The organism is Novispirillum itersonii, from assembly GCF_014205675.1.
GTDB classification, from domain to species: Bacteria; Pseudomonadota; Alphaproteobacteria; order Rhodospirillales; family Rhodospirillaceae; genus Novispirillum; species Novispirillum itersonii_A.
This window is the reverse complement of record NZ_JACIIX010000018.1, coordinates 23,712-81,382: the sequence shown is the minus strand read 5'-3', so window position 1 is coordinate 81,382 and position 57,671 is coordinate 23,712. Positions and strand designations below refer to the sequence as shown.

At 63.7% G+C, this 57,671-nt stretch carries 41 protein-coding genes and 1 pseudogene (1 of these 42 only partly in view); 17 read left to right on the top strand and 25 right to left on the bottom strand.

Annotation, left to right across the window (positions count from 1 at the left end; genetic code table 11):
* The 4 genes from FHS48_RS18230 to FHS48_RS18215 form a co-directional block, all read left to right on the top strand.
* Positions 1 to 4,512, top strand: the 3' portion of a protein-coding gene (locus tag FHS48_RS18230) for a hypothetical protein (RefSeq protein WP_184265773.1). It extends 1,155 nt beyond the left edge of the window; 4,512 of the gene's 5,667 nt are visible here — the last part of the coding sequence; its start codon lies off the left edge, out of view; the stop codon is at positions 4,510 to 4,512.
* 24 nt (positions 4,513 to 4,536) lie between these two features.
* Positions 4,537 to 5,934, top strand: coding sequence for a hypothetical protein (locus FHS48_RS18225; protein WP_184265770.1), 1,398 nt, complete (start codon positions 4,537 to 4,539; stop codon positions 5,932 to 5,934).
* A 78-nt stretch (positions 5,935 to 6,012) separates the two neighbouring features.
* Positions 6,013 to 7,407, top strand: coding sequence for a hypothetical protein (locus FHS48_RS18220; RefSeq protein WP_184265767.1), 1,395 nt, complete (start codon positions 6,013 to 6,015; stop codon positions 7,405 to 7,407).
* 11 nt (positions 7,408 to 7,418) lie between these two features.
* A complete protein-coding gene (locus FHS48_RS18215; protein ID WP_184265765.1) occupies positions 7,419 to 9,968 on the top strand; it encodes a hypothetical protein in 2,550 nt (849 codons plus the stop codon).
* A gap of 20 nt (positions 9,969 to 9,988) precedes the next feature.
* Here the strand turns inward: FHS48_RS18215 and FHS48_RS18210 are convergent, their stop codons facing one another.
* From FHS48_RS18210 to FHS48_RS18190, 5 genes are all read right to left on the bottom strand, one after another.
* Positions 9,989 to 11,260, bottom strand: a complete 1,272-nt coding sequence (locus FHS48_RS18210; protein ID WP_184265762.1) for a beta-ketoacyl-[acyl-carrier-protein] synthase family protein — start codon at positions 11,258 to 11,260, stop codon at positions 9,989 to 9,991.
* A complete protein-coding gene (locus FHS48_RS18205) occupies positions 11,253 to 11,564 on the bottom strand; it encodes an acyl carrier protein (protein ID WP_184265760.1) in 312 nt (103 codons plus the stop codon). Before FHS48_RS18205 ends, FHS48_RS18210 begins: the two co-directional genes overlap by 8 nt.
* 79 nt (positions 11,565 to 11,643) lie before the next feature.
* Complete coding sequence (locus FHS48_RS18200) at positions 11,644 to 16,110, bottom strand: type I polyketide synthase (protein ID WP_184265757.1); 4,467 nt, start codon at positions 16,108 to 16,110, stop codon at positions 11,644 to 11,646.
* Positions 16,049 to 16,816: a beta-ketoacyl [acyl carrier protein] synthase domain-containing protein gene (locus FHS48_RS18195; protein WP_184265754.1), complete on the bottom strand. Its 768-nt coding sequence runs from the start codon at positions 16,814 to 16,816 to the stop codon at positions 16,049 to 16,051. Before FHS48_RS18195 ends, FHS48_RS18200 begins: the two co-directional genes overlap by 62 nt.
* Positions 16,817 to 17,047: 231 nt before the next feature.
* Positions 17,048 to 18,514, bottom strand: coding sequence for a D-alanyl-D-alanine carboxypeptidase family protein (locus FHS48_RS18190; RefSeq protein WP_184265750.1), 1,467 nt, complete (start codon positions 18,512 to 18,514; stop codon positions 17,048 to 17,050).
* Between the two features lie 403 nt (positions 18,515 to 18,917).
* Between FHS48_RS18190 and FHS48_RS18185 the strand changes: the two genes are divergently transcribed.
* From FHS48_RS18185 to FHS48_RS18165, 5 genes and pseudogenes are all read left to right on the top strand, one after another.
* Entirely contained in the window at positions 18,918 to 19,325 is a 408-nt protein-coding gene (locus tag FHS48_RS18185; RefSeq protein WP_184265748.1) for a hypothetical protein, read from the top strand.
* A 356-nt stretch (positions 19,326 to 19,681) separates the two neighbouring features.
* Positions 19,682 to 20,008, top strand: a complete 327-nt coding sequence (gene clpS / locus FHS48_RS18180) for an ATP-dependent Clp protease adapter ClpS (RefSeq protein WP_184265745.1) — start codon at positions 19,682 to 19,684, stop codon at positions 20,006 to 20,008.
* 221 nt (positions 20,009 to 20,229) lie between these two features.
* Positions 20,230 to 22,520 (top strand): annotated as a pseudogene (gene clpA, locus FHS48_RS18175) (ATP-dependent Clp protease ATP-binding subunit ClpA).
* 330 nt (positions 22,521 to 22,850) lie between these two features.
* Positions 22,851 to 26,171 (top strand): hybrid sensor histidine kinase/response regulator, encoded by a 3,321-nt coding sequence (locus FHS48_RS18170; protein WP_184265742.1) that lies wholly within the window; start codon positions 22,851 to 22,853, stop codon positions 26,169 to 26,171.
* Positions 26,168 to 27,244, top strand: coding sequence for an HD domain-containing phosphohydrolase (locus FHS48_RS18165; RefSeq protein ID WP_221443586.1), 1,077 nt, complete (start codon positions 26,168 to 26,170; stop codon positions 27,242 to 27,244). Before FHS48_RS18170 ends, FHS48_RS18165 begins: the two co-directional genes overlap by 4 nt.
* Here FHS48_RS18165 and FHS48_RS18160 read toward each other — a convergent pair.
* The 3 genes from FHS48_RS18160 to FHS48_RS18150 are packed head-to-tail and all read right to left on the bottom strand — an operon-like array spanning position 27,126 to position 29,504.
* Entirely contained in the window at positions 27,126 to 27,938 is an 813-nt protein-coding gene (locus FHS48_RS18160; RefSeq protein WP_184265739.1) for an inositol monophosphatase family protein, read from the bottom strand. The two genes, FHS48_RS18165 and FHS48_RS18160, sit on opposite strands and share 119 nt — an antisense overlap.
* Before the next feature lies 1 nt (position 27,939).
* A complete protein-coding gene (locus FHS48_RS18155; RefSeq protein ID WP_184265736.1) occupies positions 27,940 to 28,467 on the bottom strand; it encodes a 2'-5' RNA ligase family protein in 528 nt (175 codons plus the stop codon).
* A gap of 11 nt (positions 28,468 to 28,478) precedes the next feature.
* The gene (locus FHS48_RS18150; protein WP_184265732.1) at positions 28,479 to 29,504 is read right to left on the bottom strand and encodes a LacI family DNA-binding transcriptional regulator; all 1,026 of its coding nucleotides are present in this window, start codon (positions 29,502 to 29,504) and stop codon (positions 28,479 to 28,481) included.
* Between the two features lie 233 nt (positions 29,505 to 29,737).
* Here FHS48_RS18150 and FHS48_RS18145 point away from each other — a divergent pair, with 233 nt between their 5' ends.
* The 8 genes from FHS48_RS18145 to astB all read left to right on the top strand — a co-directional run bounded on the left by FHS48_RS18145 (position 29,738) and on the right by astB (position 38,856).
* A complete protein-coding gene (locus FHS48_RS18145; protein WP_184265729.1) occupies positions 29,738 to 30,877 on the top strand; it encodes an ABC transporter ATP-binding protein in 1,140 nt (379 codons plus the stop codon).
* Positions 30,878 to 30,895: 18 nt separating this feature from the next.
* On the top strand, positions 30,896 to 32,050 hold the full coding sequence (locus FHS48_RS18140; protein WP_221443585.1) for an extracellular solute-binding protein: 1,155 nt from the start codon (positions 30,896 to 30,898) through the stop codon (positions 32,048 to 32,050).
* A 72-nt stretch (positions 32,051 to 32,122) separates the two neighbouring features.
* The gene (locus tag FHS48_RS18135; RefSeq protein WP_221443584.1) at positions 32,123 to 32,971 is read left to right on the top strand and encodes an ABC transporter permease; all 849 of its coding nucleotides are present in this window, start codon (positions 32,123 to 32,125) and stop codon (positions 32,969 to 32,971) included.
* A complete protein-coding gene (locus FHS48_RS18130) occupies positions 32,971 to 33,786 on the top strand; it encodes an ABC transporter permease (RefSeq protein WP_184265726.1) in 816 nt (271 codons plus the stop codon). Before FHS48_RS18135 ends, FHS48_RS18130 begins: the two co-directional genes overlap by 1 nt.
* An 85-nt stretch (positions 33,787 to 33,871) precedes the next feature.
* Positions 33,872 to 34,981 carry a CaiB/BaiF CoA transferase family protein gene (locus FHS48_RS18125; RefSeq protein WP_184265723.1) on the top strand — a complete coding sequence of 370 codons (1,110 nt, stop codon included), beginning with the start codon at positions 33,872 to 33,874 and terminating at the stop codon, positions 34,979 to 34,981.
* Positions 34,982 to 35,325: 344 nt separating this feature from the next.
* Positions 35,326 to 35,760, top strand: coding sequence for a helix-turn-helix domain-containing protein (locus FHS48_RS18120; protein WP_019646683.1), 435 nt, complete (start codon positions 35,326 to 35,328; stop codon positions 35,758 to 35,760).
* Between the two features lie 645 nt (positions 35,761 to 36,405).
* The gene (locus tag FHS48_RS18115; protein WP_184265720.1) at positions 36,406 to 37,437 is read left to right on the top strand and encodes an arginine N-succinyltransferase; all 1,032 of its coding nucleotides are present in this window, start codon (positions 36,406 to 36,408) and stop codon (positions 37,435 to 37,437) included.
* Between the two features lie 45 nt (positions 37,438 to 37,482).
* Complete coding sequence (gene astB / locus FHS48_RS18110) at positions 37,483 to 38,856, top strand: N-succinylarginine dihydrolase (protein WP_184265717.1); 1,374 nt, start codon at positions 37,483 to 37,485, stop codon at positions 38,854 to 38,856.
* Positions 38,857 to 38,874: 18 nt separating this feature from the next.
* Here astB and FHS48_RS18105 read toward each other — a convergent pair whose 3' ends face one another.
* From FHS48_RS18105 to FHS48_RS18025, 17 genes are all read right to left on the bottom strand, one after another.
* Positions 38,875 to 39,885: an Lrp/AsnC family transcriptional regulator gene (locus FHS48_RS18105; RefSeq protein ID WP_221443583.1), complete on the bottom strand. Its 1,011-nt coding sequence runs from the start codon at positions 39,883 to 39,885 to the stop codon at positions 38,875 to 38,877.
* Positions 39,886 to 40,015: 130 nt separating this feature from the next.
* Positions 40,016 to 41,173 carry a succinylglutamate desuccinylase/aspartoacylase family protein gene (locus FHS48_RS18100; protein ID WP_184265711.1) on the bottom strand — a complete coding sequence of 386 codons (1,158 nt, stop codon included), beginning with the start codon at positions 41,171 to 41,173 and terminating at the stop codon, positions 40,016 to 40,018.
* Between the two features lie 23 nt (positions 41,174 to 41,196).
* The gene (locus FHS48_RS18095) at positions 41,197 to 41,955 is read right to left on the bottom strand and encodes an ABC transporter permease (protein WP_184265708.1); all 759 of its coding nucleotides are present in this window, start codon (positions 41,953 to 41,955) and stop codon (positions 41,197 to 41,199) included.
* A 1-nt stretch (position 41,956) separates the two neighbouring features.
* Positions 41,957 to 42,649: an ABC transporter permease gene (locus FHS48_RS18090; RefSeq protein WP_184265705.1), complete on the bottom strand. Its 693-nt coding sequence runs from the start codon at positions 42,647 to 42,649 to the stop codon at positions 41,957 to 41,959.
* A 135-nt stretch (positions 42,650 to 42,784) separates the two neighbouring features.
* Positions 42,785 to 43,552: a lysine/arginine/ornithine ABC transporter substrate-binding protein gene (locus tag FHS48_RS18085; protein WP_184265702.1), complete on the bottom strand. Its 768-nt coding sequence runs from the start codon at positions 43,550 to 43,552 to the stop codon at positions 42,785 to 42,787.
* Between the two features lie 170 nt (positions 43,553 to 43,722).
* On the bottom strand, positions 43,723 to 44,502 hold the full coding sequence (locus tag FHS48_RS18080; RefSeq protein WP_184265699.1) for an ABC transporter ATP-binding protein: 780 nt from the start codon (positions 44,500 to 44,502) through the stop codon (positions 43,723 to 43,725).
* 319 nt (positions 44,503 to 44,821) lie between these two features.
* Complete coding sequence (locus FHS48_RS18075; RefSeq protein WP_184265697.1) at positions 44,822 to 45,844, bottom strand: molybdopterin-binding protein; 1,023 nt, start codon at positions 45,842 to 45,844, stop codon at positions 44,822 to 44,824.
* Complete coding sequence (locus FHS48_RS18070) at positions 45,841 to 46,587, bottom strand: XdhC family protein (RefSeq protein ID WP_184265695.1); 747 nt, start codon at positions 46,585 to 46,587, stop codon at positions 45,841 to 45,843. Before FHS48_RS18070 ends, FHS48_RS18075 begins: the two co-directional genes overlap by 4 nt.
* Before the next feature lie 37 nt (positions 46,588 to 46,624).
* Positions 46,625 to 47,833, bottom strand: coding sequence for a vWA domain-containing protein (locus FHS48_RS18065; protein WP_184265693.1), 1,209 nt, complete (start codon positions 47,831 to 47,833; stop codon positions 46,625 to 46,627).
* Position 47,834: 1 nt separating this feature from the next.
* Positions 47,835 to 48,740, bottom strand: coding sequence for an AAA family ATPase (locus FHS48_RS18060; protein ID WP_184265797.1), 906 nt, complete (start codon positions 48,738 to 48,740; stop codon positions 47,835 to 47,837).
* Between the two features lie 79 nt (positions 48,741 to 48,819).
* Positions 48,820 to 49,614, bottom strand: coding sequence for an FAD binding domain-containing protein (locus FHS48_RS18055; protein ID WP_184265691.1), 795 nt, complete (start codon positions 49,612 to 49,614; stop codon positions 48,820 to 48,822).
* A 12-nt stretch (positions 49,615 to 49,626) separates the two neighbouring features.
* A complete protein-coding gene (locus tag FHS48_RS18050; protein ID WP_184265689.1) occupies positions 49,627 to 52,002 on the bottom strand; it encodes a xanthine dehydrogenase family protein molybdopterin-binding subunit in 2,376 nt (791 codons plus the stop codon).
* A gap of 15 nt (positions 52,003 to 52,017) precedes the next feature.
* Positions 52,018 to 52,515, bottom strand: coding sequence for a (2Fe-2S)-binding protein (locus FHS48_RS18045; RefSeq protein ID WP_184265687.1), 498 nt, complete (start codon positions 52,513 to 52,515; stop codon positions 52,018 to 52,020).
* 186 nt (positions 52,516 to 52,701) lie between these two features.
* Complete coding sequence (locus FHS48_RS18040; RefSeq protein ID WP_184265684.1) at positions 52,702 to 53,334, bottom strand: CoxG family protein; 633 nt, start codon at positions 53,332 to 53,334, stop codon at positions 52,702 to 52,704.
* A gap of 34 nt (positions 53,335 to 53,368) precedes the next feature.
* A complete protein-coding gene (locus FHS48_RS18035) occupies positions 53,369 to 53,728 on the bottom strand; it encodes an XdhC family protein (RefSeq protein ID WP_416046523.1) in 360 nt (119 codons plus the stop codon).
* A gap of 387 nt (positions 53,729 to 54,115) precedes the next feature.
* Positions 54,116 to 55,489: an aspartate aminotransferase family protein gene (locus tag FHS48_RS18030; protein ID WP_184265681.1), complete on the bottom strand. Its 1,374-nt coding sequence runs from the start codon at positions 55,487 to 55,489 to the stop codon at positions 54,116 to 54,118.
* 131 nt (positions 55,490 to 55,620) lie between these two features.
* Positions 55,621 to 57,135, bottom strand: a complete 1,515-nt coding sequence (locus FHS48_RS18025; protein WP_184265678.1) for an aldehyde dehydrogenase — start codon at positions 57,133 to 57,135, stop codon at positions 55,621 to 55,623.
* Positions 57,136 to 57,671: the final 536 nt, after the last annotated feature.

Below are 57,671 nucleotides of genomic sequence, written 5' to 3'. Positions count from 1 at the left end.
ACGCCGGTGCTCAGCATGAGCACCAAGGCCCTGCAACAGCTGACCGTGGCCTGCGAGGATATGTACGGGACCCTGATTTTTCAGAGCCCGGTGCTGACAGCCCCCGGCCGTAAAACAGCGCTGGACGGGTTCCTGATGGAAACGCCGGACAAGCCCGATCCGGCGACCAAGCGCTATCTGGTCGATCTGGCCGGGGTCCTGACGGATCCGCCCGCCGAGAGTGTGCTGAAAGACCACGCCCAGAGCGTTGAGTTTTCGGTGACCGCCGGAGAAGCGCTGTTGCAGGCGCAGGGGGCCGGATCCGAGACCGTCAAGGCGCTGGAGGTTGCCTATCTGAACTGGCTGGCGCGGATCATCCCGGAAAATACCACCAACGAGGTTCTGGCCAATGCCCGGGTCCGGGCGCTGTATCTGGCCAATGCTGTCGCCACCTTCGGGATGAACACGGTCTTCGTGCCCTATGTCACCTACGACAGCTATTCCAAATATGTGGGGGATCTGGTGACGCAGGCGACGACCCTCAGTGGTCAGATCGCGGCCTATCAGATCCAGCTGACAACGGTCGTCGGCGATTACAAGGTGATGAACAGCATCAATGCGGTCAACGAAAACGTCCGCAGCATCGGTGGTGTTCTGACCCAGTATTTTCAGGTTCTGGCTGATGGCCGTGACGCCATGGACCAGTATTATGGGAATATCATCAGTCAGCTTGATACCCAGCTGACCACGACCCTGAAGAACATTGGCACGCTTCAGACGCAGCTGACCAAGCAGCAGGCGGTGATCAGCAATCTTGGTGCCCCTCCCGGCATCATCCAGCAGTTCGAAAAAGACTACGTCCAGTATGAGAAGGACGAGATCTTCAAGGCGACGATGGGGATTGTGAGCGGCCTGTTCAGTCTGGGGGTGGCCTTTGCCGGTATTCCCGGTGCGGCGGAAAAAGGGGTGCTTGATGCCCTGGAGGCCCTGAAGGACGTTTACGAGAAGCTTCATGCCGTCATGGAGGTGCTCAGCCAGCTGAGCGTCATCGAGGAAGTTGCCTCAGACATAAAGAAAATCAATGAGCTGGCGTCCTCCATTCAGAGCACGTCAGAGGCGGGCGACCTGAAGATGCCCAGTCAGGTTGACCTCGACATGATCCCCAATAATGTCGAAGCCGCGTTGGTGAATGTCCCTGATAACAGCACGCTTAGGCAGGACAAAGCCAACCTGATCGCGGCAGTCAGGAATCTGGTGATCATCGGGTCTGCCCTGCTGACCGCACAGTCCGAAGCCAGCCGGCTTCTGGTCGAGATTGCCAATACCCAACGCCTGAAGACCATCAACAGCCAGCAGCAGGCCAAGATCTCCGGCCTGACCAATGCCCTGAATCTGGGCAGGCCGGATCTGCCGCCGGACCTTGCCAAGATCGACCTGATCGGCATGACCGGGCAGCTTCAGTTCCAGCTGAAGCAGGTTCTGAGTACGCTGGCGAAGGTTCTGGAGCAGCAGAACGGAGCAATCCAGTTCACCTATTTCGGGCTGCCGACCCCGATCACCTCCTTCTCGCTCAATCAGCTTCTGGGGGTGATTTCCAGTCAGGACGCCAATATTATCAACGCGATCCAGCAGCTTAATCCCCAGCCGCAGAAGGTCGATGCGCCGATAACCGTCCGGGTGCCGTCGATTCCCTATAAGGAGCTGATCAACGGCAGCGTCAAGCGCCTGTCGATCCATCTGTCCGATCCGGGGTTCCTGAATTACGTCATGGTCCGCATTGACCGGGTCATTGCCCGGGTCTCCGGGGTGAAGTCCACGGCGTCCGGGGATTATGAGCTGTCGCTGGAGACGCAGGCCCAGCCGTTTTTTGACCGGGATCCGGAACGGCAGGTCCGTACCTTTGCCTCGACCCGTCGGGTCTTCGGGCCTTATGTCTATGATGTCAAAACCGGTGCCGCCAAGTTCGGGGCCAACACCGGCAGCTTCGCCAGTCAGGTGACGCATCTGACCCCCTTCACCGACTGGACCATCAGCTTCCCGGCCAAGAGCACCAACAAGGACATTCAGTTCGATGACCTGCTGGTGGATATCGAGCTCGAATTCCATGTGACGGCCATCTACAACGATCCGGTGGAGTCGTTGCGCCGGGCCATGCTGCGGTCCCGGTCCCGGCGACAGGCCGAACCCTTCCGGATGATGACGCTGGCCAGCCCGGATCTGGAAGACCGGGTGCTGACCGGTCTGGCCGCCACCGGCGACCGGCCGAGCCTTCAGTATCTTGAAGGCCAGATGTTCCAGAATCAGGACATCATGGGCGGCTGGGATGCGGCGTTCAGCATGTTGTCCGGCCCGGCCAATGCCTTCCTGAACCAGCAGTTTCAGGCCTATCTGAAAGCGCTGACCCCGGGCAGTGACAGTGGCCTGATGCCGATCCGGGCGACCTACTTCGGCTCTGCGGTGCCGACCCGGTACGGCTGGAGCAGTGTCGTCACCGAAATTGATATCGAGGTGACCAATCCGCTGTTGCAGTTCATCGCCAGCTCCGATCAGGCGACGGTGCAGCAGTATATTGAGAAGGGGTCGGTCAAGACCGGATCGGTGGATGTGACGGGCACCAATACCGGCGGCGATGATGATTCCAGCCCGTTTTCGCCGAAAGCGGCTTTCCTGCCCGCCGGACCGTTGACCTTTACAGCGGATCTGACGACGAATGAACTGGTGATCCCGGTCAAGGATGTGCTGGGTCTGGGTCTGGGCAGCATCTTCCTGAGCACCACCGGCACGCTGCCCGCCCCCCTGAAGGTCGGCGACAGCAGCAACCCCAAACGGCCGGTGAATGAATACTATGTCGTGAAGTGGTCCAGTGTCGGCAACGAGACCCGGATCCAGCTTTCTGATGACCCGGAAGGCATGGCGCCGGTTAAGCTTACCAGCGCCGGTACCGGCACGCACAGCCTTGCGGTCTCCGTCTTCTGGAACTCGAAGCCGTCGATCGTTGACACCAGCAAGTCGCCCTATGTTTATGCCAACGTTCAGCTGGCCACCATCAAGGGGATTGTCGATCCCCCGGCGGGGCAGGGCAGCAAGGATGATACGCTGACCGTGACGCTGGATTTCCCGAATGGATCCTTTGTGCTGAGGAACATTCATGTGGAGCCGGACAACTGGGATCCGACCCATGAATCGACCAGCATCTCGGAGGCGATTGCCAACTATTACGCCAACAACGAGATCAAGTTTGATATCCAGACCATCAACACCAAGGATCTGGCGAGTGATGTGGACCTGACACCGACGCGCTTCAAGCTGCACGCCCTGAACACTCAGGGCGGCAACAATGTGCTTCAGGTGTTGATGATGACCACCGGGACGGATGACCCGAAGGGGAATTCGTTGCTGCTCTCCGAGCCGGTGGCCTATGACCCGCTTGCCCCGCTGCCGGGGGTGAGTGACTTTATGATCTCGCTGATGATCAGCCCGCGTCTGACGTTCCAGCATATTTTTGTCGACAGCTTTAACCGGGGCAGCACCAACTTCCGGGTTACGGCGGTCAAACCGCCGACAAACTACGAAGCGTGGAGTGCCAAAATCTCTTCGGGCACAGTCACGGCCCCGGTTCCCTTCAAGAGCGATTATACGGTTGACGGTACCAAGACCCAGTTCCGGATTTCCGCCAGTTCAAATGATCTGGTCTGGGACCTGAGCGGTCTGACCTTCAAGCCGACCGAGACGCAGGGCATTGCTCTGGAATACAGCAATGGAACGGCCAATCCGCCATCCGGTGGCACCAATGTTGACTTCCAGTACCGGCAATACCGTTATGCGCCGGGAGGGGAGTTTTCGCCGGGGCATTGGTACTGGACCGGCTGGCAATCGGCATCAGCGACGGCCTATGTCACGATGAAAGGCCATTATCCGCTGGAGGTCATCAATCAGGGTGAAAATCAGGAGGTTAAGTTCTCCACCACCGCCCCGGATATCACGATCGATAAATCCAGCGACCTGAAGCCGACCGGTGCCTGCGAGTGCAACGACAACGATGTGAAGATCGCCCTGATGGAGGCCCTGTCGACTTCGGTGCCCGAGCAGCTGCAGAAGAACATGAGCCAGATCAGCTTCAAGCCGCTGTCGATCATGGCACTGGAAAGCCTGCTGTTCCCGGCCCGGCAGCTGATTGCAATGTCGGTGGCCGGGGTGCCGTCGGCGGCGCTGGTGGTCGGCAGCTTCCTGGCGCAGGTCCGCAAGACCAGCCCGACCTATACGGTAACGATCCCGGCGGCTGCCCGGGCAAAGGGGGTGTTCGGCGGAACGGCGTTCGAGAACGGGACGGCCGTCAACAGCGTCACCAGATCCGGCATGAAGGCCAGCTTCTCTTTCCAGTATGCGGAAATCGGCAAAAATCTGGTCGATTACACGGTCAATATCGAAACAGGGACAATCAAGCCGCAGACGATTGCGGTGGTCTATCAGCCGGATACGGCCACCCCGCAGAATGTCATCCTGCTGCTGCCCGGTTTTGAGGAAAACACCTGATGCCGACCTGCGGAGGCCGATGACATGACCGAAGCATTATCGCCGGGGCTGATGGCGTTTGCGGTGGGCATGCAGGACCGTCCGGTGGTGCCTGATGGCTGGGACATGGTGCTTAACCTGTCCCAGCCGGCAGTCCGGTCGCTGGTCTGGCGTAATTGGGACGGGGCGATGGGTGCGGGCGACCGGGATCGCCCGCTGCTCTGGGTCGCACCGGGCGAGGTGGAGGGCCAGCATGACATTGTTGTCGTCCGGTCCGCGCTGCCCCGCCCGGCGGTCCGCCTGAATCCGGAGAACCACGCGGTGGATCTGCACTTTGGCATCGATACCGGCACCCTGCGGGTCGGCAAGGTGTCTGCGGCACTGCTGCGGGGGATGCCGGACCGGCGGGCGCTGGTGGACCATGATGCTGTTGCGTGGGCGGCACCGGTTGCCATTACACCGCAGGATCCGTTGCAACTTACCGGGTCTTTGCCGGTCACCGCCGGGCTTGTGACCGGCGCTGGCCCTGACTCTGGGGCCGGGGGCCGTGGCTTTTCGATCGGTCTTGCCCTGACCGATCCGCCGTTTGTCCTGTCAGGGATGCAGAACGGTCTGCTGAGTGATGCGCTGAACCAGCCCCTGCAAGGGTGGGTGGCGGCGCAGCACCTCAGCGGCCAGATCGGGATGATTGCCCTTCCGGATGGGCGCGGCCCGACCGTGCTGACCCCGACCACGGTTTCCGCCCGTGTTGCCACCGCATCCGACGGGCAGCCGGTGTTGCAGATTCTGACCGGTGCCTCTTTCGGTGCCGCAGTTCCGGCGATGGGGGCCCCGGCACCCAGCCCCGACGCCCACGATTTCAGCCTGATGGTCAGTTCCAAGGCCACCATGGCAATGATCGCCAGCGGTTACAATCTTGGGCGCGGTGTTGTCAAGCTGGTGTCGGTGCCACCGGAGGACGGGCAACCGCACTGGTTCGCGCAGGTCCATCAGCCGATGGTCTTCGAGGGGCGTTTCGGCAACCAGAACGGCGAGATCTATCTGACCGACCGCGCCAGTTTCACCATGGGCTTCGGTGGTTCGACCGATACAGGGCTGACCCTGTTCACCCGGACGGATCCGGCGTCAACGGTGCGGCTGGAGCTGGACCTTGCGGCACAGTATCCGGTTGCCATCAGCGGCATTGGGGAAGGACAGGTGGTCGGGCTGCGGGATGGATCGCAGTCGGTGACCGGGGATGGCTTCTACGAAGCGATCGTCAAGCCGCAGTTGGAGGCGTTCCTCTACGGTGACATCCGGACCGATATGGCGCAGGTGCGGATGACCGCCCTCAGCGATCTGGTGCTGAAGGATCTGACACTGTCCGGGCATGGTCTGCTGTTTGAAACCGCAGCCCTGCCTGCAGAACTTCTGGTGACCGGGCGCCTGATCCCCACCGCCTGAGGTTTCTCCCCCTTCCGGACCGCCCCCTTCCGGACCGCTCTGTGCCAGCAAAGACTTTTGACAGGAAAGACGTTACGGATGTCCAACAGCCCGACGCTCGCGTATCTTCTGGGTCAGATGGCACAGGACAAGGAAGTGCTGAACGGCTGGGATGCCGTGCTGAACGTCCTCGAAAGCGCGGTTAACACCTTCTTCCAGAAGCAGTTCCAGAGCATGACGGCGGGAACCGGGCAGATGACGGTGGCGCAGGTGTTCTGCGGCCCGGCGGTGCCAAACCCGCATGGGGATTACTGTGTCGTCACCCAGTTTTCCTTTGTTCTGGGGCCGCCGCAGTTTGTTTTTACCGATGGTTCCAACACGGTCACGGTGACGCAGGCGATCGTGTCCGGCACCACCCGGTCGGGCACCATGCCGGTTGAGGACGGGTTTAAACCGTCATCCTGCGGCTGTACCCCGGGGGACAGCCGGGTCACCTGGGGGCCGGTTAAAACGGTCGATGTCGGCACCCGCCCGACGGTGACGGCCCGGGTCCCCCTGACCTCGGTGACCGGCCTGATCAATGCCACCACCCACACCATCGTGCTGGATTTTGCCAACGGGGCCTTCACCGCCACCAATGTGACGGTCGAGGGGGTGACCTCGGCGGAAATGTCTGACCAGATCCGTAACTGGTTTATGACCCATGGTGTCCGCTATCAGGTGGCTTCGCTGGACTGTGCGGGCCGGGGCTCCATCCCGTCCCTGACCCCGACCCAGTTCCAGTTGCGGGTGCTCCAGACAGGGTCGGGCAACATCATCGTGCAGATCCTGATCACCACAAACGGCAGACCGTCGCCGGGGTATCCGATTGTGCTGGAGCCGATCCCCACTGCCAACGGTTATACCTGCACGCTGATGATCAGTTCCCGGATTGTGTTCAGCGATATCCTGTGTGCCGGGTTCAACAGTGCAGGAAAACCCTTCAACCTTTATCCGCAGTCGATGTCCGCCGCCGCAGGCTATACCGCCTATATTGCGCCGCAGATGCATTTTGAGGGGTCTTTCTCGTATGGCAGCTGTTGCAGTCCGACGACGGTAACCTATTCCCTGTATCTTGGCGGAACCTATTCGGGCAGTGCTTACAGCGGGTTTTATCTGTATCAGTCGATCACGCCGAGCGGCAACGTGGGCAACACGATCACCGTGACCGGGCTGAACCCGGTCTCTCTTTCGGGCAGCGGGCCGTCTCAGGCAATCCGCATCACCCCGCTGCCGCCGACGGTGACGGTCACCGGCGGGGCCTCGGACACCATCAACAGCCGGTTGCAATCCATCCTCAATGATGATTTCGGGCCGGCGATGGCCGGGATTTCCTTCAGCCCGGTCACTTATTTCGCCCTGCGCAATATCCTGTTTCCCAGCAGCATGATCGCCATGCGGATTGTGGAGGTGCCGACCGACATGGTGATCGTCGGCACCTTTCAGCCCAACTGACCGGTGGCAGAATGAGACCTGAAACTCTATCAACGCTCTCGGCGGATCCGGTGGCGGAAACGGCAGGGGGCCTGCTGCTGGGGGATCCGGTCGATCTCTGGGCCGGGCTGAAACCGCTGTTCCCGGACTGGGGGAGCCCGTGGGGGCAACCGCCGGGCAGACTGCTGCGCCCGGAAACACCGGAGATCCCGTCAGGGGAGCCGGTCCTGTGGGATGAACCGATCCTGTCCTTCCACGACAGCGTCCCCGGCCTTCTCAGCCACCTGTTCGACTATACGGTCACCCCGATGGTCCGGCTGGACGGACCGCAGGAGGTGACGGCAGGGGCGCTGATGGCCGGGCAATCCCTTGCCGGGCTGGAGGAGCGCCTGACCTTTCCGCTGTCAGAGCGGCGGGAGGGTGGGCCGGACGTGGCCTATCTGCTGGTGCGTCTTCAGGGGCAGCGCGGGACCCGGTACTACACTCCGGACTGGCAGGGACTGAACCGCAAGCTGCGGATCCTGCATTGGCTGACCCCGGAAGGGCGCCACGCTCTGGCCCGGCTGCGATTGCGGGGAATGCGCCATGAGGGGGTGGAGTTTTTCGGCGATATCACCGTCCGGCTGGCGAACCGCTATCTGGGCATGTTTGAGGATTTTGGAACGCATGTCGTGCGCTCGATCCGCTACGGAGCCTGCCTGTTTCAGGTTTTCGAGGTTGCGGCCAAGGCGGTACCGGTGGTCCGGGAGGCGATTGTCGGCGACAGCGGATCCTGTCTGGTGCGCGGTCCTGCGGCCTTCGGGCTGTCGCATTTCACCCGGTCGCCGTGGGTGACGCGGGGCAGCCCGATCCTGTCGGTCGGGGACTGTTCCGGGGCGCAGGCGGTGACGCAGGATCCCCTCTGGCGGGATGGCAGCGGGCCTGCCTGTCTGCTGTCATCCCGGGCGAGGGCGCTGCCGGACCGGACGGCGGTGCTGGACCGGATGGTGGCCTGTAGCCCGGTTGCGGTCAGTTTTTCCTGTCAGGCTCTCTCGCTGGAGGATTTTCGCGCCGATGTCTGGACCCGGATCATGCGGGCGGGGCTGTGTCAGCGCTTTCCCGGAATCCGCCTGTCCGGCTGGCGGCAGCGGAACGCTTTTTCTCTTCCGGCGTTTCTCGCCAGCGCCGGGTTGACCGGGGAGGACGCCCTGTGTAAAGGGCCGGGTCCGGTGGTCGCCGAGGTGACCTTCGTTCTGGATCTGCGGCGTTCCGCCCCCCTGCGCGGCCATGCCTCTGCCCCGTTAGCGCTTCCGGAGGCTGGCTGTCTGGCCCTGTTTGCGGTAACGGATCCGGCCAGCGGTGAGGCCGCCGAAGACCGGATTGGGGCTGCGGCCTTTGATCCGGCAACAGTCACGGTGCCGTTTGTGGACGGGGCTTTGTGCCTGACCACCGCCCGGGGGGACAGAATCTGTCTGACAGAAGGGGTGTGGCTGGGGCCGCAGGAAGACGGCAGGCCGGGGATTATCGGGGATCCGGCCCGCTGTGACGGGGAAATGCTGAACCGCCATGCCGGTCTGTTGACGGGGTATCTGCATCTGATCGGGGTGTTGCAGGGCGGCGGCGGGCCAGCGGCGGCCGATCCGGTGATGCGGCGGTGTGCGGCGTGGCTGGCGGAGGTGACGACAGGACAGGAGGGGCTGACCGGTTTGCGATGGCAGGCCCTGCGGCAGGCCCGGGGCTGTCGGGCACTGTCTGCCGTCCCGGCTCCGGTCCGGGAGCGGATCCCGGTGGCGTCTTTGGTTCCTTTGCTCCGGGTGTGCCGGGATGTATTGGCCCTGCATCCCGCCAGCACCGACTGTGCGGCGGCCCTGCATGCCGCAGAGCAGGCGTTGCATGCGGTTTACAGCCATTGGCCCGATATCCCGGATCCCGATGGGCTGGACCGGCGGTGTCTTACCGCCTGCGAGGCAGTGGAGCAGCAGTTTGCCGCCTTGGCGGCCCTGCCTGACCTGCCGGAGCAGGTGACAGGTCTGTTCTCCGCCGGGGCCGCGCTGCGGCAGCCACCGGACCCCCGCCGGACGCCGCATGCCCTTGTTCCCGGCGAGGAACCCTTTGTCAGGCTGTGGAATGCCCTTCTGGGGGTCCGGGCACAGGTTGCCGACTGTCGGGCGCACATCGCTGCGGCGCGGGGGCAGATGGCAGAGGCGATTGCCCTGCTGGAACAGGAGGTTCTCGCCGGTTGGGAGTGTCCTGCCGATCCGGCCGGGGAGTTTTTGGCGGCACTCGAAGCCCTGTCGGAAACCCTTCCCGGGATCAGCAGGGCTGACCGGGACAGGCTGTGCGCCGGGATCGGGGCGATCATGGCGTTGGGCGGCCCGGTCCGTGTTCTGGCCGGGGCCGCAGCCAGTCACCCGGAAAGACTGGACGGGCTGGGGCTGCAAATGCGCAGGCTGCTGGTCATTTTAGGGGCTTTGCAGGCCTGCCGGACCGCCGGTCTCGCCCTGCCACCGGTGGAGAGCCTGACGCCTGCTGTGCTGATGGCCCATGTCGGTCTGGCCCTGACGGCGCTGGAGCCGTTTCGGGTGGGCCGGACAGACGATTAAGGCTTTGCCCCAGAATCCTCTTACGGCTTTGTCACCCGGAAGGCGAGGGTGGCGTAATGGCCGCCGAAGGCGAAGGAGTTGGACAGGGCAATATCGGTATCCATCGGCACAGTCTGGCCACTGTAGGGGGCGGTCGGTTGCGGCCCGGTCTGCGGGTCTGCCGTGACGGCGGTTGGGTCGATCGTCCACGGGGACTGTTGGCGGCACAGGGCGAGAATGGTCGCTGCCGCCTCAACCGCGCTTCCGGCCCCCATGCAATGGCCAAGGGCGGCTTTGCAGGCACTGACCCGGATGGCCGGAGCATGGGGCCCGAAGACGGCCCTGATGGCATCGCTTTCAAGAGAGTCGTTGAGCTCGGTTGCGGTGCCGTGTGCATTGATGTGGCCGACCGCAGCCGGATCCAGACCGGCATCTTCCAGCGCGGCCCGCATGGCCCCGACCATCCCCCGCAGGGTTGGTTTGGTCAGTGTCGGGGTGTCCGTCACCGCCCCGGCCCCACAGATTTCGGCCAGAGGGGTGGCCCCGCGTGCGATGGCGTGATCTTCCCGTTCCAGAATCAGGACGGTGGCCGCCTCGCCGATCACGAAGCCGCTCCGGTCCGGGGCAAAGGGTTTCATGATTCCGGCGGTGGGGTCGGTGGCGGCACTCATGATTGCCAGCGCATCCCAGGCGGTGAACAGGGCCGAGGTCGGGAAGGCATCCGCGCCCCCGGCAAGGCACACGTCCATCTCGCCCCAGCGCACCGCCTGAACCGCCTGTGCAATAGCATGGGCGGAGGCAGCACAGGCAGTAACATGGGCCTGTGATCCCCGCTGAAGGCGGTAGCGTGCGCACAGGGCGGCAGTCGGGCCGTTCAGCATCATCTTCAGAATGGTGGTCGGGCGCAGCCGCTGGTTTTCCGAGGCCCGCAGCACGGCGTCCTGAATGGCATCACCGGGGCCGAAGGCGGTGCCCATCATCACCCCGGCGGTCGGGCCGATCTCCGCCGGGTCAAGCCCGGCCTGAGCCAGAGCCTCATCGGCGGCGGCCAGCGCCATCAGGCTGACGCGGTCATAGGCGTGGCGCTCGGCTTTCTGGATCAGGGCCTGCCCGTCAAAGGCGGGCAGCTCGGCCCCGAAATGGCAGGTCAGGGCACGGGTGTCGAGACTTTCAATCCGGCGGATGGCAGTGCGGCCGGAAAACAGTCCGTCCTCAAGGGCGGCCAGACCATTCCCGAAACCGGACAGCACGCCGATGCCGGTGACCACGACGCGGGCCGGAACACGGGCGGTTCTCTGCGGGGCGTTATCCATCGGCGTCGGCCGGGGCTGCGCTTCCGGTCCTGGCGTCAGGAGACGCGGAGGCAGCGGTCTGGTCCCGGTGTTTCAGAATTAGCTCTTCAGTCAGGCGCAGGACCTCGCCCAGATTCTGGATCTGGGTCCGTTTTTTCTGCATCTCGAATATAACCGGGGCGTCATATTTTTCCTCAACCTCGAACATGATCTCGACGAAATCGAGAGAGTCGATGTTGAGGTCTTCCAGCGTTTTGTAATCCTGTAGCTCCTCCGGATCGACTTCCAGAAACTCAGCCATGATGGCCAGGAGTTCGCTTTTCATGAAGGGGTACCTCAAAAGCGGCCAGAGGGAGGGCGGGGCAGGATGGAATTTAGCGTAGAATTTTTTAGATAAATACACCCTATAGGTGCCGTTCGGCCTTGGCAAGGGTCTGTCGGGCAGCCTCCACGAGGCTTGCGGCAAGGCTGGCCAACGTCTGCCCGCCGATCAGCGCCGTTATCGGCACCGAAACCCCGATGTCGCTGTCGATCCGCTGCTGGAGCTGGACGGCCCCGAGAGAGTCCAGCCCCAGACGGCTCAAAGGGGCCTCCTTGGGCAGGTGTTCCGGCGCACAGCCCAGACTCTCGGCCAGCAGACTGCGCAGGTGGTCGGCCAGCAGCCGGGCCTGTTTCTCGGCTGGATGACCGAATAGATCCTCCCGCAGGGACCGTTGCCGCCTGACCGAGGCCCCGGCTGCGGCCAGCAGGCCTGCCATCCTGTCGGTGGCGGCTCCCCGGGGGTCGTACCGGCTCCAGCGGTCAATTTCAATCGCCCGTGACAGGCTGACCTGCGGCAGCCCGGAGGAGAGGGCCGCCCCCAGTCCGGCAAGGGCCATCGCCATCGGCATCGGCGGCAGGCCCACCGCCCGCAGGTGGGCTGCCACAGCCGGACCGGCAGCCATTCCCGCACCGGAGATCGCCCCGAAATTGAGGCTGAGGGCAGGCAGACCGGCCTGATGCCGTGCCCACGCCAGACCGTCAAGGGCGGCATTGGCAGCGGCATAACTGGCCTGCCGGGGGGTGCCGACAAGGGCGCTTAACGACGAGGCCAGCACAAAATGCTCCAGCGGCAGATCAAGGCTTGCCCGGTGCAGGGCCATCGCCCCGCCCGCTTTGGGATCCACCACCGGACGGATGGTTTCGGCGGTCAGGTCGGCGGCAGGACGGTCAAGGGTTGCCCCGGCCCAGTGGAACACGCCTGCCAAAGGGGCCTGTCCGGTGGCGAGGCGCAGCAGAAGATCACGCACGGCGGCATCGTCGGTCAGATCCAGCGGCACGGTAATCAGCCCGGCTCCCAGCGCCGACAGGTCGCGGCGCAGTGGAGCAATGCTGGCCGGTGTGGGGTGTGACCGGCTGGTCAGCACAAGGGTTCCGGCCCCATGCCGGGCCAGCCACAGGGCCAGTTGCCGGCCAAATCCCCCCAAACCGCCGGTGATGAGGTAGCTTTTGCTCCGGCCAAACCGGGGAGGCGGTCTGTCTGCCAGAGACACCGGGTGCAGCCGGGGCAGAAGCCGCTGCCCCCGGCGAAAGGCGATCTCGCTGCTGGCGGTCCCGGCGGCAATGTTCCCGGCAACGGCAGCGTGCCATGCTTCGCCTGCCGTGACATCAATCAGGGTGGTGGCCGTCCCGGGGATTTCGTTGAAAAGAGTACGGCCGAGGCCCCACACCGCTGCCAGACCGGGCCGGACAGGAGGATCCTGCGGAGAGGTGGCGATGGCATTTTCTGTCACGAGATAGACCCGCCCCTGTGTTGGGGTGGAGCACAGGGTGATCAGGTCACTCAACTGCTTGGCGAGGGGCCCTTCGGGGGCGGTTCCGGTGGCAGAGCTCTGCGGGGTGTCGGCAACAATCATCACCGTGGCGTCGATGGCCGCCGGGCTGCTTCCGGCAGACCGGCTGTCTGCCGGTATGATTTCGACCCCGGAGGCGATCAGGGCCTGTGCCAGCCGATGGCGGTGGTTGTCCGGCCCGAGAAGGGCGACACGGCGGGGGACGGCCTGTGGATTGTCTTCGGGCGGGGTTTCCTGCCAGTCGGTGATCAGGCACAGGTCGGGGAGCGGTTCTTTCTTCGCCTGCGGGGTCAGGGGGCTGACGGTGATGTCCTGCATCTGGGCCAGACAGTGGCCCGAGTTATCAAACAGGTGTGCCGTAAAGCAGGGGCCGGAGTCCTCCGGCGGACCGAGCGTAACCCAGACCCAGAGGTGTTGCGGCAGTGGGGCATACAGGGTGTAGCGTCCAATGGATGTCGGAACCAGTGGGGTGCAGCCGGTGGTCAGGGCCAGTGCCGCCTGAAAGATGCCATCCAGCAGGCAGGGGGGCCATTGAGAGGCACTTTCCTGCAAAACCGGATGACCGACGGCCAGCCGGGCCAGAACCGCGCTGCCGTCGGCAGAGAGTGACAGGGCTTTAACCACCCGGAACGCGGGTCCGTGATCAATGCCCAAGGCCGCCAGCCGCGCCTGATGCTGATCGGGATCCAGCGGGAAGGGGGCAAGGGCAGCCAGTCCGGCGATGGGACGGGCCTCTGGTGGAGGCCCGGCGTCGGTGATGCGGGCCGACAGAACACGGACCGCCGAGGCTGGTGTGGTCGGCGTGTAGGCAAGGGTTTCGACGGCACCGTTCATGACCCGGCTATCCAGAACCTGCCCGATACGCCGGTTCAGCGGGACCGTGTTTTCAAAACGGATTTCGGCAAGACAGAGCGGCAAAGGCGTCTTCCGCCCGGTCTGGGCGGTCTGCGCCGCCGCCTCCAGCGCGGCGGTGCCGGGCAGGATCGACAGGCCTTCGATCCGGTGATCCCCGAGAAAGGCGAAAGCCTGCCGGTTGAGGTCAGCTATCCAGCTGTGGGGAATCACCGCAGGCTCTGCCCACGGGTTTGCCCCCGGAGTGCCGAGACGGTCCTGCGCCTGAACCTCCGCCTCGTGCCAGATCCGTTTCCGTTGCCAGACTGTGGGGGGGAGCGGGCAGACCCGGCCAGCCGGGGCGAGGCGCTGCCAGTCGAGGGTGCCGCCGCTGACATACACCTGAGTCAGGGCCGTGCGCAGGGCCTGTGCCTCCTCATCCTGCCCGGTCAGCGCCGGAAGAACGGTGATGTCATGGGCCTGCTCCCGTGCGGCTTTCCGGATCAGCCCGGTCAGCACCGGTCTGGCGCCAACTTCAAGGCAATGGGTTACACCCGTTGTCAGGGCCATTTCGAGGGCGGCGTGAAAATGAACCGGGTGCCGCACATTCTTCAGCCAGTAAGCGGCATCCATCCGGTCCGGCCCGACACCGGAGAGGGGGCCGGGGCTGACGCTTGACAGCAGGGTCCGGGCCGGGGGCAGGGGGCGGAGATCGGCCAGACGGTCCTTCAGCAGAGGTAGGATCGGGTCCATCGCCGCACTGTGATAGGCGATGTCAACCGGCAGGCGGCGGCAGGGGATCATCCGGGCGGCGAGGATCGTTTCCGCCTGTGCCAGTACCGCAGCGGATCCGGCAAAGGTGATGGACCGGGGGGCGTTGATGGCGGCGATTTCCAGTCCGGGCAGGGTGGCGCACAGGGTGTGCGCTTCATCGCGGTCGATGGCGGCGGCGACCATTCCTCCGGTGCCGGTCTGGCGGTCCTGAAGCTCCGACCGGGCCCAGCAGACCGAGACCGCCTGTTCCGGGGTCAGATGGCCGCTGCACAGGGCGGCGGCGACTTCTCCGGCGGAATGGCCGAGGCAGAGATCCGGGATCAGTCCATAGGCGGAGAGAACCTTGCTCAGGCCGACCTGAAGGGCAAACTGCACCGGCTGAAGGGGCCGGCACCGGTCCAGCGGGGCAGCGTCGGTGATCGCCTCGGCCAGAGAAAATCCGGACAGGGGGCGGAACAGGGCATCAAGCTCTTCCACGGTCTCGCGGAACACAGGCTCTGAGGTCCACAGGGAGTGCCCCATGCCGGGCCGGTGTGCGCCCATCCCGGAAAAGACGAACAGGATCCGCGAGCGGTCTCCGCCAGACCGGGGAGCGGTCTGGTCGCCGGTCATGGCCTGCCGGAGGGTTGCGGCAAGGGAGGCCGGTGTTTCGTCCGGGGTGACCCAGACGGCCCTGCGGACGGGCCGGTGACTCCGCCGTCGGCTGAGAGTGTAGTGGAGATCTCTGAGGGGCAGGCATCCGGCTTCGGCCTGCCCGGCAAGGGGCTCCAGCCACGCCGACAGGGCTTCCGGCGACTGGGCGGACAGTGGCAACAGCATCGGTTGGCTGTCCGGCGGAGGATCTGCATCCGGAGGGAGCTCTCCGGGGGGAGGGCCAAGGATCACATGGCCCATGCTGCCGCCATAACCAAAGGCATTGACGGCGACCCGTGCCCCGTGCAGGGGTTCCGGGGCGCAGGGCAGTCGCAGGGAAAGGGCGTCAAACGGGATATCCGGGTTGGGGTGCCCGACCAAAAGATGCGGCGGGATCCGGCCTTCCTGTAGGATCAGCAGGGCCTTGATCACCCCGGCGATGCCTGCCGCCGCCTCCAGATGGCCGATATTGGCCTTGACGGAGCCGATCGGCAGCGCGGCGCGGCGGGCCGTTCTGCCATATACCGCCCCGATGGCGTGGGCTTCGATCCGGTCCCCCTGCGCGGTGCCGGTGCCGTGGGCTTCCAGATAGCCGATATCATCAGGCGTCAGGCCGGATGCGGCCAGAACCCGGCGCATCAGGTCTTCCTGTGCGGTGCCGTTCGGCAGGGAGATCCCGGCTGTGCGCCCGCTATGGCCGGTCCCGATGGCTTCGATCACAGCCCGGACCGGATCGTGGTCAGACCGGGCATCGGTCAGCCGCTTCAGGATGACAATGCCGCAGCCTTCCCCCCCGGCCATAGCCGTCGGCCCGGTGCGAAAACGGTTTGGACCGGCCATCCGGTGCCAGCAGCCCGGCGGCTGACATGCCGATCTGATATTCCGGGCGGAGCATGAAGCTGACCCCGCCGACCACAGCCATCTGACAGGCCCCGGCCTGTAGATCGCGGACGGCAGCGTCAAGAGCGGTGAGGCTTGAGGCACAGGCAGTGTCAACGGTGAGGCTGGGGCCGCGCAGATCAAGCGCATAGGACAGCCGGTTCGCCAGCATGGTCAGGGTTGACCCCACGGCGGAAAAGCGCCCCAGCGCGCTGCGGGCCTGTGGCGAGAACTGATTCAGCAGGTGATCGGTGGTGAAGCCGCCGATATAGACCCCAACGGGCTGTGCTGACAGCGCTGCCGGATCAATCCCGGCATGCTCCAGTGCTTCCCAGGCCACTTCGAGAATAAGCCGCTGCTGTGGATCCAGACAGGCGATCTCGTCAGAGGGGAAGGAGAAGACATCCGGGTCAAAGCCCTGATAGTCATAATCCAGAAAAAAGCCGCGTCCGGTCGGTGTCTTTCCTGCGGCATGATCGCGCGTGCAATAGCGGTCTTTTGACCAGCGGTCGGCCGGAACGTCGGCACAGAAGCAGTCCCCAGCCAGAAGCTGTCCGAAAAAACCGAGCGGCGACAGCGCGTTGCCGGGGAATCGCCCCTGAAACCCGATAATGGCGATTTGTGACATGGCCCCGGACGTTATACGCGGAAAAGTTTATTATTCCACAATGACAATCGCGGTGGTGGGTGTCAATCCGGGGTGTTTTCATCCGGTTGGATGCCCGTAATCAGCGTCCAAGCCACAGGGGGGGGCTTCCGGCTGTCGGCCTCGAAGGCCCCATAAAAGATCCCCCTGTCAGGAGGCTGACAGGGGGATCCGGGGCTGTTGTTCTGGATCTGTCGTTAAAGACGGCTGGCCTCAGCGGGGCTTACGACCGTCCTGCACCATCGCCAGATTAACGTCAGAGGGCGGAACCGGCAGGCAGTTCACGTTTTTCTGTTTCAGGATCTTGCAGGCGGATTTGGCCTGCTGCTCGTTCTCGATACCGGTCAGGCGGGCGCGGTAGACCAGACCGTTGGCACCACTCATCGGGGTCACCAGAAGCTGAGCGCTGGCGATCTGGGAGCGGACAATCCCCATGGCGTTGGAGGCCTGCGTATGGGCGGCCGAGAAAGCGGTGAAAGCCCCGACCTGAATGGCCCAGTCGCCGACGGCACCGCGCTCCTGCTGGCGGGCCCACTGGGTGGCCACCTGCTTGCTTCCGCCGGTCTGCGGGGCGGTTGCCATCACGCGGTCCATTTCCGCCTTGGCGGTGGCAAGGGCCTTTTTATCCTTGCGGGCCTGAGCGTCCGCCACCTTCTTCTCGGCGGCGGCCCGCTTGGCAGCCAGAGCCTTCTCCCGCTTTTCCTCGGCGGCGGCAACCTGAGCCGCACGGCGTTCCTCAGCCGCTTTGGCCTTGGCGCTGCGGGTATCCACGGCGGCAGGCGGCGGGGCGGCAGAGGCCATCACGGCACCGCCACCTTCCCCGACCGAGGCAAAGGCATGGTCGAGCAGGGCCATCATCCGCTGGTCACGCCACGCGCCACTCTGGCCGCCCATGACGACGCCGACGAGGGAATGGCCACCCCGGCGGGCTGAGGTCGCAAGGTTAAAACCGGAGTCGCGGATATAACCGGTCTTCAGGCCATCGGCCCCCTTGTATTGCAGCAGAACCCGGTTATGGGTGCCGATGGTCTGCTTGCCATAGCGGAAGGAGCGGATGCTGAAATAGTCATAATACTGCGGAAAGTCGCGGCGCAGGGCGAGAGACAGCCGGGCCATATCGCGGGCGGTGGTCACCTGATTCGGATTTGGCAGGCCGGAGGCATTCTGAAATTCCGTGCTCGCCATCCCCAGTGCCCGGGCCTTGCGGGTCATCATCTGGGCAAAATTGGGTTCATTACTGCCAAGATGTTCGGCGATCACCACGGCGGCATCATTGGCGGAGCGGGTGATCAGGGCCTTGATGGCATCCTCAACAGCCAGCGTCCGTCCGGCGGGAACGCCCAGTTTGGTCGGGGCCTGACCGGCGGCATAGGTGGAAACCTGCATCCGGTCCTGAAGGCGGACCTTCCCCTTCTCCATGGCATCGAACAGCATGTAGAGGGTCATCATCTTGGTCAGCGAGGCCGGATAGGTCTGGGTATCGGCATTTTCCTGCTGGAGCACCGCGCCCGACTGGGCGTCAATGATGATTGAGGAATAGACGATGGCATGGGCCGCAGACGGTGACAGGGCTGTCAGGGCAAGGACGAGGACCGCGACCGCCCCGGCGAAGGCCGACGACAGGCCCGTATGGCGGGAATCCTTGCTGAGTCCGGTGAAAACGGTGCGGATGACAGGCAAAGTACTTCCCCCTGATTTGGCCGATCAGTGACAGGTTGCGGTTCCGTGCCCCAGTGTGGGCCGCAGCCGGAGGCATTTGCCCCGCTACGGTCATATTTGCCGGAAAATCCGTAAATACCGCTGTATTTACGGGCAGATCTGGCAAGCCACAGGCGACTCGTTGGTAACCTTAGGAAAACATTCATCCCCTGTCCACGGCGATAACGGGGGATGACGGCATGACAACAGGAAAATATGGATAATTCCTTACCCGCAGGGCCGAATGCCGCAGAAATGTGGAAACTTTGTGGCAGGAGCGGAGGAGAGAAAATGAAATGGTGCAATGCACAATAACGGGTGGGAGGGTCTGCGCTGCCGTGCTATGCTGCATTGCAGCAACCGTATTGGAATTGAGGAGGCTATGATGTCGGCTGTTTCCGGTGATTCATCCCTGTCCCGCTTTTTCCCGGTGTCTGCTGCCGGGCAGTGGAGTGGGGTCGGTCCTGTTCCGTCTCTGGTGCCGGTTCTGGCCGCTGAGGCTGAAGCGGCAGGCCGGGTGGTCCGTGTGGCGGCGGACGTCGCAAACCGGGGTCTTGATGTCTGGGTGGAGGTGTTCCGCTGCGGGGAAATCCTGACTGCAGCCACCCTTCAGGCCATGCGGGATTCTTTCCGTGCCTTGCAGGCCGGTATAACCGGAGCCCCGGCGGGGTCGGAGGCTGTCAGCCCGGGACTCTATCCGGTTGAACTGTGCTGGACGGTGGCAGAGGCCTCAGCGCTTCCCTATCGCGATGCTTTGGGAAGAATCTCCGTCAGGCTTGCACCGTCAGACTGAGGGGGCTGTGGGGCGAAAAATCCGCCGGTTTGGCAGGTTTTGACGGGCTTAAATCCCTATTGATAAAGTGGGATACTGTTGGAAAAATTTGTTAAAACAATTGGTTGACTGGTATAGTTCCTCTGGATCATGCCGATTTTCATGGTTCTGAGGAACTGCCCCCCCTCCCGCTCCGCAAAATTCCGGCCTATATTCGATTTCAAGGCCGGTTCGCTTCCTGTAAGGGGCCGGTTACAATGGGGAGGCCCAGACCGGGAAGACGGTGGGATCCGGAGGCGTCAGGCGGTTGCGCAGCGTTTCCGGGCCAGCGGGACCGGCGGGTCGTGACCCCCTAAACGGAGCCGACAGACCTCTCTATGAGTGACTTCGACCATCAGGATGACCATGGCACGGGAACCGGTGTGGCAACGCGGACCAGACCGAAAACCAAAAAGCCGTCCATGTACAAGGTATTGATGCTGAATGACGATTATACTCCCATGGAGTTTGTCGTTCATGTACTGGAGCGGTTTTTCAACAAAGACCGTGAGGAAGCCACCGAAATCATGCTGCATGTGCATCAGCGCGGCGTCGGGATCTGTGGGGTCTACACCTACGAGGTGGCCGAAACCAAGGTCACCCTGGTGATGGATCTGGCCCGGCAGCATCAGCATCCGCTGCAATGTACGCTGGAGCGTGAGTAAGGGGCGCGACAGATCCGCGTTGAGTGTTCGGGGGCGGTCCCGTAAGCCCCCCGCACTGTGGAATAACCGATAATAAGGCATCCGCGACCGGATGCCGGAGGAAGAGGTGTGCGGCCGCCGGACCCGCAGGGGGATCCCTGCCCAGCTGTCGCCCAGTTCTTTCACCCGCCGGTCCGCACAGGTGCCAATGGCACGCTTATGAACGGAAAGGGGAACGACCCATGTTGTCCCGCAATCTTGAAAAAACGCTGCACCGCGCTCTCGCTCTGGCCGGGGAACACCGCCACGAGTATGTGACGCTGGAACACCTGCTGCTGGCCCTGTGCGAGGACAGCGACGCAGCGGCCGTCATGCGTGCCTGTAGCGTGGACCTCGACCAGTTGTCGAAGGATCTGATGACCTTCGTGGCGACAGATCTGCAAAGTCTGGTGATGCCGGATACGGCGGAGCCAACCCCGACCGCCGGGTTTCAGCGGGTGGTGCAGCGGGCGGCGATCCATGTGCAGTCGTCGGGCCGCGAGGAAGTGACCGGGGCCAATGTGCTGGTCGCCCTGTTCTCGGAACGGGAAAGCCACGCGGTCTACTTCCTGCGTCAGCATGAGATGACCCGTCTGGACGCCGTCAATTACATCTCCCACGGTATCGCCAAGCGGGCCGGACTGTCGGAGACCCGTCCCGTCAAAGGCGCCGACGAAGGTTCGGTGGAGGAGGACGTCGTGAAAAAAGGTCACGAAGCGCTTGAAGCGTATTGCGTCAACCTGAACCGCAAGGCGGCTGACGGAAAGATTGATCCGCTGATCGGGCGGGAACCGGAAGTGGACCGTACCGTGCAGGTGCTGTGCCGCCGGTCGAAGAACAATCCGCTGTATGTCGGGGATCCCGGCGTTGGCAAGACCGCCATCGCCGAAGGGCTGGCCCGGCGTATCGTCAACGGCGAGGTACCGGATGTTCTGAAGTCCGCGGTGATCTTCGCCCTTGATATGGGGGCCCTGCTGGCCGGAACCCGCTACCGCGGCGATTTCGAAGAACGCCTGAAGCAGGTGATGAAGGAGCTGGAAAGCCTGCCGGAGGCGGTGCTGTTCATCGATGAGATCCATACCGTGATCGGGGCCGGGGCCACCTCCGGCGGATCGCTGGATGCCTCCAACCTGTTGAAACCGGCGCTGGCGTCGGGGGCGATCCGCTGCATCGGCTCGACCACCTATAAGGAATACCGCAGCCACTTCGAGAAGGACCGGGCGCTGGTCCGCCGCTTCCAGAAGATCGACGTCGCCGAACCGTCGCAGGAAGACGCGGTGAAGATCCTGCATGGCCTGAAGCCGTATTACGAAAAGCATCACGGCGTGAAGTACACCAACGAGGCCATCAAGGCGGCGGTGGAGCTGTCGGCCAAGTATATCGGCGACCGCAAGCTGCCGGACAAGGCAATCGACATCATCGACGAGGCCGGCGCGGCGCGGATGCTGCTGCCGGAGAGCAAGCGCCGCAAGACGGTGACGCTGAAAGATGTCGAAGACATTGTCGCCAAGATCGCCCGGATCCCGCCGAAGTCGGTTTCTTCTGATGACCGCGAGGCGCTGAAGAATCTGGAACGCGATCTGAAGACCATGGTCTTCGGGCAGGATAAGGCGATCGAGGCCCTGTCGGACGCGATCAAGCTGGCCCGGGCCGGGCTGCGCGATGCGGAAAAGCCGATCGGCAACTATCTGTTCGCCGGGCCGACCGGGGTCGGGAAGACCGAAGTCGCCCGCCAGCTTTCGGTGTCTCTGGGCATCAAGCTGCTGCGCTTTGATATGTCGGAGTATATGGAACGGCATTCGGTGTCGCGTCTGATCGGGGCTCCGCCGGGCTATGTCGGCTTTGATCAGGGCGGTCTGCTGACCGATGGCATTGACCAGAATCCGCACTGCGTGCTGCTGCTGGACGAGATCGAAAAGGCCCATCCGGACCTGTTCAGCATCCTGTTGCAGGTGATGGATCACGGCAAGCTGACCGATCACAACGGCAAGACTGTCGATTTCCGCAATGTGATCCTGATCATGACCACCAACGCCGGGGCACAGGAGCTGGCAAAGAATGCCATGGGCTTCCTGCGGGAAGACCGGGCCGGGGAAGACAAGGACGCCATCGAGCGGATGTTCACCCCGGAATTCCGCAACCGTCTGGATGCGACCATTTCCTTCGCCCCGCTGGCGGCAGAGGTGGTGGAACGGGTGGTCGACAAGTTCATCATGCAGCTGGAAGCTCAGCTGGGTGAGCGGGAAGTGACCATTGACCTGACGGCGGCCGCCCGTGGCTGGCTGGCGGTGAAGGGGCCCGTCCGCTGGGCCGGGTGATTCAGGAAAAGATCAAGAAACCGCTGGCGGAAGAACTGCTGTTCGGTCGTCTGGTCCATGGCGGTGCCGTGCATGTGGACCTGAAAGACGATGCGCTGGTGTTTGATATCCAGCCTTCCCCCCGTAAGGGTGGCGGGATGGAAAAGGACCGCCACCGGGAACCGGAACTGGTGTGACGGTCCGGTGGACAGCACATTGACTGACGTCGCTGATGGAAAACTGGGGCCCCTGCGGGGGCCCTTTTTTTGGTTCATCGCGGATTAGCGTGGAGAGCGGCGGACAACGGCACCTTCTGACACACCGGTCGTCGCCAAACATCACAGACTGCAAAAAGGGGGGTCTGCGGGGACTGTATACGGGCAGACAACTCTTCCCTCCCGGCGGTCTCCTGACTTGCGTGCGTTCCATCATTGCTGCACCCTTAAATAGGGAATGCAATTGCCGGATGCGTCTTTTGGTGTGGCTGACGCAGCTCCGGTTCCGGGGCATGCCGAAAGGTGGAAAACATGAAGGAGATCCCCAAGAGTCCCCGCCTCTCTTCGCGGTCGTTCCTTCAGGATTTTCTGCGCCTGTTTGTGCCGGTCCTGCTGATCTGTGGCGGTATGAGCCTCCTGTACATGTATCAGATCTCCTCGCTGGAGATTGACCGCCTGTCCGAACGCCAGACAAACAAGGTGAAGGTTGCCGTTTCGTCACTGCGGCAGGCGACGCAGAAACTGACTGGGGATGCCGTCTATCTGGCCAACCATCCGGAACTCGGGGCGGGGGTGGGGCCATTTACTCCGACATATCTGAACCGTCTGGCCGAGATCTTTGTTCCTTACATGACGGCACAGCATCGCATTGATCAGATCCGTGTCATCAACCCTGCCGGGCTGGAGGTTCTACGGCTGAACAGGACCGTTGATGGAGTCGCGCGGGTCCCGGAGGCGGATTTACAGGATAAATCAGGCAGGGATTACGTCGTTGAGGCGATGAAGTTACCCGCAGGGCACCTTTATGCCTCCCGTCTGGACCTCAATATAGAACATGGTGAGCTTGAGAAGCCTTATAAGCCGACAATCCGGCTTTCTGCCCCTCTGGAGGATGAAAAGGGGGCGCGCCGGGGGATTCTCGTAATCAATTTCTTTGGGCAGACCCTGTTGAGGACGCAGGAGGATGTCAGGGCGTTCCGGGGGATCTCAACGCTGGTCAATGAGCAGGGATACTGGCTGATGGGGGAACAGCCAGAGGACGAATGGGGCTTCATGTTTGACCGTCAGATCACGATGACCCAGCGGTCTCCTGCGATCTGGGAGAAGATCAATGTCATGCTGTCCGGACAGAGTCTGCTTCCGGATGGCCTCTGGACTTGGGCGAGTGTTATCCCGGAACAGGAATTCCAGGCGGGGGATACCGCGCCGGAGCTGGGGATTGCGGCCGGTGTGAGCGGGCCTGACCAGCATCGCTGGATCATTATTTCCCATATCCCCGGCAAAGAGATCCTGGAGTTGAAGACCGGGATCCTACGGGCTTTCAGCCCTGTCCTGCTCCTGATCTTTACGGTTCTGACGGCGGGCTGTGCCTGGATTGTCCGGGCCCGCCGTCAGGTCGAAGGCCTGAATGTACAGCTGGCTGAGCGGGCTGAGGCAGCCGAGGCGGCGGGACGGGCCAAGGCCGATTTTGTGGCCAATATGAGCCATGAAATCCGGACCCCGATGAATGCCATTCTGGGGATTGCCCATCTCCAGCTTCAGGCGCGTCATCTGGACGATGTCTATTCGATGGCCCTGAAAATCCGCGAGTCCGGCAAGACCCTGCTGGCGATCATCAATGATATTCTTGATTTTTCAAAGATTGAGGCCGGTGGCCTGACACTGGAACATGTGCCGTTCCGTCTGGACAACGTCATCGACGATCTGGCGACCATCATTGCGCACAATGCGGCGGCCCACGACATCGAGGTGATCATCTCCCCCCCGCCGGTAGGGTACCTTGATCTGGTGGGGGATCCGCTGCGGCTGACGCAGATTCTGATGAATCTGGCCAATAATGCGGTCAAGTTCACGCAGGTGGGGCAGGTCCATGTCTACTGCGAGGTGCTGGAGGAGTGCGAGAAACAGGTGCTCCTGCGGTTCTCCGTGGCTGATACCGGGATTGGCATCCCCATGGAGAAGCAGCAGGAGATCTTTACGGCGTTCTCGCAGGCTGGCAGCGACACCACCCGCCGTTTTGGCGGAACCGGACTGGGACTGGCGATCTGCCGTCGGCTGGTGGCCCTGATGCGGGGAGAAATCGGGGTTTCAAGCCAGCCGGGAGAAGGAAGCCGGTTCTGGTTTGCGGTGCCTTTCGAGCGGGCAGGAGATGCCCTGTATTCCGAACCGCATATGAAAAGCGTCCGTGCGCTGATTGCCGATGACAATGATGTCGCCCGGGCAGCCCTCAAGAAAACGACGGAACAGCTCGGCTGGCCCGCAATGGTGGTCGAAAGCGGGGAAGAGGTGATTCACCGGCTGCTGACGGCGCAGGAGCACGGTGCGGCCTATGATATCATCATGCTGGACTGGAAAATGCCGGGAATGGACGGGCTGGAAACAGCCCGGGCGATCCGGGACAGGATTCCGGAAGATGCCGCCCCGATCATTGTCATGGTTACGGCCCACTCCCGCGAGGCCCTTCTGTCAGAGCCTGACAGCGCGTTGACTGATGCGGTTCTGGTCAAGCCGATCACGGCGTCCTCCCTGTACAACGCCGTCAGTCAGGCCCGCCGCCGCCGGGAGGGGGGAGGCGTGATCATTCCGGATATGCCTGAAGAGAGACGGCTGGCAGGCATGCGGGTTCTGGTCGTGGATGATGCCCCGACCAACCGGGAGGTCGCCGAAATGATTCTCTCGGCGGAAGGGGCGCTGGTCACACTGGCCCCGGATGGGGAGACGGCGGTCAAGTATCTGAAAGAAAAACCGAAATCTATGGATATCGTTTTGATGGATATTCAGATGCCGGGCATGGACGGTTGTGAGGCAACCCGGCGGATCCGGGCCCTGCCGGGGCTGGGGGAGGTGCCGGTGGTCGCCCTGACGGCCGGTGTCTTCCGGGAACAGCGGGAGGCCGCACTGGCCGCCGGGATGAATGATTTCGTTGGCAAGCCCTTCGATGTCGACGTGACAGTGGCGTTGATGCGCGCTCTGACCCAGTGGCACACCCGAGGAGAGAGCGGGAAGCGGCAGTCGGCCGGTTCTGAGGCTGTTGGCCGGAAGGCAGAGGCCACAACGGGTCTGCCGGGGCTTGATGTCGGTACGGCACTCAAAGTGTGGCGTGATCCAGCCCGTTACAAGGCGTACCTGCGGCAGTTCCGGCAGGAGAATCAGGATCTGGTCGCAACCCTGAAGGCGAAGCCGCAGGGTGAACAGGCTGCACTTGCCCATGCCATCAAGGGAGTTGCGGCCAATCTTGGTCTGGGGGAGGTCGCCTTGTGGGCGGGGCGGCTGGAACAGTCTCTCCACGACGGTGTCGCTGCGACGGAAGAGCTGGAAGGGCTGGAGAAAGCGCTGTTGACCGCCCTGTCCTCCATTGCCGGTTATCTGGAGGACGCGGATCCGCACGGTGGCGGGGAGCCGGTTGTGGGGAACCCGTCCCAACTGAAAGAGCTGCTGGAAAAGGCCCTTGCCGCCTGCGATGCCGACAATCCGGATGGTGTTGAGCAGCATCTTGAGGTGTTGGCGCTCTATCTGCCAGCGGACCGTCTCCGGCCACTCCGGCATGCGATTGGCAGCTTTGATTTCCGGGGTGGGGAACAGGCCATCAGGGCCTTGATGCGTGAGCTGGAACTTGATCAGGAGGGTGCATGATGCCAAACGGTCCGATCCTGATTGTGGATGACCAACCCCATAACCTTGCAGCCCTGCGGCAGGTTCTGGCGGGGATACACCCTCTGGTTTTCGCCCGGTCCGGGCATGAAGCGCTGGAGGCGGTCACCAAACACCGGCCATCCCTGATCCTGCTGGATGTCCAGATGCCGGACCTGAGTGGCTATGAGGTCTGCGAGAGGATCCAGCAGAATCCGGGAACGGCGGCGATTCCGGTCATCTTTGTAACAGCCCTTGACGGTACGATGGACGAAACCCGGGGCTTTGAGGTTGGCGCGGTCGATTACATCACCAAGCCTATTTCTCCTCCGGTGGTGCGGGCCCGGGTGCGGACACATCTGGATCTGGTCCGCGCCAGCAGTCTGGAGCGCAGTTATCGCGATGCCATTTCGATGCTGGGCGAGGCCGGGCATTATAACGATACGGATACCGGGGTGCATATCTGGCGGATGGCCGCCTACGCCCGGGTTCTGGCAGAGCTGGCCGGTCACAGCGAGTCCGACTGTGAAAGGCTGGAACTTGCGGCGCCGATGCATGATACCGGGAAGATCGGTATCCCGGAATCGATTCTGCGCAAGCCCGCCGCGCTGGATGCCGCAGAGTGGGAGATTATGCGGACCCACACGAGGATCGGGTACAGCATCCTGTCAAAAAGCACGGCCCCGGTGTTTACGCTGGCGGCGGTCCTTGCCCTGCGGCATCACGAAAAATGGGATGGCAGTGGATATCCGGATGGTCTGGCTGGCGAGGATATCCCGGAAATGGCCCGGATTGTGGCGATTGCCGATGTCTTTGATGCCCTGACAATGCGCCGCCCCTACAAGGAGGCATGGCCGATTGAGCAGGCGATTGAACAGATCCGCCGGGACTCCGGGACGCATTTTGATCCCCGGCTGGTGGATCTGTTCATGGTGAATTTGTCGCGTTTTCTCGATGTCAGGGCCGCATGGGTGCTGATTGAGCAACAGGGAGAGAGTGGGACGGGATCGACAGGCAGTGCCTCAGACCCGGGGTTACCACAAAGACGGGTCCTCCAGCCGGATCTGACAGGGTGATGGGATGGACATGAGCCCCGGCTTCGGCAGCGATCAGCACACCGGCGGCGGCATCCCATGGGTTCAGATGCAACTCGACATATCCTTCGACGATCCCTTCCGCCACCTGACAGAGGGAATAGGCGGCAGAGCCAAAGCGCCGATGCTCGATACCCTGATCGTAGAGGGCTTTCAGGACGTCCAGATAGCCGGTCTGGAAGCAGATCCGCCGGGAAATGCCGATGGCGATTGCCGCCCGCTGCGGGTCTGTCACTCCGCTGACCCGCAGCGGGGTGCCGTTCCTGAAGGCCCCCTGTCCGGCGACGGCGGTGAACTGGGTCTCCTGCCACGGCAGGCTGATCACGCCCATGACAGGCTGCCCCTGATGGACCAGCCCCACCGAAACCGACCAGTGATCAATGCCGCGCACGAAATTGTCGGTGCCGTCGATGGGGTCAACCACCCATAGCCAGTCTCCGTCGGCCTCACTCAGCCCGCCTTCTTCGCCAAGGAAGCCGACGTCGGGACACAGGGCAGACAGGTGGCGGCGCAGATAGCTTTCCACGGTGGTATCGGCCTCGGTGACCCGGTCCTGCACGCCCTTGTCGCGGATTTCAAGGGTACCGCTGTTGCGGAACCGCAGGGCAATGGCCCCGGCGTCGCGGACGATGGCGCTGACGGCGTCGAGGGTAATGGTGCCGGGTAGGGGAGTCATCTTAACAGGCCTCACCAAAGGGAAGGGACTGGAGACATGCCCAGTCCGCAATCGGGGTTTCGTTGGAGGACCGGACGATGAACACACGGTCAACCGGGAAGGTCAGGGGAAGATCCGGGGCGACGGTGGCGGTAAACCGTGCCTTGTCAGCATCGGTTGCCGGGCCATAGGCCAGACTGATGTGCGGGGTGAACTGCCGGGGTACTGCCGCGTCGGGGAACAGTCGGCAGCAGGCCTGATGCAGGGTTTCCAACACCGGTCCGGCGGTGACGCAGGCATAGAACGACATGAAGAAGTCCGCCCCGGTCCGGGTTTCGGTCAGGGACAGGGACAGGGGCTTCCATGTCCGGGTCAGGGGTGTCAGGGCTGCGGAAATATCGTCTGCCGAGGCCGGAATATCCCCCAGCAGGGTGACATGCGGGGTGAAGGCAGGCAGACCGGTGGTCTGGCAGAAGGTGGCAATAGCATCTTCAAGGCGGTCGCGCTGCGGCTGCGGCGGGACCAGCCAGAGGGAATGTTTCTGCGGCATGGGATCCGGGATCAATGGGTGTCGCGGGAAATCAGGATGGGATCAATACACCGGGTTTCTCCGGCGCGGTCCGGGTGCAGGAATCTGCTTTCCAGCAGGTCCATGATGGTGTCGACGGTGTTGGTGATGGAATTGCGGATGGTGGTCAGGCCGAAGCAGGGCCAGCCAGCCATGGCAATGTCATCAAAGCCTATCACGGCCAGATCTTCCGGCACCTGCAGGCCCAGCGCGTGGCGGGCGGCATTCAGGGCTCCGATGGCCATGATGTCGTTGCAGCAGAACAGGGCATCGGGCCGGGTGGTCCGGTTCAGGCAACGCAGGGCGGCGGCGTGGCCGCCTTCAAAGCTGAAATCGGCCCATTCGAGGGCTGCCGGAGCGAGACCCGCCTCGGACAGGGCGGACAGAAAGCCGTCGTGGCGCTCCTGTTCCGAGGTCAGGGATTTGATGCCGCCGATGTAACCGATCCGGGTCCGGCCCCGCCGGATCAGCTCCTGCGTTGCCAGCCGGGCCCCTCCGACGTTATCGCAGCCGACACAGTCCACCCCGTCCATCGGGGTGGAGCGTCCGGACAGGATCAGGGGGACGTTCAGCTTCATGCACTTGCGGGCGGTGTCTTCATCAATGCTGCCAGCGCGGATGATCATGGCATCCAGCGGATAGGCCAGCACATCAAGGATATCGTAGTTGCTGATATCGCCGGAGGTATCGCCCAGCACCACCGCCCATTTGCCGATATCGGCCAGCCGTTTGACCAGTTCGGCGGTGATGACGCTGTCGTAGTGATTGCCAAGGTTGCCGGTGACGATCGCCACCAGATTGGAGGACTGCGATTTCAGGCTGGCGGCCAGCGAATTGGGGCGGTAGCCGAGATGCTCCGCTACCGCCAGAATCCGTTCCCGCTTATCGGCGGCGACACTGGCCCCGGGGGTAAAGGTCCGGGAAACGGCGGACCGGGAGACACCGGCCAGCCGCGCCACATCATCGGCGGTCACCCGCCGGGATGGGGGAGGCACAGGGGCGGGCGGGGCGGTGGTCATGGCGGCAGTTCCGTCACAGAAGGCATCAGAAGAGGAAAGGTGACATAAAATCGTCACATATTGCACACATGTGCAAATTAACCACAGCGCCTGATGATGCGCTACTAGGTCCATGGTTATTCATAAATTTATAACAAAAAGTGCATCTTAAGACTCTGCTTTATGTCGTATTACTGCACTCGTGTGCAAAACAGGGTGCCGGTTTCCGGCCGATGACGCAGAAAGGCTTCACGATGAAAGGTGTCTCGATCGAGATCGCGGATCTGTCTGTCTCCTATGGGGGCACGCAGGTGCTGACCGGTATCGACCTTTCGATCGCGCCGGGAGAATTCATTGCCCTGCTGGGGCCATCCGGGTGCGGTAAGACGACGCTGCTGCGGACTCTCGCCGGGTTTGTCCCGGCTGCGGCAGGCGAGGTGCGGGTGGACGGGCAAGATGTGACCGGTCTGCCGCCGGAAAAGCGCGGCATGGCCATGATGTTCCAGTCCTATGCCCTGTGGCCGCATATGACGGTTGCCGAAAACATCAGCTTCCCGCTGCGGATCCGCCGCCAGCCGAAGGCGATGGTGACGGCGCAGGTGCAGCGGATGCTGACGCTGGTGGGGCTGGACGGGTTTGCTGACCGCAATGTCACCCGGCTGTCCGGCGGTCAGCGCCAGCGGGTGGCACTGGCCCGGGCGCTGGCGGTGGATCCACCGGTGCTGCTGCTGGATGAACCGCTGTCCAATCTGGATGCCCGCATCCGCCTGTCGATGCGGCATGAGGTGAAATCCCTGCAAAAACAGCTGGGCCTGACCGCCATCCTTGTCACCCATGACCGGGAAGAGGCAATGGCGATGGCGGACCGGGTGGTGATCCTTGATCACGGAACGGTGGCACAGGCCGGAACCCCGGAAGAGATCTATCACCGTCCGGTGTCACCGTATGTGGCGGCATTCATGGGGGCGGAGAACACCTGCGCGGTGAGCCTGCGCCATGAAGGAGACCGCATTGCCCTGTCGGGGCAGCAGATCCGGGGCACGGCTGATCTTCCGGTCCGGGCGGTTAACAGTCGGGTCAGGCAGGATGGTCCGGCTGCCGTATTCTTCCGGGGCGATGCTGCCCGCATCGCCGTCCCCGGTGAGACGGGATCCGGAGACAGGGACGGACACCTGACCCTGTCGGGCCGGGTCTCCCTGCACAGTTATCTCGGGAATGTCTACCGGCACACCGTCGATATCGGCGGCAGTCCGTTTCTGGTGGATCACCCGGTCAGAATGGACGTCGGCGTTGCCGTTGATGTCTGCGTACCGGCCGCAGCGCTGCACATCTTTGAGCGGACAGGCAGCGCCGCGGCCACCCCAGCGGGCGAACAGTTTGCCCAAACCCACTAAGTGAGCGGAGAGTTTAACATGAACGCGTTCCGGGTCATGAAGTATCTTGCTTCGGCGATGCTGGTGTCGGCGGTGGCGCTGAACGCGGCACGAGCGGAAACAGTCCTGACCGTCGCCTCCGGCGGGTCGGAAAATATGGTGGAATACGTCACCGATTACCTCGGGCCACTGTTTGAGAAGCAGAACCCCGGGGTGAAGGTCAGCGTGGTCGGCACCGGCCCCGGCGATGCCGGGTCGCAGAAGATCCTTGAGAAGCTGGAAGCCCAGAACAAGGCGGGCCTGACCGCGTGGGATACCGACGTGATCGTGACGGCGCAGAACAAGACCGCCGATATGGTCACCGCCGGTCTGCTGAGCAAATACCGCGCCGAGATTGCCACCGGCGGGCTGGTCACCCGTGATGTTGCCACCAACGCGCTGGGCACCAATGTTGACGGCTTCGTGATGCCGATGTTCAACAGCCAGACCGCTCTTGCCTATAACCCCGATGTGGTGAAGACCCCGCCGCGGACGCTGGAAGAGCTGCGCGGCTGGGTGAAGGCCAATCCCAAGGCCTTCGGCTATAACGGTATCAAGAATGGCATGTCCGGCGTCGCTTTTGTGGTCAGCTGGATGTACGCCTATGGCGGCAACACCGCCCAGATGATCAACGGGCCCTATGACGCCAAGGTCAAGGATGGCTGGGGCAAGGCGCTGGCTGACCTGAAGGACTTCAACCAGAACGTCACCCTGACCCCGGGCAATGCCGGAACGCTGGACATGCTGAACCGGGGCGAAATCGCCATGGGTCCGGTGTGGGTGGATATGTTCTATTCGTGGCAGGCTGATGGGCGCATTCCGCCGACCCTGAAGCTGCTGCTGCCGGAACCGGGCATGCCGGGCCAGCCCTATTACTATGCCATCCCCGCCAAGGCCAAGAACCGCGATCTGGCCAAGAAGTTCATCGAACTGGCGACCAGCCCGAAGGTGCAGGCGGAAGGGATCGTCAACCGCTTCAACTGGTATCCGGGCATCGATGCCCAGCATGTTGAAGGCACCCTCGACAAGGCGGTGTGGGCGAAGATCTTCTCCGACGTCACCCCGGCGGAACTGGCGGCCAAGGGCAAGCCGTTCCCGCTGGCCGGGTTCTTTGATGACATGAAGGAAGCCTACGAACAGAAGGTCGCCAACTGACCGCTCGCCGTTCCGGGCCGGGGAGGATTCCCGGCCCGGAACGGTCTGTTCTGACACGGAACTGGTTTAGGAATGATGGGCCTGACATCGATAACCCGGGACCGGCTGGGCAGCCTGCTGCTGATCCTGCCCGCCCTGCTGACCATTGGTTTTCTGTTTCTCTATCCGCTGGGCTATTCGGTGATCTGGGCCTTTCATGGCCCGGATGGCTGGACCCTGAGCCATCTGGCCAAGGCCTATGATTTCTATTCGCAGGATGTGTGGTTTACCCTGCTGATCGTGGTGGCCGCCACGGCGGTGATCGGGCTGTTCTCGATTATGATCGGCGGGTATCTGACGCTGGGCGAAAGTCGGTGGGCGGTGGGGATCCTGAAATGGCTGTACCGCTGGCCGCTGTTTATCCCCTTTGTGGTGGCCGGACAGCTGATGCGGACCTTTCTGGCCAAGAACGGCATGATGAATTCGCTGTTGGTGTCCGGTGGGGTGATGGAACCGTTGCAGGCGGCCAGCTTCCTCGACTGGCGCGGGATCCTGATCACCTTTGTCTGGAAGCAGACCCCCTTTGTCACTCTGCTGGTGGCGGGGGCGATGGCGGCGCTGGACCGTTCCACCATCGAGGCGGCCCGCAATGTCGGGGCCGGGCGGCTGCGGATCCTGCTCCAGATCGTGGTGCCGCAGGTGATGCCAACGCTGATGACCGGGCTGATCCTCTCCTATGTGGTGATGATGTCGGTGCTGTCGGTGCCGATGATGATCAACGCCCAGACCCCGACCATGCTGACGGTCGATATGGCGTGGCGCATCAATTCCTACGGGGATTATCCGGTGGCGAATGCTCTGGGGTTCCTGTCCTATGCCATGACGGCGGTGGTGGCCTGGGCCTATCTGCGCCGGGGCGTCAAAGAGAAGGGGGCCGCGTGATGGGGGCCGGAGTCCGTTTGCCGTCGGTGGCGCTGAAGGCGGCCCTGATCGTGCTGTTTGCCTTTGTCATTTTCGGGCCGATTGCCAACATGCTGATCTGGGCCTTTGCCGAGGTCTGGTATTTTCCGCATAAACTGCCGCTGAAGTGGGGCTTTGCCTTCTGGGAACGGGTGTTCCGTCCGCAGGGCAATGCCATGGCCTCGCTGGGCACCTCGGTGGTGATCGCGTTTGGCACGGTGCTGTGCAGTCTGGCGATTGCCATTCCGGCCGGCTATGCGCTGGGGCGGGGCAAACTGCCGTGGCGGACCGCGTTTCTGCTGCTGTTCCTGCTGCCGCAGGCCTTTCCGTCGGTGGCCGTGCATATGAACATTGCGCGGATCTTTTACAGTCTGGGGCTGAACGGGACCCTGACCGGTGTTGTGCTGGTGCACACCCTGCAAGGATTGGTGTTCTCCGTCTGGATTGCCACCGCAGCCTTTGCGGCGGTGGACCGGGATCTGGAACTGGCGGCCCGCAACATGGGGGCAACCCCGTTTCTGGCCTTCCGGACCGTTACCCTGCCGCTGGCACTGCCGGGGATCCTTGCCAGCGCGATCTTTGTGTTCCTGACCTCGCTGGATGAATTCACCGGCACGTTCTTTGTCGGGGTGCCGGAGATCAAGACCATGCCGCTGCTGCTGTTTTCCGCCAGCATGGAAGGCAACTATCAGGTGGCGTCGATCACCGCGCTGATCCTGCTGGTGCCGTCGATCCTGTTCATGCTGCTGATCGAACGCTTCCTGAAGGCGGATGTGCTGGCGAAGGTGGGGAGCTGACACGCCCCCGGCTTGTCAGAGGGAAAAGGCACAGGCATCCTGTGGTCAAGCGCCGGATCCGGCGAGATCACAGGGGGAAACATCCATGCTCCATACGTTCCTGCCGGGTTTGAAGGTCTTAGATCTGTCGCAGTACATCCCCGGGCCCTATGCGACGCTGCTGCTGTCGGACATGGGGGCGGATGTCATCAAGGTGGAGCCGCCGCAGGGCGACCCGATGCGGACCTTCGGGCCGGTGGCGGACGATGGCCTGTCGCCGCTGTACCGGGTGCTGAACGGCAACAAGACGGTGATCCGGCTGGATCTGAAAGCCCCGGACGGGGTGGCGGAACTGGAACGGCTGGTGCGGCAGGCCGATGTGCTGGTGGAAAGTTTCCGGCCCGGTGTGCTGCCACGCCTTGGTTTCGGGCCGGAGCGGTTGCGGGATCTGAACCCGAGGCTGATTCACTGTGCGTTGTCCGGGTATGGGCAGACCGGGCCGCTGGTGCAGCGGGCCGGGCATGACCTGACCTATATGGCCCTGACCGGGGCACTGGCCCTGATGGGAACGGCGGAGACCCCGGTGATCCCCTTTCCGCCGATTGCCGATCATGCCGGGGCCATGCACGCGGTGATGGCGATTCTGGCTGCTGCGGTCCGGCAGGGGCGGGAAGGGATCGGGGCGAGCATTGATGTCTCGCTGTTTGAGTCGGCGCTGGGCATGAACAGTCTGGGCCTGACCCTTGGCCTGCATGGGCCGGTGCCGCCGGAAACTGATCTGCTGAACGGTGGGGCGGCCTGTTACCGGCTGTACCGCTGCCGGGACGGACGGTTTGCGGCTCTGGCGCCGCTGGAGCCGAAATTCTGGCAGGCCTTCTGCACGGCGGTGGACCGCCCGGACTGGATTCCCCGTCAGGGGGAACCGATGCCGCAGACCGGATTGATCGCAGAGATTGCAGACCTTTTTCTGTCGCGCACGTTACAGGAGTGGGTGGATTCTCTGGCGGAGGTCGACTGCTGTTTTGATCCGGTTCTGTTGCCTGCGGAGTCGCTGGTGCATCCCCATGTGGTGGACCGGGGCTATACCACCACAGGGTCGGCCGGGGGCGGAACGGCGGAGGTTGTGTTTCCGGCCCGGGTGGACGGCGTGGCTCCACGGGTACGCAGGCCCTTCTCAGAGGTGGAAAAGGGCGGGATTTGTGCGCTCTGGCGTTAAAATAGACCGGAACAAAAAAGAAAATTGCATGAAGGCTGACGATTATTCCGTCGGCCTTCTTTCTGTTTTTCACATTATGGAATTGACGGTTGCCGGTCAGGCTTCTTTTTTCACCGAAACTGTAATCTGACTTAGAAAACACTGCGTAAAATATGCCTTACTTTTTACTTATTTCTAAAGAACCGCTCGGGCGATGACTTGATGGTATCATAAAATTCCCGCAGAAATCGTCATTGCGATTTGCGAATATCAATAGCTTATCAGTAGCATCGTTCTAATGTCTCATTGACCTGCCCTGTAAGGTTGTGGTCTAAGAGGGAGATCAAGCTGCAAAGAGGTTTGCCGTGAACTTCGATAAAGACCCCGATCCGATCGACATCCATGTCGGCTCCCGGATGCAACTGCGTCGCACCCTGATGGGGATGACGCAGGAACAGTTGGCCAAGTCCATTGGCGTTTCGTTCCAGCAGGTGCAGAAGTACGAGCGCGGTCTCAACCGCCTGAGTGCCAGCCGCCTGTTTGACGTCTGTCAGGCCCTTGGCGTGTCCATCACCTATTTCTTCGAGGATGTTCCGGAAGACACCCTGCGGGGACGCAAGCGCAACACCGAAGTCACCGAACCGGCGGCTCTCGGCGGGCGTGGCCGTCGCCCCAGCGGTGACCTGATGAACAAGACCGAAAGTCTGGAACTGGTGCGCTCGTACTGGCACATGCCGGCCAATCAGCGCGAGAAGGTCCGGGCCCTGATTGATACGCTGGCCCGCGCCAACCGCGAATAATCGCGCCGCAGGTCCCGGGTTCAGGGGGCGATGGTGACCAGAGGCGGCGACACAACGCTGCCCGCTCAGCAAGACCATCATCCTGACTGAACCAGACGGTTACAGAAATGCAGATCCGTCCCTGAACGAGAGCGGGGACGGATTTGTATTTTCGGGGCCCGCTATGGCCGGGCAGGGGACCGGGGCACCGAATTCAGCCGGGAACGTTTGGCGGGGACGTTTGGGCAGAGGCAAAGGGAAAAAGGGGCTCCCGCCCGGGAAAACCCCGATCGCTGCAAAGAGTCCGGCTTCCAGCCTGAAACCCCGGAGAACCGGAGGGCAGGCCATGGACGAGAGGGCCGCCGGACAGGGCGGGAGCTGATACCGAAAACCGGTGAGGACACGCTACGCGATCCGGCAGCCGATTGCCCGAAAAATCGCAGAAACCATACAATTATGTCTGAAGTGTCTCTGCCTGACAGGGCCGCCGATACGCAGGGGCAACCTGAGGGCGCGGCACCGTGTCCTGTCGTCCGGCCGTACTCGGTTAAAGCCGTGAGCCGTTCTGTTTCTTCCCTGTAATTCGGAACCCTGCACGGGTCTCTCTGTGTCACTGTGGCTGGGCCGGGGGTGTTTTCCGGCGGAACCCGTGACAGAGGAATGGGGATGAGCCGTTTTGTGGTCCGTCCGGCGCAGGCCGGGGATGATGCCGGGCTGGTCCGGCTGGCGGAAGGGGCAGGCACGGGGCTGACCACTCTGCCCGCCAATCCCGATGCTCTGGCGGAACGGGTGGAACGCTCGCTGTCCAGCTTTTCCCGGGCGGCCTCCGGGCAGGCTCCCACCGGGACGGAATGCTTCCTGCTGGTGCTGGAGGATGTGGACCGGGGCGATCTTGTCGGTACGGCAGCGGTGTATCTGGGGGTTGGTCATGACCGGCCGTTCTGGAATTTCCGTCGCTCGATTCACAGCCATTATTGCCATGAACTGGGAATCCGCGTGGACTCCGAGGTTTTGATGTTGGCCAACGATTACACCGGGGCTGCCGAGGTCGGGACGCTGTATCTGGATCCGGCCGCCCGGCTGCCGGGGGTCGGCGCTTTGCTGGCGCGCAGCCGCTATCTGATGATGGCGGTGGACCCGGACCGGTTCGGCAGCCGGGTGATTGCCGAGCTGCGTGGCTGGCTCGATGCCGATGGCCGCTCTCCTTTTTGGGAGGCGGTCGGCCATCACTTCTTTCAGATGAGTTTTGAGCGCGCCGATTTCCTGTCCGGGATCGGCCAGAACGGTTTTATCGCCGATCTGATGCCGCGCTTTCCGATCTATTCCGACCTGCTGCCCCCGGCGGCCCGGCAGGCGATTGCCAGGGCTCAGGAGGCTTCGCAACCGGCGTTGCATCTGCTGTTGAAGGAAGGATTCCGGCACAGCCACTCGGTGGATATTTTTGATGCCGGTCCGGTGCTGGAAGCCCATCCCCATGATCTGCGCACGGTGCGGGACAGCCGGACGGCGGTGGTGATGGCCGATACCAGCGACGAGGAGCCGCAGGAGGTTCTGGTCTGCATCCCTGATTTTACCCGGTTCCGGGCCCTGCGGACGACGGCCAGCCCGGACAGTGCCGGGGGGCTTGTGCTGTCGCCTGCCGACCGGGCGGCCCTGAAGGTCGGACTGGGGGAAACCGTTTTGTGGTGCCGCGCCTGAGAGACCTGCGGCCCGCTTTTCTGACTGTTGAGAAGGAATTCCATAATGACGTCCGTATCGGTGCCGCCCCGGGCGGTCGAAGCCAATTTTGACGGTCTGCCGGGTCTGACCCACAATTACGCCGGTCTGTCGTGGGGGAATGTGGCCTCCGGCAGCAACGCCCGGGCGGCGTCTAACCCGCGGGAAGCGGCGCGGCAGGGACTGGCGAAGATGCGCCGCCTGCTGGAGCTTGGCTATGTTCAGGGCATTCTGCCGCCGCACGAGCGCCCGCATGTTCCGACCCTGCGGCGGCTTGGGTTTACCGGGACAGACCGGCACATTCTGGAACAGGGCTGGAAACAGGCACCGTCGCTGATGCTGGCGCTGCTGTCGGCCTCGCCGATGTGGACCGCTAACGCTGCCACCGTCTCGCCGTCAGCGGATACAGTCGACGGGCGGGTGCATTTTACTCCGGCCAACCTGTCGGCGATGCTGCACCGTTCGATCGAGCATGAAGTGACCGGGCGGATCCTGCGCGCCACTTTTGGCGATGACCGGCATTTCGCCCATCATCCGGCCCTGCCGGGGACCGAACATTTCGGCGATGAAGGGGCGGCGAACCACACCCGGCTGTGCGGTGATTTCGCTGGATCCGGGTTTGGTGGTGCCGGAGTGGAAGTGTTCGTCTATGGCCGGTCGGTGCTGGACCGCGCCGCCCCGAAGCCGCAGCAGTTCCCCGCCCGGCAGACGCTGGAAGCCTCGCAGGCAGTGGCCCGTCTGCATGGGCTGGACCCGGCGCGGACGGTGTTTGTGCAGCAGAACCCGGCGATGATTGACGCCGGGGTGTTCCATAACGATGTGATTTCGGTCGGGAGCGGGGATGTTCTGTTCACCTATGAAAACGCCTTTGTCGATCATGACCGGGTGCTGGACGATCTGAACACCCGTCTGGGCGGGACCCTGAAGGTGGTGCAGGTGCCGCAGGTCGCTGTTCCGGTGGCGGATATGGTGCGCAGCTATCTGTTCAACAGCCAGCTTCTGGCCCATCCGGAAGGCGGAATGCGCCTGATCCTGCCGGTTGAGGCGCAGGAGACTGACAGCGTGCGGGCGTTGGTGGCGGGGATCACCGGACCGGATCAGCCGATCCGCGAGGCGGTGTTCATGGATCTGCGGCAAAGCATGCGCAATGGCGGCGGCCCGGCCTGCCTGCGGTTGCGGGTGGTGCTGACGGCGGCGGAACAGGCGGCGGTCAACCCCGGCAGCCTGATGACCCCGGACCGTCTGGAGGCGCTGGAGCGCTGGGTGGACCGGCATTACCGCGACCGTCTGGATGTGGACGGCTTGCAGGACCCGGCCCTGCTGGGCGAAGGCCGGACGGCGCTGGATGAACTGACCGGCCTGCTGGGGCTGGGGTCGGTTTATGATTTTCAGCGGGAGTAGGAAGAGGGGCAATCGCCCTCAGCCCGGCTGGGTCAGCATCGGCAGCGGAAACCCGGCGAAGTGCTTCAGGCGCTGCTTCACTTCCGCCACCCGCAGGCCGCACAGGGCTGGGCACAGGGCGGCAAGGCGCTGTTCCAGAGCCCGGAAGTGATCCCAGTCGCGGCAGATGATGTCCATGGTGTAATCAAACGGACCGGCGATTTTGTAAGAGCTGATGATTTCCGGGAAGGACGCCATTGCCGCCTCAAAGCGCCGGAATTCCTCGATGCCATGGTTGCCGAGGGAAACCTCGGCCATGACGTACAGGTGCGGCAGGCACCGTTCCAGATCAATCTCGGTCACATACTGGGCAATGTAGCCGTGCTGTTCCAGCCGCTTGACCCGCTCCAGACAGGGCGAGGGAGATAGGGCCACCCGTTCGGCCAGCGCCAGATTTGACAGTCTGCCTTCAGTTTGCAGGGTGGTCAGGATTTTCAGATGCAAACCATCCAGCCGCAATGGTGCCTGTGTGGTCTGCAAGGGGGCAGGGGTGACCGGCGGCAGGGTTTTGCCGGTCAGAAGGCCGAGCGGATAGCCCTGAAACACCTTGATCCGATGCAGCACCACATGGCCGCTGAAGCGCAGGATCGCCGGATTGCGGGCAATCAGGGCATCGGTCAGGTCGTGGTAATGGCGGACATTGCGGCAGACGACACTGACCAGCAGGTGGTAAGGGCCGTCATTACGGTATATCGACACCACTTCCGGCACGGCCATGCAGTCGGCGATCAGGGGGCGCAGAGCCTCCGGCCGGTCTGGATCAAGGCTGACCTCGCAGAACACACGGATGTTGCTGGCGACGCGGTCAACATCGATATCGGTGCGGTAGCGGCGGATCACGCCCTGTTTTTCCAGCCGCCGCCAACGTTCCAGACAGGCGCTCTGGCTCAGGCCGAGATGCTCCGAGACCTGCGCGCTGGTCAGCCGGGCCTGCGTTTGCAGCACGTCCAGCAGCCGCAGATTGATGTCATCCAGAGTGACCGTGTCCACCATACTCTTCCGGCCCGTTTGCCCGTGTCTGTTCCGCCGGTCCCGGTAGAACCGGCGCAGAATGGCAGAAGCATGCGCATTCACCAAGGGGCGGATGGCGCTGTGGGGTGACTGGAGGCGGAAAAGAGGATTACGCCGTCAGCAGGTTGCCGGTGCGGTGGGCCAGCGGTTGATCTCCGGCAACCTTACAGATGGTGTCTCCGGGGCGGACCAGCCGTTGCAGCAGGCGGCCATAGATGATGCCATCGGTGGCGGCATGGAACGGGATCCGGCTGCCGGACAGGCCGTCGCTGCCCAGCGGGTTGACCACCCAGCCGAGGCAATCCCCGGCGTTCACCCGGTCACCGACAGCCCCGCTGTAGACGACAATTCCGGCCGAGGGGGCAGAGACCATATCCACCGCTTCCAGCGGGGTGGCGGTGCAGCGGGCCGGGGGCAGGGTCGGTTGCGGGCCGGACACGGCTCCCCAGTGGGCCAGAACCGCCATCAGGGCGTCAGCGTCAGCGGTGGCAAGGGCGTCGGAGATATCGGTCTGGCCGCGCAGTTCCACGGTCATGCTGTGGCAGCCCATCGGCACCGGCCTGTCTGCTCCGGCAGCCTCGGCCAGCCGCACCCATGGCAACGACAGCGCCTCGTCAAACGGGTTGCCGCCGGATTCGGTGGCAATCAGAATCGCCTCCGCCCCCAGCAAACGCATCACACCGTCGGTCGCAGGCCAGCTGGCGGTGGAGGTATAGGTGTGCATCACCGCCTCCCAGTCGCAATGCAGGTCCAGCACCAGATCGGCATCGAAGGCCAGCCCGTAGAGCAGATGGCGCAGGTGATCGCCTTCACTGCGTCCGTGGGGATCTTCACCCCCGGCGCTTAGCCATTCTTCCCGCAGGATGGCGCGGGTGGCGGCCACATTGGTCTCGGGATCGGGGCCCAGCAGCGGGACCGCGCGGCGGATCAGGGCGTCAACGGGGTCAAGGTGGCGACGGTTGAAGTTGTGCCCGGTCGCCGTTTCAAACCGGCCGAGGAGCTGCCCCTGAAAATGCTGGTCGAGCCCGATAGGGTTGGCCACCGGCACCACCACCACTTCGCCGCCGATCAGACCGTCCTGTTCGGCGGTCAGCAGCCGGTCGAGCAGGGCCTGCATCACCACCAGCCCCGGCAGCTCATCGGCGTGCAGACCGGCTTGAAGGTAGACCTTCGGGCGGGCTCCGGCAGTGCCGAAGCGGTGTACGGTCAGGGTACGGGTGGTGCCAAGGCTGGACGGGGACAGCGGCAGGTGCCGGGTATGCGGCATGACGGACTCCGGGGAAAACGGTTTCAGGCCGGACCGGCGGGGCCGGTGGCAGGATCAGCGACATCGGCGGCAGCGGGGGTTTCGCCCCGGTGCTTCACCGGGCGGCGGTCGGCGCCCAGCAGCCATTCAATGCCCTTCAGGACCCGGGTGATGACAAACACCATGATCAGGTACAGGAATCCGGCGGCGATGAAGAAGTCATAGGGCTCGTAATATTGGGAGTAATAGACCTTGGCCTGTCCGGTCAGGTCCAGCACCGTCACCACCGAGGCCAGCGAGGTCGCTTTCAGGCTGAACACCACCTCATTGCTGTAGGCGGGCAGAATGGTGCGCCACATGCGCGGCAGGATCACCAGCCGGTAGGTCTGGAAACCCGACATACCATAGGCGCGGGCGGCTTCCACCTCGCCATGCGGAACGGTCTGGATGCCGCCGCGCATCAGCTCGGTGATATAGGCAAGGTTGTTCAGGGTGAACGCGATCATCGCGCACCAATAGGCATTGCTGAGGATGTTCTCCCACAGGAAGCCTTCCCTCAGGCTTTCAAACTGCCCGATGCCGTAATAGATCAGGAAGATCTGCACCAGCAGCGGCGTGCCCCGGAACACAAAGGTGTAGGCCGCCGGGCCGATCCGCACCCAGAAGCGGTGCGAGGAGCGGGCGATAGCCAGCGGGATTGACAGCACGGTGGCGACGGCCAGCGGCAGGAACAGCAGTTGCAGGGTGAGTCCGGCCCCCTTCAGCAGGTCGGGCCAGGCTTCGGCGATCAGCTCAAAATCCATCTCAGGCCCTCCGCCACGCGTGGTTTGCCCGCCGTTCCAGCAGCATCATGACGGCGGTGGCAACGGTGGTGAACAGCAGGTAGACCGCCGCCGCCAGCAGCAGAAAGGTAAAGGGCTGCTTGGTGGCACCACTGGCAATCTGCGCATTGCGCATGATATCGGCCAGACCGACGACCGAAATCAGGGCGGTATCCTTGATCAGGATCTGTAGCAGATTGCCCAGTCCCGGCAGGGCAAGCCGCCACACCTGCGGCAGGGTGACAAAGCGGAAGGTCTGCCAGCGGCTGAAACCGCAGGCCTGCGCCGCCTCAATCTGCCCGGCAGGTACCGCCAGCAGCGCGGCGCGGAACACTTCGGTGGCAAAAGCCCCCTGTACCACGCCAAGGGCGATCACCCCGGCGAGGAACGGATTGAAATCAATCTGGATTTCCGGGAAGCCGACAGCGGCCAGCAGCCAGTTGAAGGCGCGCGCCCCGCCGAAGAACACCAGAAAAATCACCAACAGTTCCGGCATGGCCCGGATAAAGGTCGTATAGGTTTCAGCCCCCAGCCGCAGCACCCGCCATGATGACAGCTTCGCCGCCGCCCCCAGCAGGCCGAGCACGATGCCGACCGGAATGACGGCGAGAATCAGCGCCAGCGTCCAGCCTGCGCCCCCTGCGATCATCAGTCCGTAGGACCAGAAGGGATCCATACGCCTCTCCACCCTATACCCGGAGCATTTTCCGATTGAGTGGACACCGTTCAATCGGAAAATGCTCTGCCTGTTCTGAAAACGCTTCGGAAGACAGCGGCGGGGACCGGTGACCCGGCCCCCGCCCGACCGGTCTTACTTGTAGATATCGACGCCGAACCACTTCTGGGACAGCTTCTGGGCGGTGCCGTCAGCCAGAACCTTGGCGACGCCCTTTTCAAAGGCGCCCTTCAGTTCGGCATCGCCCTTGCGCAGGCCGACGCCGACGCCGGAACCGAACACCGGGTCCTTCAGCATCGGGCTGGCCAGCGCGAAGTTCTTGCCCTGTTCGGTCTTGAACCATTCGGTGCCGATCACGCTGTCAACCACCATGGCGTCCAGACGGCCGTTGACGAGGTCCATGTTGACCTCTTCCTGGGTCTGGTAGCGCACGATTTCGACGGCACCGTCGAAGTACTTCTTCAGGTAGTCAGCATTGGTGGTGCCGGACTGCACGCCAACCTTCTTGCCCTTCAGGGCTTCCTTGGTCAGCTCGATGGTGGTGCCCTTCTTAGCGACGAAGGCGTTCGGCACCTGGAAGTACTTGCTGGTGAAGTCGATGCTCTTCTGGCGCTTTTCGGTGATCGACATCGACGACATGATGCCGTCGATCTTCTTTTCCATCAGCTGCGGGATCAGGGCATCGAACGGCACGTTCGACCACACGCACTTCAGCTCGGCGGCGGCGCAGATGGCATCGCCCAGTTCCACTTCAAAGCCGACGATCTTGCCCGACGGATCGACGAATTCGAACGGCGCATAGGCGGCTTCGGTGCCGATGCGCACTTCCTTCGGGGCGGCATGGGCGGTGGCGGACAGGGCGATGATGGAGGCGGCGGCAAGGCCGAACAGAGACTTCTTCATGATTGCTCCCGTTTGGTTGGCTCCCCCTGCGGCACCCACGGCGGGGGCAGGGGGGATCTGGACGTTTCCCCGGTTTTGATCAACCGGATCGTGTTGGGCCGCCCGGTATCCGGGCTGACCGGCGGAGGCGGCCCCGGCGGGGGAGCCTGCTCCGTCATTCGGTGACAGCGTCAGAAGCTGCGGCTGACGAACTGCTTCAGGCGGTCGGATTTCGGGGCACCGAAGACATCCTCCGGCGGGCCGAACTCCTCGACCGATCCCTGATGCAGGAACATCACCTGCGACGACACCTCGCGGGCGAAGCCCATTTCGTGGGTGACGACCAGCATGGTCCGGCCTTCCTCGGCCAGACTGGCCATCACCTTCAGCACCTCGCCGACCAGCTCGGGGTCGAGGGCGGAGGTCGGTTCGTCAAACAGCATCACTTCCGGGTCCATCGCCAGCGCCCGGGCGATGGCGGCGCGCTGCTGCTGGCCACCGGAAATCTGCGCCGGATAATAATGGCGCCGTTCGTACATGCCGACCCGCTGAAGCAGGGCCTCGGCAGCCTGCACGGACTCGGCCCGGCTCTTGCCCAGCACCTGCTGCGGTGGGATGGCGACATTGTCGAGAACGGTCATGTGACTCCAGAGATTGAAGCTCTGGAACACCATCGACAGTTTGGTGCGGATGCGGCGCAGCTGGGCGGCGCTGGCGGGTTCCTGTGCTCCGCCGCGCCGGCGCATGCGGATCAGCTCGCCATGGACGCGCACTTCCCCGGCATCCGGGGTTTCCAGCAGGTTGATGCAGCGCAGGAACGTGCTTTTGCCGGATCCGGAGGACCCGATGATGGAAATGACATCGCCCTTCCGGGCTTTCAGGTCGATGCCTTTCAGGACTTCCAGAGCCCCGAAGCTTTTGCGCATCCCCGCGATTTCCAGCGGCAGGGGTGCTGCGGTGCTGTCCGCCATACTCATTCTACTCCCGCACAGTGCCCGGATGACCGGCCTGTCATGGTTCGGGCCGGATCATAAAGTTTCACTTCTGACTTGTCTGCTGCCAATTGAACAGCGGTCAGGGATGCGGGAAGGACGGAGAAAGTCTGTCCCATGGGTGATGCCTCGTTCCGGCAGTCTGTTGCCGCAGAAGGATTTTTCTGCGGTGCTGCCTGTTTTGAGCCCGGTTCTGCACGACCGGATGACAGAAACGGTAACATCGCCGTAACGGGGAAAGGTTCCGAAGGCGCTGCGGCTTTCGGAATTTTTCCCGGACCCGGACTATGACTTTTTTTCAGGTCTGCGGGGGGCTGCCAGCCTGTGCCCGGGGCAAGGGGCGTTCCGGCACATCCATGATCAGGCCGCCGACGCCCATCCCCATCAGATCGCGTCCGGTGACGGGAATATCGGCGGCCAGACGCTGCAACACCCAGTCAGCTCCGTTCAGGCGGGGGGAGCGGGCGCAGCCGGGCAGGCCGAGAACCGGGCGGTCAGCCCACCAGCCGAGCATCAGCAGATTGCCCGGATCCACCGGCATGCCGAGATGGGCCACCTGCCCGCCGACGCCACACAGGGCGGAGGGCAGGACATCAGCACGGTCGGTGATGGCAGAGGCCCCGATCATCAGGAACAGGTCGCAGCCTTCGGCGGCCAGAACGCGCAGGGCCTGTTCCACAGTATCCTGCCGGTGGCGGCAGCGCCGTTCCTGTATCAGGGTTCCACCGCAGGCGCTCAGACGCCCGGCCAGAACGGCCCGGGTTTTTTCCAGAACCGAGTCCTTGGTGCCCTCAACCATGGTCTGGATCAGACCGGCCCGGCGGGGCCGCCACGGTGCGACGGAAAGCGTGCGGGTTCCGGCTCCGGCGGCGATGCAGGCGGCCAGCGTATGGGTGGGAACGGCAAAGGGGATGATCTTGACGGTGGCGACCATCTGTCCGGCTTCCACCACCTCAAACGGCGGCAGGGTGGCAAGGGTCACCGCTTCGCTGACGGCATTCAGGCGGTTGACGGCATCGGCATCGACCCGGAAAACCCCGGCAGCGGTGGCATGCAGGTTGACCCGTCCGGTGGTGGCGGTGCGGGCCTCCACCCCGGGGCCGACGATCTGTGCCGCCAGTGTGGCGGCGGCCTCATCCTCGCCGATGTCACCGGCATCAAGGCGGGCGACGATCACGTCGTTAATCCCGGCAGCGGTCAGGGCGGTGCAATCGGCGGGTGACAGCAGCCGTCCCTTGGTCCAGCGCTCCGGTCCGACCTGTGTGGCATGGGCCAGCAGACAGCCGGTGGCTTCAGGGCTGGGGCAGGGACCGAATTTCATCGGGTGGCTCCGGTTGCCGCCGGGGCCTTCCGGCGCACCGCGACAATCTGCGACAGGATCGACAGGGCAATTTCCATCGGGCTTTTGGCCCCGATCGGTAAGCCAATCGGGGCATGGATGCGGGCAAGGTCGGCAGCGGTGAAGCCTGCCTCGGTCAGCCGTTCACAGCGGCTGGCATGGGTGCGGCGGCTGCCCAGCGCCCCGATATAGAAGGCGTCGGAGCGCAGGGCCACGGTCAGGGCCGGGTCATCAAACTTCGGATCATGGGTCAGGGTGACGACGGCGGTACGGCGGTCAACGCCCCAGCCGGTCAGGGCCTCGTCCGGCCAGTCCTGCGACAGGCGGACACCGGGGAAGCGGTCTTCGCTGGCAAAGGAGCCGCGCGGATCAATCACCAGCAGGTCAAATCCGGCGGCGGCGGCCATCGGCACCAGATGTTGCGCCACATGCACCGCCCCGACCACCGCCAGCCGCAGCGGCGGGGCATGGGTATCAACAAACAGCGGCCGGATTCTGGGCTCTGGCCCGGGTTCTGTCCCGGGTTCTTCTGGCAGCGGGCCGCTGTCGTCCTGATCCAGACGGTGCAGGACGGCGGCGGTTTCCTCCGCCGTCAGGGCCAGATCCCCCTGACAGCCGTCTGTGGTGACCAGACCCTGCGTGCCGTCGGCCATATCGGTGACCAGCGCCGCCGGGATGCGCCGGGCCTTCAGATCCAGCAGGATGGTCAGCAGATCGGTCTTCATCGGCGGCTCCGGAGTGGGATAAGGGGCAGAAGGTGGGTTATGGTCCGGCGTTGCGCAAGGGGGGTGTGCCTTGCAGGGCCCGGGCCAGAGACGCCAGACTGTCGAGGGAATGCACCGGGCGGAATTCATCGGCCTGCGCATGCAGGGCCGCCGCGCCTTTGGCCTTTGGCTGATAACCGTCCCAGCGCAGCAGTGGATTCAGCCAGATCAGGCGGCGGCACGACCGGCGCAGGCGGTCCAGTTCCGGGTTCAGTCCGGCCCCGGCATCCCGGTCCAGTCCGTCGGTCATCAGCAGAACCATCGCCCCCTGACCCAGCACCCGCCGCCCCCACAGCCGGTTGAACTGATGCAGGCAGGCCCCGATGCGGGTGCCGCCGTCCCAGTCGGGCACCTCGCGGGACAGGCGGGTCAGGGCCTCGTCCACATCGCGGCGGCGCAGGGTGCGGCTGACATTGTGCAGGCGGGTGCCGAACAGGAACACATGGACCCGTCCGGCGCTGCGGGCGCGGTCGTTGGTCAGGGCATAGAGAAAGCGCAGGAACAGCCGGGTGTACTGGCCCATGCTGCCGGAAATATCGCACAGCGCCACGATCGGCGGCGGTTTCTGCCGCTGCCGGGCCCGCACCAGCTCCAGACGGTCCCCGCCCCCGCGCAGGGATTGCCGCAACGATTGCCGCAGGTCAATCTTCGGGCCGCTGTGCGCCGGGCGCAGGCGTCTGGTCGGCACGGTCATCCGCACCAATGGCAGGGAGTCCAGAATGCGCCGGGCTTCCGCCAGTTCGGCGGCGGTCATCTGCTCAAAATCTTTGTGGCGCAGGATTTCCTGATCGGACCACACCAGCCGGGCGTCGATCTCCACTTCCTGCCGTTCTGCGGCGTCAGCGGTCTGCGGCGGGGGGGATTGGGGACGCAGGGCGTCCTGAAGGCGGCGGGACAGCGGATCAGCCTCCGGCACCAGATCGGCCCGCAGGGCTGGCAGCATCAGGGCCATCGCCTTTTTCAGCAGCTCCGGGTTGCGCCAGAACACCTGAAAGCATTGGTCAAACAGCGGGTGTTGTTCCACCCGGTCGGTCAGGGTGGCATGCAGGGCCCAGTACAGGTCATCGCGCCGTTCCAGTCCCACCGCCTGCACCGCCTCCAGCGCCCGCAGGGTCCGTTCCGGCCCGACCGGCAGCCCGGCCTGCCGCAGGGTGCGGGTGAAGGCCACCACGGTCCCGGCCAGTGTGCCGCCTGCCGTTTCGGCCATGTCAGGGGGCCGCCCGGGACAGATCGGCGCGGATCTGCATCAGCAGGCGGGCGCTTTCGTCGCCCATCAGCCGGGCGATATCGTCCTGATATTTCAGCACCACGCCCAGAGTAGACTCGACAGTGGCGGCGGTCAGCTCGGTCTGGTTCAGCTCCACCAGCGTGCTGGCCCAGTCAAGGGTTTCGGCGACGCCGGGAGCCTTGAACAGCTCCATCGTCCGCAGCTTCTGCACAAAGGCCACCACCTGCCGGGCCAGATCGGGCGGGATGTCCGGGCGGCGGGCGGAAATGATGGCCAGCTCACGGGCAAAGTCCGGATAGTCCAGCCAGTGATAGAAGCAGCGCCGCTTCAGGGCATCGTGGATTTCCCGGGTGCGGTTGGAGGTCAGGATCACAATCGGGGGCCGGGCGGCGCGGACCGGTCCGGTTTCCGGGATGGTGATCTGAAACTCTGACAGCACTTCCAGCAGGTAGGCTTCAAACGGCTCGTCGGTGCGGTCCAGTTCGTCAATCAGCAGCACCGGCGGCCCGGCGGGGTCGGAGTCCAGCGCCTGCAACAGCGGGCGACGGATCAGGAAGGTGTCGGAAAACAGATCCGGCGGCGGGCTGCCGCTGGCTTCAGCCCGGCGGATTTCCAGCATCTGGCGCGGATAGTTCCATTCATAAACGGCGGCGGCGGTGTCCAGCCCTTCGTAACATTGCAGGCGGATCAGGCGGCGGCCCAGTCCGGAGGCCAGCACCTTGGCGATTTCGGTTTTGCCGACTCCGGCCTCGCCTTCCAGAAACAGGGGGCGGCCCAGCCGCAGGGCGAGAAACAGCACCGTCGCCAGCGCCCGGTCACCGACGTAGCCCTGTGTGGTCAGCAGGGCAAGGGTGTCATCCACGGAATCCGGAACCGGAAGAGCCATCATGTCTGGTCCTGAGAAGGGCAGCGCCGGAGGGAAGGAGGCCTCCTCCGGCGCTGCGGGCAGGGGGGAAGCCGCGGGATCAGCTGGCCGCTTCCACCGCCCTGCGGGCCATCACCGTCACCAGATGCGCCCGGTATTCGGCGCTGGCATGCAGGTCGGTGTTCAGGTCATCGGCCTCAATGCGGATGCCGTCGAGGGCTGCCGGGCTGAAGGTTCCGCCCAGCGCCTGTTCCATCGCCGCCACCCGGAACACGCTGGCCCCGGCCCCGGTGACGGCGACCCGGATTCCGGCGGCGGTCTCGGCTACCATCACCCCGACCACGGCATAGCGCGAGGCCGGGTTGCGGAATTTGGCGTATCCGGCCCGTTTGGGGATCGGGAAGCGCAGGGCGGTGATGATTTCCCCCGGTTCCAGCGCCGTTTCAAACAGCCCGGTGAAGAAATCATCCCCGGCGATTTCCCGGCGGTCGGTGATCACTGTGCCGCCCAGACCGACCACAGCAGCCGGATAGTCGGCGGCGGGATCGGCATTGGCCACTGATCCGCCGCAGGTGCCGCGATGGCGCACGGCGGGGTCGCCGATCCCCCCGGCCAGCGCCGCCAGCGCGGGCAGGGCGGACCGGACGGTGGCATCCGCCGCCACCGTGGCATGGGTGGTCATCGCCCCGATCACCAGCGCATCGCCGTCCCGGCGGATGCCGGTCAGGCCGGGGACGCTGCCGAGATCCACCAGCGCGCTGGGCTGGGCCAGCCGCTGTTTCAGGGTCGGGATCAGGGTCATGCCCCCGGCCACCACCTTGGCGTCGTCGTCCCCGGTCAGGGTGGCGACAGCATCGGCGACGGAGGACGGTTTCTGATAAGAGAAGGTATACATGGTGTCGCCTCCTTATTCCGCAGCCATGGCCGGGCGGCTGTCGCGGAGAACCCGCCACACCCGTTCCGGGCTGGCCGGCATATCCATGTGGCCGATATCCAGCGCGTCGCACACCGCGTTCATCACGCAGGCGGCCCCGCCGATGGTTCCGGCCTCGCCGCAGCCTTTCACGCCCAGCGCGTTGGTGGTACACAGCACTTCGTTGGTCTTCACCTCGAAATCGGGCACATCATCGGCGCGGGGCATGGCGTAATCCATGAACGAGCCGGTCAGCAGCTGGCCGCTGTCCTCGTCATAAATGGCATGTTCCAGCAGGGCCTGACCGATGCCCTGCACCAGCCCGCCATGCACCTGCCCTTCGACGATCATCGGGTTGATCACCCGCCCGAAGTCGTCAACAGCGGCGAAGCGCACGATCTTCACCACCCCGGTCTCCGGATCCACCTCGACTTCGCAGATCTGGGTGCCATTGGGGAAGGTGAAGTTCTTCGGGTCATAGAAGGCCTGTTCGTCCAGACCGGGTTCCAGTTCGTCCAGCGGGTAGTTGTGCGGCACATAGGCCGCCCCGGCGATGGCGGCGATATCCACGCTCCGGTCGGTTCCGGCGACGCGGAACACCCCGCCGTCCTGCTCGATATCCTCGGCGGAGGCTTCCAGCAGGTGGGCGGCGATCTTCTTCGACTTGGCAATCACCTTGTCGATGGCCTTCATCATCGCCATGCCGCCGACCGCCAGCGAGCGGGAGCCATAGGTGCCCATCCCGAACGGGGTTTTGGCGGAATCGCCGTGGACGATCTCGATCTTTTCCATCGGCACGCCAAGGCGTTCGGAAACGATCTGGGCGAAGGTGGTCTCATGGCCCTGACCGTGGCTGTGGACGCCGACCATCACGCTGACCGATCCGGTGGGGTGGAAGCGCACCTCGGCGGAATCATACAGCCCGGCCCGGGCCCCGAGAGCCCCGGCGACGTTGGACGGGGCAATGCCGCAGGCTTCGATATAACTGGCAAAGCCGATGCCGCGCCGTTTGCCCCGGGTGGCGGATTCAGCCCGTCGGGCCGGGAACCCGTCGTAATCGATCAGCGCCAGCGCGTCCTCAAGGTTTCTGGCGAAGTTGCCGCTGTCGTATTGCAGGCCGACCGGGGTGTCGTAGGGCATCATCTCCGGGGGGATGAAATTGCGACGTCGCAATTCCGCCCGGTCGATCCCCAGTTCCCGCGCCGCCACATCAACAATGCGTTCAATCAGATAGCAGGCTTCCGGCCGTCCGGCCCCCCGGTATGCATCGACCGGAACGGTGTTGGTGAACACCGCCTTGACCTCGGCATGGATCGCCGGGGTCTTATACTGACCGGACAGCAGGGTGGCATAGAGGATGGTCGGGATGCAGGAGGAGAAGGTGGAGAGATAGGCGCCCATATTGGCGGTGGTCTTGACCCGCATCCCCAGAAACAGGCCGTCGGGATCCATCGCCAGTTCCACATGGGTCAGATGGTCCCGGCCATGGGCATCGGACAGGAAGCTTTCCGACCGTTCGGCGGTCCACTTCACCGGCCGCTTCAGGCGGCGGGCGGCGTAAACGACGATCACCTCTTCGGCGTAATGATAGATTTTCGATCCGAAGCCGCCACCGACATCGGGGGCAACCACCCGCACCTTATGTTCCGGCAGGCCCATGGTGAAACCGCACAGCAGCAGGCGGATCAGTTGCGGGTTCTGGCTGGTGGTGGTCAGGGTGTATTCGTCCATGCCGGGGTCGTATTCCCCGACCGCCGCGCGCGGTTCCATGGCATTGGGCACCAGCCGGGTGTTGACCAGATCCAGCGTGGTGACGTGGGCGGCCTGCGCGAAGGCGGCGTCGGTCTTATCCTTGTCACCCCAGATCCAGTCATAGCAGACATTATCCGGGGCCTCGTCGTGCACGGCGGTTCCGGCCGTTTCAACACTGCCGGGGGAGACGACGGCGGGCAGTTCCTCGTAGTCGATGTCCAGCAGTTCGGCGGCATCCTTGGCCTGCTGGAGGGTTTCGGCGATGACGACGGCAACCTGATCACCGACATGGCGCACCTTGTCGGCGGCGATCGGCAGATGTTTCGGTTCCTTCATCGGGGTGCCGTCGCGGCTGTGGATCAGCCAGCCGCAGGGCAGGGAGCCGATGTTGTCGGCCACCATATCCGCCCCGGTCAGCACGGTCAGCACCCCCGGGGCCGCCAGCGTCGCGGCGGTGTCAATCGACAGGATGCGGGCATGGGCATGCGGGGAGCGCACGATATAGGCGTGGCACTGACCCGGACGTGTCATGTCATCGGTGTAGCGGCCACGGCCGGTCAGAAAGCGGTAATCCTCAACGCGTTTGACGGACGCGCCGATCCCGGTGCTCTTGGACATGATGCTGTCTCCCCGTCATTCGGCGGCCTGCGCCGCAGCGCCGGTCTTCATCGCCTGCAACCCGCTTTCCACCGCCTTGACGATGTTGTGGTAGCCGGTGCAGCGGCAGATGTTGCCTTCCAGCCAGTGCCGGATTTCCTCCGGCGTGGCGTTGGGGTTGACGCGGGCCAGATCGACCGCGCTCATCACCATGCCGGGGGTACAGAAACCGCATTGCAGGCCGTGGTGTTCCTTGAAGGCCGCCTGCATCGGGTGCAGGGTGCCGTCCGGGGCGGCCAGACCTTCGATGGTGGTGACGTTGCGGCCATCGGCCTGCACCGCCAGTGTGGTACAGCTTTTGACGGAAACACCGTCCAGATGCACGACGCAGGCACCGCACTGGCTGGTGTCACAGCCGACGTGGGTGCCGGTCAGGGACAGATGCTGGCGGATCGCATCGACCAGCAGGGTGTTGGGTTCCACCGTCAGGGCAGCGGGTCTGCCGTTGACGGTCAGGGTAATCGACACAGGCATGAAGGATCCTCCCGGTTGGCCCACGGTCATCCTGACGGGGCCGGTGTTCAGGATTTGCCGGATCAACCGGCCCGGGCCTTTGCGGCCTCTTGCCCGGCAGTGCCGGGCGGATACTGGAATCAAAAAGCGCGGGAATGTGTCTTAACCGGAACGCAGCAAAAGGCCCCGGGCGGGGCCGTGGACAGATCAGCGCAGCAGCAGGTAGGCGGCAGCGGCGATGACCAGAAGACCGGCGGCATAAACCGCCCAGTGGGTGCCCCCGGCGGCGGCAACCGCAGGGGCAGTGGAATGGGAAGGGGCGGCCGCATGGGCGGGCGCAGCCTCCTCCGGCGAGGAAGCGGTATCAGCCGGAGGGGACGGCTCTGCCCCGGCGGCGGGGTCCGACAGACGGGCGACGAGGGTGGAAAAGAAGTCATCGGCGTATTTTTTGGCAGCACCCTGAATCAGGCGGCTGCCGACCTGTGCCAGTTTACCGCCGACCTGTGCGTCCACGCTGTAGGTCAGGCGGGTGGTTCCGGCATCCAGCTCTTCCAGCTGCACCTTGGCCTGCCCTTTGGCGAACCCGGCGGCCCCGCCCTTGCCTTCCCCGGTGATGGTGTAGGAGGCCGGGGCCTGAACATCCTCCAGCCGCACCGCGCCGGAGAAGGTGGCCTTCACCGGGCCGATCTTGGCGGTGACTTTGGCGCTGAAGCCACTGTCGCCGTCAGCGGTCATTTCGTCACAGCCGGGAATACAGGCCTTCAGCACCTCCGGGTCGTTGATTGCGGCCCAGACGGTGGCGCGGGAGGCGGGAATGTCGTAGCTGCCGGAAATATCCACGGAGAACGCCTTTCAGAGAAAAAACAGGAGTAAATCAGGGGATCAGGGGTTCCACAAAAATGTCGATCCGGCCACCGCAGGCCAGTCCGACCTCCCATGCCCGGGCATCGGCGACGCCAAAGGACAGCAGCTTGGGTTTCCCGCTGTCCATCACCTCCAGCGCCGCATCGACCACGGCGGTTTCGACGCAGCCGCCGGAAACTGACCCGGCCATCAGCCCATCGTCCCGCACCGCCAGCTTGCTGCCGACCGGGCGGGGGGAAGATCCCCAGGTGCGGACCACGGTGGCGACGGCGCAGCGGTGCCCGGCGCGTTGCCAGTGCAACAGCATCAGCAGCGGATCATCGGAGACGGTGGGGGAAGGGGCGGGTGGTGACAGCACGGACGCGGGCATTCGGAAACTCCGGGCAGCAGACCGCAGCAGGAGCCGGGCCGGGGGAGTTATGGGTATCAGATCGCTGATACAGGCTTCCGAGTATGGGCAGGCGGCCGGGCTCTGTCAATTCAGAGCCTGTTGAAAGAAGGCTGTCATCCTATTGAAAAAAACGGGGTTCTCATGCTGCACATGCGAACCCCGTCACAGTCTGGGATACTCTTACAGGATAAAGGCCGGAGGGATCCTCCGGGGTACTCAGAGACTTAAAACAACATCGTCCGTAACAAACTCTTTGAGACTACAGGGATACTGGGAAACACAGTTTCAGGGGACATGCTTCCGGGTGATACGGGGTCCGCTCAACCGGAAGGCGTTCCGGGGGAGAAATCGGTCAAGGCACCTCCTTTACATCAGGCCGACATCGCGGGCGGTCAGGTCGAAGCAGTGGCGGACCTTGGCCACCAGTTCGTCCACTTCCGCCCGGCTGATGATCAGCGGCGGGGCCAGAACCATGCGGGACCCGACGGCCCGCATGATCAGCCCGTTGTTGAAACAGTGGTCACGGCAGGCCAGACCGACGGCGTCACCGTCCTTGAAGAAGGTTTTCGGCGTCTTGTTCTCGACCAGCGCAATCCCGGCGATCAGGCCGATGCCGTCAATGCGCCCGACCAGCGGATGGTCTGCCAGCGTGCGCAGCTGCTGCTGGAAATAGGGGCCGATGTCATCGCGCACCCGGTCAACGATCCGGTCACGCTGCATGATGCGGATGGCGGCCAGCGCCACTGCCGCAGACACCGGATGGCCGGAGTAGGTGTAGCCGTGATAGAATTCGCCGCCCTTTTCGATCAGCGTATTGGCAACACGGTCGCCGACTGCCACCGCCGACAGCGGCAGATAGCCCGACGACAGGCCCTTGGCCATCGGCATCAGGTCCGGCTGGATGCCCAGCGTGTGGGAGCCGAACCACTGGCCGGTGCGGCCGAAGCCGCAGATGACTTCATCGGCAATGATCAGCACGTCATACTTCTGGCAGATCCGCTGGATTTCCGGCCAGTAGGTGGCGGGGGGGATGATCACGCCGCCAGCCCCCTGAATCGGCTCGGCGATGAAGGCGGCCACCTTATCGGCCCCCAGTTCCAGAATCTTGGCTTCCAGTTCCCGCGCCCGGACGATGCCGAAGTCATCTTCCGTCAGGCCGCTGTCATCGCCGTACCAGTAGGGCTGGTTGATGTGGGCGACATTGGCCAGCATCGGCCCGCCCTGCGCATGCATCGGCCCCATGCCGCCGAGGGAGGCCCCGACAAGGGTGGAGCCGTGATAGCCGTTCTTGCGGCCGATGATCCAGTTTTTCTCCGGCTTGCCTTCCAGAACCCAGAAGTGACGGACCATGCGGACCACGGTGTCATTGGCTTCCGAGCCGGAGCTGGAAAAGAAGATCCGGTTCAGGCCTTCCGGCGTGACTTCGGCAATCTTCTGGGCCAGTTCGGCGGCGGGCGGATGGGTGGTCTTGAAGAAGGTGTTGTAGAAGGCCAGATCCCGCATCTGCTGGGTGGCGGCCTCAATCAGTTCCTCGTTGCCGTAGCCGAGGGCGACGCACCACAGGCCGGACATGCCGTCGAGGATTTTGTTGCCTTCCGAGTCCCACAGATAGACGCCTTCGCCCTTGGTCATCACCCGGGCCCCGGCCTGATTCAGGCCCTTGGTATCGGTGAAGGGGTGCCAGTGATGGGCGCGGTCAAGGGACTGCCAGTATGCGGTGCCTTTGTTGATCAGGGTCATGGTCGGATGCTCCGGAAAGCGGATGCACGGGGCCGGTCCCGCCGGAGCAGGGTCCGGCCGGTCAGGGCGTGATCGTGGGATGAGGAAAAGGGCGGGGGCGGTCAGGGCACCCCCGGCCCGGTGTCAGCGGATCAGCGCAGGCGCAGCCAGCTGGTTTTCAGTTCCGTATATTTATCGAAGGCGTGCAGGGATTTGTCCCGGCCGATCCCCGACTGTTTGTAGCCGCCGAACGGGGTGGTGATGTCGTCAGCGTCATAGCAGTTCATATAGACCACACCGGCGCGCAGGGAACGGGCGACACGGTTGATGGTGTTGACGTTGTCGCTCCACACGGCGGCGGCAAGGCCGTAGATGCTGTCGTTGGCGACCTGCACCGCCTCGTCGGCGCTGTCGACGGTGATCACCGACAGCACCGGGCCGAAGATCTCTTCGCGGGCGATGCGCATGGAATTGGTGACGTTGTCGAAAATGGTCGGCTGAACGTAGCAGCCCCCGCTTTCCGTCCGGGCCCGCTTGCCGCCGGTGACCACGCGGGCACCGTCGACCTGTCCGGCGTCAATAAAGCCAAGCACGGTGCGGGTGTGGTTTTCATCGACCAGCGCCCCCATGCGGGTGGCCGGATTCAGCGGATCGTTCGGCTGAACGGTTTCGGCATGGGCGCGGATGCGCTCCACCACCGCATCCTTGACGGCGCGATGGACCACCAGACGCGATCCGGCGGTGCACATTTCCCCCTGATTGAAGAAAATGGCCTCGGCGGCGGAGCTGGCGGCGGCATCAAGATCTCCGCAGTCCTCCAGAATGATGTGGGCGGATTTGCCCCCGCATTCCAGACCGATCTTCTTCATGTTCGACTGGCCGGAATACTGGAGGAAGTACTTACCGACCTCGGTGGAGCCGGTGAAGAACACTCCGTCGATATCCATGTGCAGGCCGATGGCCTTGCCGGCGGAAACCCCCATGCCGGGCACAACGTTCAGCACGCCGTCCGGCAGACCGGCCTGCTGGGCCAGCCCGGCGAGACGCAGGGCGGTCAGGCTGGACTGTTCGGCGGGCTTCAGCACCACCGAGTTCCCGGCGGCAAGGGCCGGAGCCAGCTTCCAGGCGGCCATAATCATCGGGAAGTTCCACGGCACCACGGCAGCGATCACGCCCAGCGGTTCGCGGGTGATGGTGGCCAGTGTGTTGTCGGCAGTGGGGGCGATCTCGTCATAGACCTTGTCGATGGCTTCGGCGTACCAGCGGAAGCAGTCGGCGGTGGCGCGGACATCGACGGCGAGGCTGTCGCTGATCGGCTTGCCCATGTCGAGGGTTTCCAGAAGCGCCAGTTCATCCCGGTGCTGGGCGATCAGGTCGGCGAAGGCCAGTAGGATCCGCTTGCGCTGCACCGGGGATTTTCCGGCCCAGCGGCGGTCGTTGAAGGCGCGGCGGGCAGCGGCGACGGCGCGGTCGATATCGGCGGCGGACCCGGCGGCGACTTTGGTCAGCAGGCGGCCGTCAATCGGGCTGTGGGCATCGAAGGTGGTGCCGTCGGCAGCATCAACATAGTGGCCGTCGATGAAGGCGCGGCCTTCAATGCCCTTGGAGACCAGCAGGGCGGCGCGGCTGGACCACAGGGTGTGATCAGGGGTATTGGCGTGCGTCATGGATGCGTCCTCCTGCCGTAAAATGTGATCACTTTTTACGACCCTGTCAACAGGTGTGATCACATTTTTACGAAATGATGTGATGTGTCGGACGGCAGGATACAGGGGGATCGGGGGCAGAGCAGGGGAAAAGTGTGGCTGGAGGGGTGGGAACGCGCAGGTTTTGAGCAGAGGGTTCGCGCAACAGTTCGGGTGTGAGGTAAGGGCACGGATGCGGCGGCCCGTCGTGTGAGGGATAGGTCATGGAAGCGCGGTTTACCGCGCTGACTGGGCCATTGAGGTCCCGTGCCCGCGTGGGCACGTAAGCCAAGCGGGCGGACGCCCGCGCCCGGCGTTTGAGGGGCAGATAACGGAGGGCCGAAGGCCCGACTGGGCCATTGAGGCCCCGTGCCCGCGTGGGCACGTAAGCCAAGCGGACGGACGTCCGCGCCCGGCGTGTGAGGGGCAGATAACGGAGGGCCGAAGGCCCGACTGGGCCATTGAGGCCCCGTGCCCGCGTGGGCACGTAAGCCAAGCGGGCGGACGCCCGCGCCCGG

Bases quoted from the DNA above. Each gene is read 5' to 3' on its own strand.
- FHS48_RS18225 (WP_184265770.1), top strand. From the start codon at position 4,537: ATGACCGAAGCATTATCGCCGGGGCTGATGGCGTTTGCGGTGGGCATG.
- FHS48_RS18220 (WP_184265767.1), top strand. From the start codon at position 6,013: ATGTCCAACAGCCCGACGCTCGCGTATCTTCTGGGTCAGATGGCACAG.
- FHS48_RS18215 (WP_184265765.1), top strand. From the start codon at position 7,419: ATGAGACCTGAAACTCTATCAACGCTCTCGGCGGATCCGGTGGCGGAA.
- FHS48_RS18210 (WP_184265762.1), bottom strand. From the start codon at position 11,260: ATGGATAACGCCCCGCAGAGAACCGCCCGTGTTCCGGCCCGCGTCGTG.
- FHS48_RS18205 (WP_184265760.1), bottom strand. From the start codon at position 11,564: ATGAAAAGCGAACTCCTGGCCATCATGGCTGAGTTTCTGGAAGTCGAT.
- FHS48_RS18200 (WP_184265757.1), bottom strand. From the start codon at position 16,110: ATGGCCGGGGGGGAAGGCTGCGGCATTGTCATCCTGAAGCGGCTGACC.
- FHS48_RS18195 (WP_184265754.1), bottom strand. From the start codon at position 16,816: ATGTCACAAATCGCCATTATCGGGTTTCAGGGGCGATTCCCCGGCAAC.
- FHS48_RS18185 (WP_184265748.1), top strand. From the start codon at position 18,918: ATGTCGGCTGTTTCCGGTGATTCATCCCTGTCCCGCTTTTTCCCGGTG.
- clpS (WP_184265745.1), top strand. From the start codon at position 19,682: ATGAGTGACTTCGACCATCAGGATGACCATGGCACGGGAACCGGTGTG.
- FHS48_RS18170 (WP_184265742.1), top strand. From the start codon at position 22,851: ATGAAGGAGATCCCCAAGAGTCCCCGCCTCTCTTCGCGGTCGTTCCTT.
- FHS48_RS18165 (WP_221443586.1), top strand. From the start codon at position 26,168: ATGATGCCAAACGGTCCGATCCTGATTGTGGATGACCAACCCCATAAC.
- FHS48_RS18160 (WP_184265739.1), bottom strand. From the start codon at position 27,938: ATGACTCCCCTACCCGGCACCATTACCCTCGACGCCGTCAGCGCCATC.
- FHS48_RS18155 (WP_184265736.1), bottom strand. From the start codon at position 28,467: ATGCCGCAGAAACATTCCCTCTGGCTGGTCCCGCCGCAGCCGCAGCGC.
- FHS48_RS18150 (WP_184265732.1), bottom strand. From the start codon at position 29,504: ATGACCACCGCCCCGCCCGCCCCTGTGCCTCCCCCATCCCGGCGGGTG.
- FHS48_RS18145 (WP_184265729.1), top strand. From the start codon at position 29,738: ATGAAAGGTGTCTCGATCGAGATCGCGGATCTGTCTGTCTCCTATGGG.
- FHS48_RS18140 (WP_221443585.1), top strand. From the start codon at position 30,896: ATGAACGCGTTCCGGGTCATGAAGTATCTTGCTTCGGCGATGCTGGTG.
- FHS48_RS18135 (WP_221443584.1), top strand. From the start codon at position 32,123: ATGATGGGCCTGACATCGATAACCCGGGACCGGCTGGGCAGCCTGCTG.
- FHS48_RS18130 (WP_184265726.1), top strand. From the start codon at position 32,971: ATGGGGGCCGGAGTCCGTTTGCCGTCGGTGGCGCTGAAGGCGGCCCTG.
- FHS48_RS18125 (WP_184265723.1), top strand. From the start codon at position 33,872: ATGCTCCATACGTTCCTGCCGGGTTTGAAGGTCTTAGATCTGTCGCAG.
- FHS48_RS18115 (WP_184265720.1), top strand. From the start codon at position 36,406: ATGAGCCGTTTTGTGGTCCGTCCGGCGCAGGCCGGGGATGATGCCGGG.
- astB (WP_184265717.1), top strand. From the start codon at position 37,483: ATGACGTCCGTATCGGTGCCGCCCCGGGCGGTCGAAGCCAATTTTGAC.
- FHS48_RS18100 (WP_184265711.1), bottom strand. From the start codon at position 41,173: ATGCCGCATACCCGGCACCTGCCGCTGTCCCCGTCCAGCCTTGGCACC.
- FHS48_RS18095 (WP_184265708.1), bottom strand. From the start codon at position 41,955: ATGGATTTTGAGCTGATCGCCGAAGCCTGGCCCGACCTGCTGAAGGGG.
- FHS48_RS18090 (WP_184265705.1), bottom strand. From the start codon at position 42,649: ATGGATCCCTTCTGGTCCTACGGACTGATGATCGCAGGGGGCGCAGGC.
- FHS48_RS18085 (WP_184265702.1), bottom strand. From the start codon at position 43,552: ATGAAGAAGTCTCTGTTCGGCCTTGCCGCCGCCTCCATCATCGCCCTG.
- FHS48_RS18080 (WP_184265699.1), bottom strand. From the start codon at position 44,502: ATGGCGGACAGCACCGCAGCACCCCTGCCGCTGGAAATCGCGGGGATG.
- FHS48_RS18075 (WP_184265697.1), bottom strand. From the start codon at position 45,844: ATGAAATTCGGTCCCTGCCCCAGCCCTGAAGCCACCGGCTGTCTGCTG.
- FHS48_RS18070 (WP_184265695.1), bottom strand. From the start codon at position 46,587: ATGAAGACCGATCTGCTGACCATCCTGCTGGATCTGAAGGCCCGGCGC.
- FHS48_RS18065 (WP_184265693.1), bottom strand. From the start codon at position 47,833: ATGGCCGAAACGGCAGGCGGCACACTGGCCGGGACCGTGGTGGCCTTC.
- FHS48_RS18060 (WP_184265797.1), bottom strand. From the start codon at position 48,740: ATGGCTCTTCCGGTTCCGGATTCCGTGGATGACACCCTTGCCCTGCTG.
- FHS48_RS18055 (WP_184265691.1), bottom strand. From the start codon at position 49,614: ATGTATACCTTCTCTTATCAGAAACCGTCCTCCGTCGCCGATGCTGTC.
- FHS48_RS18050 (WP_184265689.1), bottom strand. From the start codon at position 52,002: ATGTCCAAGAGCACCGGGATCGGCGCGTCCGTCAAACGCGTTGAGGAT.
- FHS48_RS18045 (WP_184265687.1), bottom strand. From the start codon at position 52,515: ATGCCTGTGTCGATTACCCTGACCGTCAACGGCAGACCCGCTGCCCTG.
- FHS48_RS18035 (WP_416046523.1), bottom strand. From the start codon at position 53,728: ATGCCCGCGTCCGTGCTGTCACCACCCGCCCCTTCCCCCACCGTCTCC.
- FHS48_RS18030 (WP_184265681.1), bottom strand. From the start codon at position 55,489: ATGACCCTGATCAACAAAGGCACCGCATACTGGCAGTCCCTTGACCGC.
- FHS48_RS18025 (WP_184265678.1), bottom strand. From the start codon at position 57,135: ATGACGCACGCCAATACCCCTGATCACACCCTGTGGTCCAGCCGCGCC.